Raw genomic sequence first — 41,153 nt, 5'->3', positions numbered from 1 at the left:
GAAATTTACAGAAAAAAGGTTGCACAACCTGCTCCGGCGCCAGATCGATGAGCGTGAGCGTGTTCATGGCCGTGAATTGCAGGGAATTGATGGCGCCGAAAACAACGAGCAGGGCATAGAGGAGCGCCACGGGCCGTGCAGGGTCGATCAGCGCAAAGGCCATCATCGACAGCCCCAGCAAGGCGGTGTTGACGAGGAGAACCCGGCGATAGCCGAAACGGGCGATCAAGGACGTGCCGACGGCCTTGGCCGCGATCGCCGCCGCCGCCATCGGGATCATGGTCATGCCGGCGACCGCCGCGCTGTAGCCCAAGCCCACCTGCAGGAAGAGCGGCACGAGGAAAGGCATGGCGCCGCTGCCCAGGCGCGCGAAGAGATTGCCAAGAATGCCGACGGCAAAGGTGGGAGTGCGGAAGAGCCGCAGGCTGAAGAGTGGACTCGGATGACGTGCGGCATGCAGCCAGTACCCCGCAAGGCAGGCGAGCCCCGCCACCAGCAGGAGCATTACTTTCGCATGGGCAAAGGCCAGCTCTCCCAGTCCCTCCAGCGCCAGCGAAATCGTCACCATGGAGGCGCCCATCAGCACGAACCCCCACACGTCGAAGGGTGCGCGCGCCACGGGGATGAGCCGCGGCAGCCAGCGATGCGCTGCCCACGCTCCGACCGCCCCCACGGGCAGGTTGATGAGGAAGATCCAGTGCCAGCTGGCGTATTCGACGAGCCAGCCGCCGAGCGTGGGGCCGATGAGCGGCCCCACCAGTCCGGGGATCGTCACGAAGGAGAGCACGCGCACCAGCTCCCGACGAGGGTAGCCGCGCAGGATGATGAGCCGCCCCACCGGCATCATCAATGCCCCGCCTCCACCCTGCACCACGCGCCCGGCCGCGAGCCAGGAAAGGGAGGGCGCAAGCGCACAGGCAAGCGACCCGAGGCAAAAGAGGAAGATGGCGACGATGAAGACGCGGTGCGGGCCGAAACGGTCGGCGAGCCAGCCGGAGAGCGGCGTGAGCAGCGCGACCGTCAGCAGGTAGGAGATGACCGCCGCCTGCATGCGCAAGGGGCTCTCGCCCAGCGATGCGGCCATCGCCGGCAGCGCGGTGTTGAGGATCGTGCCGTCGAGCGTCTGCATGAAGAACGCCGAGGCGACGATCCAAGGAATGAGGCGGGCAGTGCGCGGATCGAGCGCAGTCGTCACGGCAACCCCTGAAAAAAAGACGACCCGCGGCGGGGTCGTCCAGAGCCTGCGGACACACACGCCGCAGGCCCCCGAGCGCGGACGAGCCGCGCAGGGGGTATCACTTGCCGGCGATGCGTTTCTTCAGCGCCGCACCGGGCGAGAATTTCGGCGCCTTAGTGGCCGGGATCTGGATGGTTGCACCCGTTTGCGGGTTGCGACCCGTGCGCGCCCCCCGCTCGGTCACTTCGAAGGAGCCAAAGCCGGTGAACACCACTTTCTCGCCTTTCTCCAGACGCTCGGCGATCAGCTCCAATACCGCGTTGAGCGCCCGCTCGGCCTCGGCGCGGCTGGATCCCAGCGCATCGGCCAATGCTTCGACGAATTCACCTTTGTTCATCGCAAACCTCGCTATCGTTGATGGAAAATCGAACGCACCGCGGCGCGGCGAACCATGCCGGCGTCGGGCCCCCTCCGTACGTATGCGCTATTCTGCCGTAAAACCGCCACCTTGCGTCAAGCCGCGCGGCACAAATCCCGCGCCTGATGCCGAGCTCAGCGAAACACGATGGTTTTGTTGCCGTGGACCAACACCCGATCCTCGAGGTGATAGCGCAACCCGCGCGAGAGCACCGTCTTCTCGATGTCCTTGCCGTAGCGCACCATGTCGTCCACCGTATCCGAATGATCGACGCGGATGACGTCCTGCTCGATGATCGGCCCTTGGTCGAGCTCCTCGGTGACGTAGTGGCAGGTAGCCCCGATGAGTTTCACCCCCCGCTCCCACGCCTGGTGGTAGGGCCGCGCTCCGACGAAGCTGGGCAGGAAACTGTGGTGGATATTGATGATGCGCGCCGGGTAGGCACGGCACAGCTCGGGAGGCAGGATCTGCATGTAGCGCGCGAGCACCATCACGTCGCCGCCCACTTCCTCGAAGAGGCGTCGGATCTCGGCGAAGGCCGCCGGCCTGTTGTCCGGCGTCACCGGCACGTGCAGAAAAGGGATGCCGTGCCATTCGACGAAGCCACGCAAGTCTTCGTGATTCGAGATCACGCAGGGGATCTCCACGTCGAGCTCGCCGCTGTGCCAGCGCGACAGGAGGTCATAGAGGCAGTGTTCCTGGCGTGAGACGAGGATGACGACGCGCTTCTTCACCGCCGAGTCGCTGATGCGCCAGTCCATCTCCAGCGACTCGGCCAGCGGGGCGAAGCGTTCGCGCAATTCGGTCAACAAGAGCGGGATGCTGTCGGCGCGGATCTCGAAGCGCATGAAGAAACGGCCGCTGGGCGCCAGCGGCCCGGGCGGCTCGGCGTGCAGGTTGGTTTCGAGGATCCAGCCGCCGTGCTCGGCGATGAAGCTGGCCACCTTGGCCACCAGCCCGACGCGGTCGGGGCAGGAGGCGGTGAGCGTATAGTGCCGCTCCTTGCTCATCGCGCCGGCTCCCGCAGGCGGGCGAAGGATTCGTCGATGAGGGTGCGCAGGGCGGCGTAGTCGGTGACGTGGGGAAACTGCGGGAATTCGCGCACGACGTTCTCTGGGGCGCGAAAGAGGATGCCGGCGTGCGCTTCGCCGAGCATGGTCGTGTCGTTGTACGAATCCCCGGCGGCCACGACGCGGAAATTGAGCGCCTTGAGGTGACGCACCGCCTCTTGTTTCTGATTGGGCAGGCGCAGGCGGTAATCCACCACGCGGCCGGCGTCGTCCACTTCCAGCGAATGGCAGAACAGGGTGGGCCAGCCGAGCTGGCGCATCAGCGGGCGCGCGAATTCCTGGAAAGTGTCGGAGAGCAGGATCACCTGGTAGCGCTCGCGCAGCGCATCCAGAAAAGCCTTGGCGCCGGGCAGCGGCGTCATCGAAGCGATCACCGCCTCGATGTCCGGCAGGCGCAGGCCATGACGCTCCAAGAGCGCCAGCCGATAGCGCATGAGCTTGTCGTAATCGGGCTCGTCGCGCGTGGTACGCCGGAATTCGGCGATCCCCGTGCGCTCGGCGAACGCGATCCAGATCTCGGGGATCAGCACCCCTTCGACATCGAGACAGACGAGTTCCATGGCCACTCCCGGCTACCCGCAAAGCGCGTGACAGCGGGGCATTCTACCCGATTCCGGCACCCCACGAGCGCAGCAGGGCCAAACCGAGCGCGCAGGCCGCCACGCCGGCGAGAATGGGCGCGACGAAGCCACCGAAGCGGCGTTGCACCGCCAGCGTCGCTCCCAGGCCGAGCAGTTCCGGCAGCCAACCGCCCGCTCCATGACCGCGCACGTCGCCGATCACCGACACCCCCAGCAAGGCGGCGATGAGCATCGGCCCCAGGAGTTGCAGGGTGCGAAACACCTTGCCCGCCGGGTCGAGCCGGCGCGCCCCGATGAGGGGCAAGGCGCGCAGAGCATAGGTCCCCAGGCCGATCGCCACCAGCATCAAGAGGATTTCCGTGCGCATCGCACCTCCCCGATTCCTGCCAAGAGCGCGCCGAGCACCGCGGCGAGCAGCAGCCCTAGCGCCGCGTGCTGCGCCAAGGCGAAGGCAGCGGCCACGCCCACCGTCACCAGGATCGCCCCGCGCCGTCCCGCATGGGCATGGGGCAGCAGCAGGACGAGGAAGAGGGCCGACAGGGCGATCGGCAAAGATTCGGCGAGCAGCGGCAGATGGCTGCGGATCCAGTCGCCGGCGAGCGCTCCGGCCGCGCTCGCGCCTACCCACGACGCGTAGGCCATGGCCTCTACCCCGGCAAGCCACAAGGGACGCTGGGCTGCCGGCTGGGCCGGTAATCGCCCAAGGGCCACGGCGAACACCTCGTCGGTGAGCCCGAAAGCCAGAGCAGACAGACGCGAGGGGCTTGCCGGTAGATAGGCCGCGATCGCCGGGCCGTAGAGCGCATGACGGGCGTTGAGCAGCAGGCACAAGCCGACGGTCAGCGCCATCGGCGTTCCTGCCGCGAGCAGCCCCACCAGCATGAACTGCGCCGCTCCGGAATAGACGATGATCGAGGTGAGCGTGGCTTCCATCGCGCTCATGCCCTGCTGGGTGGCCACCACCCCGAAGGTCACCCCCACCGGCAGGTAGCCCAGGGCGATGGGAACCCCGTCCCGCAGACCTCGCAGCCACGGCCCATCACGCATCCCGTTCCCCTTTCGTGAAGAAGGGGTAGAATATCGCATTCTTCCGTCGCCCATCCTTCCATGAGCCGCTCTCTCGCGTTCATCGGCCTTTTCATTCTCGGATTGTCCGCCGTCGCCGCCACCGTCGCCACGACCGACGACGAAGTCAAGCGCATGCGCGAAGAAGCGCGGCAGCTGCGCCGCGAAGCCGACGAGATCGTCGACCGCGCCCGCATCGAGTGCCAGAAGCGCTTCCTCGTCAACGCCTGCATCGACGAAGCCCACGAAAAGCGCCTCGAGATGCTGCAAAAGGCCCGTCAGCTCGAAATCCAGGCACGCCAGATCGAAATCGAGCGCAAGAAGGCGGAAAAAGAGGCCCGTGAACGGGCGCGCGCCGAGAAGCAGGGCACGGCGGAGGGGACGCAGCCCGCCACCGAAAAAGAAGCAGCCCCGAACGCACCCCCAGCAGCCAGCGAAACGCCGGCGTCCGCTCCCTGAGTCAGCCGCCGCGCTTGAGGGCGCGCAGCTTCGCCCTATCCACCGCGTCCCCGCGCACGCGCGGCTCGCGCCGTTCCCGCTTGCGCGCCACCGCCTCCTGCCGCCGCGCGAGGCTTGCCGGATCCTCCTCGTAGAGGAGCCGCGCCTCGCTCGCCGGCCCGCGGCGCGCCGACAGCGCCTTTACCGTGATCTCCCAGACGTATTCGCCGATGGTGATGGTGAGCCGCTCGCCCGGCTTCACCTCGTGCGAGGGCTTGGCCCGCGCCCCCTGCACCTTGACGTGACCGCCCTCGATCGCCTCCTGCGCCAGCGTGCGCGTCTTGAAGAACCGCGCCGCCCACAGCCACTTGTCCAGGCGCACCCGCTCGCCGGCGCCGCCGGCCGTTTCCCGTTTGCTCATCGACTTACTTTCAGCGCAATCGCGTGGCTACATTCAGGCATGATGCGATGTCTCCGTCCGTACCACCGCCATAGAACGTTCGTAGAGCGTTTCGGGGGCGATATCGATTGCCCCCGGCCAGACCACGGTGCCGTACTCGACGTGCGCCAGGGCAAAGAACGCCGGATCGCGCAGCCGGCGAAACACAGGAAGATCGAGATAGGGGCGCATGTCGAAACACCGTGTCTCACCGTTGGTAAAGGTAAGCCGCAGATGGAAATTCGGCTCGATCTCGACGGAACGTACTCGCACCATGACGTTTTCCTCACTTCAGCGGATCGATGGGGAAGACAGGCTCGCCACGCGTCGCCAGCGCCCAATCAGCCATCAGTTCTTCTTCGTGAATCGCAATCCATGCCTGAAGGATGCGCAATTTTTTCGGTGGCAGACTTCCCTCGAGCAATTCCCCTTCCGGAATGCTCACCACCGCCTCTTCGCCCTGATATTCGACATGCAAGTGCGGCAAATGGTGCTACTGTACGTCTATATACAGCATTCGGACGATCAATCCATAGAACATGCTGATGGTCGGCACGATTCCCCTCTCACCCTAGCCACGGCAACACCACCGCCGTCACCACCCCGTTCAGCCCCATCCCCAGGGCGGCGAACGCGCCGGCCACCGGATCGATCTGCATGGCTCGGGCCGTGCCGATGCCGTGCGTGACTACCCCCAGCGCCAGGCCCTTGGCTGCGGAAGAGCGCACCCGCATCGCCGCGAAGAGCAGCGGCCCGAAGAGCGCACCGAGGATGCCGGTGACAATGACGAACACCGCCGCGAGCGCCGGGATGCCGCCCATCTGCTCGCTCACCGCCATGGCGATCGGGCTCGTCACCGACTTGGGCGCGAGCGTGCGCAGCATGGTCGCGTCCAATCCCAGCGCCGCACCCAGAGCCACGGCGCTGCCGGCGGCCGTCACTGAACCGGCCACGAGCGCCACTGCCACCGCCTTGGCGTGCGCCGCTACGCGGCGGCGCTGGTGAAAGAGCGGAATCGCCAGGGCCACGGTGGCCGGGCCCAAGAGGAAGTGGATGAACTGCGCCCCGGCGAAATAGGCTGGATAAGGCAGGCCGGAACCCAAGAGCAGCGCCCCGAGGGTGGCGATGCTCCAGGCGACGGGGTTGAGCAGCGGATGCAGGCCGGCCCGCCGATGCACCCATTCCCAGACGAGATACACCGCCAGCGTGATCGTCAGGCTGAAGAGCGGCGTGGCCGACAGATACACCCACAGCTCGCGCCAGGGTGCGATCGCTTCAAAGGGCATCTTCCCCTCCTGCCAGCCGTTCGAACACCCAGGCCGACACCGCCAGCCCCAGGAGCGTGCTCACCAGCAGCACCACGCCGAGCACCAGCCAGGACTGCTGCAGGCGCTCCCAGTGTGCCACCACCCCCACCCCCGCCGGCACGAAGAGCAGCGAGAGGTGGCGCAGCAGCGTCCCCCCTGCCTCTTCTACCGGTTTGGGCACCCGCCCCAGCGGCAAGAAGAGCGCGAGCGCGAACACCAAGCCCATCACCGGCCCCGGCACCGGCCAGTGGAAGAAGCGCACCACCACTTCACCGGCGAGCTGCAACGCCAGCAAGGCCGTGAGACCCCACAGCATGATCGACTCCATCGAACGCGGCACTACGAGCCGCGGTCCCCTCATTCTAGCGAAAAGGTGCCGCTGCGAAAGGGGAACATTTATAATGCAACCATTGCCCCACGCGGAAACCCTGTGCCCATGGAAGCCCTGCTCGACCCCGGCTTGTGGATCGCCTTCCTCACCCTCACCGCGCTCGAGATCGTGCTCGGCGTCGACAACATCATCATGATCGCCATCCTCGTCGGGCGCCTGCCGCCGGCGCGCCAGGCCTCGGCCCGCTTCATCGGGCTGGCGCTGGCCATGGGCACGCGCATCGCGCTGCTGCTCACGCTCTCCTGGATGATGCGGCTCACCGACCCGCTCTTCACCGTGCTGGGGAACGACTTTTCCGGGCGCGACCTGATCCTGCTGGGCGGCGGCCTCTTCCTGCTGTGGAAGAGCACGATGGAGATCCACGCAGCGCTGGAAGGCAGCGACGAGCACGGCGTGGCGCGGGTACATGCCAATTTCGCCGTCATCGTCACCCAGATCGCCCTCATCGACATCGTCTTCTCGCTCGACTCGGTCATCACCGCCGTGGGGCTCGTCAACCAGATCCCAGTGATGATCGCTGCCATCGTCGTCGCCGTGGTCGTGATGATGTTCACCGCCGGCGCGATCAGCGCCTTCATCGAGCGTCACCCCACCATCAAGATGCTGGCGCTGAGCTTTCTCGTGGTGATCGGCGTGCTGCTCATTGCCGAGAGCTTCGGCCTGCACGTGCCCAAGGGCTACGTCTATTTCGCCATGGCCTTCTCGGCCGGCGTCGAGATGCTCAACATCCGCCTGCGGCAGAAGATGGCCCAGCGGCCAGTGAAGCTGCACCCGCCGCTCGAAGCGGCGCTCGCGCAGGAAGAAAGAGGCGAAGAAACGGCGACGGCGACCGAGCGGGAAGCCAGCAAAACCTCCCGCCCCTCTCGCTGAATCAGCGCGCGAGCGCCGGGCTGCGCGGCAGGGCGCAGGCCGCCTCGTATTCGCGCGCGAGCCGCTCGACGAGAGCCGCCGTCGGCACCACTTCGTGGATGAGCGACACGCCGTGCCCTGCGCTCCATACGTCGCGCCAGGCGCGCACCTCAGAACCGATGTCGTGCAGCTTCCCTTTGCCCGCGAGCTGCCGCAGTTTCTCGGGCGTGAGCCCGGCCGCTTCCAGGCTGGGCCAGAGGAAGTTGGCATTGACCCCCGAGATCGCGTCGGTATAGACCACGTCATCGGCGCGCGCCTGCAACAGCATCTCCTTGTACGGCTGGGGCGCCATCGACTCCTCCGTGGCGATGAAGCGCGTGCCGAGATAGGCGAAGTCGGCTCCAAGCACTTCGGCCGCGCGCACGCCGTAGCCGTCGGAAATCGCCCCGGCAAGGATCAAGGTCCCCTCCCAGAATTCGCGGATCTCGCGCACCAGGCTGAAAGGGCTCTGCGTGCCGGCATGCCCGCCTGCGCCGGCGCACACGGCGATGATGCCATCGACCCCCGCCTCGATCGCCTTGCGCGCGTGCCGCGCCCGGATCACGTCGTGGAACACGAGCCCGCCGTAGCCATGCACCGCCTCCACGATGTCCTTGGGATTACCCAGGCTGGTAATGACGAAAGGCACGCGGTGCGCCACGATGCAGGCCAGATCCTCCTGCAGGCGGGAATTGGTGTGGTGCACGATGAGGTTCACCCCGTAGGGTCCGCAGGGCCGGTCGGGATGCTCGCGCTGGAAGGCCGCCAGCGTCTCCTCGATGCGCGAAAGCCAGACCTCGAGCTCGCTTGCCGGCCGGGCGTTGAGCGAAGGGAAGGTGCCGGCCACGCCCGAGGTGCAGCAGGCGATGACGAGCTCGGGACCGGAGACGAGGAACATGGGCGCGGCGATCACCGGCACACGGAAACGCCCTGTGAAGGCGGCGGGAACGGGCATGGTCTTCTCCTGAGCGGAATGAAATGTGCCGTTCGATTCTAACATTCGTTCGAAACGGATTTCGAACGATCGTTCATCTCAAATAGCCCCACTGCCGCAGACGCTGCCGGGCATAGGTCGCCGCCTGACCCTGGCCGCCGCTGCGCTGCAGCACGTCGGCGTAGAGGCGCGCCGCTTCCTGCCGCCGCCCCAGCCCCTCGAGCGAGACGCCGCGCAGAAAGGTGATGCCAGCATCCCCCGGCAGCAAGCGGTCGTAGGCATCCAGCGCAACCAGAGCCTCCTCGTAGCGGCGCTGCTGCAGGGCGGCGGCGGCCAGTACCTTGTGCGCCTGCGCTTCCTGGGGATAGACGGCGCGGGCATGCTCGGCATAGGAACGCGCCTCGTCGAGCCGGCCGCGTGCGAGCAGGGTCTGCGCCAGGCGCAGGTTGGCGGCGTAATCGTCCGGCGTGAGTGTGATCGCCTCGCGGAAGTGCTGCTCGGCCTCGGTGAGCTTTTTCGCCCCCATCGCCTCCTCCCCGCGGCCGCAGCGCTCGATGGTCGGTCGCAGCGCGCGCAACGGTGCCGTGCGGTCCATGAAGCGCTCGCGCTGGACGGGAAAACGCTCGCCGTCGGCGAACTCGGTCTCGGACAGCCACTGCGCCCGCTGGATCCGCTCCTGCGTCATGGGGTGCGTCGAAAACATCGTCTCGAGCAGCCCGGGCTGGTTCTTTTCTTCTTCGAGCAGCACCTGATGCAAGCGCACCATGGCGCTTGCCGGGTAGCCCGCGAGCACCAGGTAGCGCTGCCCGAGGTAATCCGCCTCCCGCTCCTGTTCGCGCGAATAAGAGGCGAGCAGGGCGCTCGCCCCGAGCGCGCCGCCCTGTACCAGCAGCTGCCCCCACTCGCTCCTGCTCGTGGCCGCATCGAGCGCGGTGAGCGCCACCTGCGCCAGCATCGCCTTGGCCTGCTGCTGCGCCGAGTGGCGCGCGTTGACGTGGCCGATCTCGTGGCCGAGCACCGCCGCGAGCTGCGCTTCATCGTCGAGCCGCACCAGCAGGGCTCGCGTCACACCGACCGATCCGGCGGGGAAAGTGTAGGCGTTGAGGTAATTCGCATTCAGGCCCCGATACGAATAGGGCAGGTGCGGCCGGTGGCTCACCGCATGCACCCTCGCGCCCACCTCGCCCACATAGGCATTGACCGACGCCTGCTGGATCGGCCCCAGATCCTGCGAGAACTGCTGCGGCGCCAGCTTCCGGTCGAGCGCGATTTCCTGCGCTTCGCTCATGCCGACGAAGATGGTCTCACCGGTGATGGGCGAAGTGGCGCAGCCAGAAAAAAGCGGCGCGGTCAGGCTTGCGCCCAGCAGCTTGAGCACCTCGCGCCGCGTCATTGGCCGGCGGCCGGCGGAATCGCACGTCATCCAAGCGCTATCGTGCATTCTGTCCTCCTGCGGCAGGGCTGCGGAATCGGCTATCATCCCGCTCCATGATAGAAGAAATTCCGCCGGACGCGCTGGGGCAGGTGTTCACGCCCGAGCCCGTGGTGCGCGCCATGCTGCGCCTGCGCCGCCGCCAGGGGCGCGTCCTGGAGCCTGCCTGCGGCGATGGTGCCTTCCTGCGCTTTCTCGAACCCGGTGCCCTCGCTTGCGAACTCGACCCGCGCGTGTGTCCGCCGCGGGCGTGCCGCCTCGATTTTTTCGCCCTGCCCGAGCACGAGAAGTTCGACACCATCATCGGCAATCCGCCCTATGTGCGCCGCCGCGACGTGCTGCCGGAGACCGCTGCGCGGCTCGATAGCCACCTGCTCGACGGGCATGCCAATCTCTACCTGCACTTCATCGAGAAAGCGGTGCGCCACCTCGAACCGGGCGGCGAACTCATCTTCATCACCCCGCGCGATTTCCTCAAAGCCACCGCCGCCCGACGGCTCAACCGCTGGTTGCTCACCGAAGGAAGCTTCACCGAAGTGATCGACACGGGCGATGCGCGCCTCTTTGCCGGGGCCGTGCCCAACTGCCTCATCTGGCGCTTCGAGCGCGGCCGGCGGGCGCACACGCTGCGCTATGCCGAGCTGGGTCGGGAGGCCGGCTGGCAGGAGCGGCTCGCGGCGCTCGCCGCCGTTCTGCCCGCCCCCGAAGACGAGGCCCCGCCGCCGTGGGAAGCGCGCACCGTGCTCGAACACGACGGGCATCTGGCCTTCGTGCGCGGCACGTACCCCCTACGCCTGTCGCAGATCGCACGGGTGTGCGTCGGTGCCGTCTCGGGAGCGGACGAGATCTACGCCGACCCGCGCTGGGCGAACCGCGAATTCGTCTGTTCCTCCACCGTGCGCGATGGCCGAACCCGACCCATGCGCTTCGTGCGTCCCGGCGAACCGCCACCCGTCGAGCTTCTCCCCTTTCGCGAGCGGCTCCTTGCGCGGCGCGTGCGGAATTTCGATGAACATAACTGGTGGGAATGGGGGCGCACCCATCGAGAAAGCGACGCGCCGCGGGTGTACGTGAACGGTCGCACCCGCGCCCCGCGTCCCTTCTTCGTCCACCCCTGCCGCGACTGGGACGGCAGCGTGCTGGCGATCTTTCCCCACGATCCGCAGCTCGACGTCGATGCGCTCGCCGCCGCGCTCAACGACGAGGTCCCCTGGGCCGAACTCGGATTCGTGTGCGACGGGCGCTTTCTCTTTTCGCAGCGCAGCCTGGAGCGCGCACCGCTACCCGCTTCCTTTACCCGATTCCTCCCCGGGCAGTGTGACGACGCGGCGTAACCGGTACAATCGCGGACGAACCCTCTGCAAGGATGCCCTTCATGACGGTGCCTCACCTCACGACCGCCCTCACCGGGCCACTGCTCGCCATCGAGCGCCAGTTCCTCGAAGAATTGCCGGCGATCGAACAATGGTTCCGCGGCGGCTTTTGCGAGCATACGCCTCCTTTCTACGCCTCCACCGACCTGCGCAACGCCGGCTTCAAGCTCGCCCCGGTCGATCTCAACCTCTTTCCCGGCGGATTCAACAACCTCTCCGACGACTTCCTGCCGCTGGCGGTGCAGGCAGCCCAGGTGGCGATCGAACGCGTCTGCCCCGAAGCCAAGCGCCTGCTGCTCATCCCCGAGAACCACACGCGCAACCGCTGGTATCTCCTGAATATCGCCCGCCTGCAGCGCATCCTGCGCCTGGCCGGGCTGGAAGTTCGCATCGGCTCGCTCTTGCCGGAAATCACTGCCCCCACCGAGCTCGAAGCGGCCGAGGGCGAGCGCGTGCTCGTCGAGCCCTTGGTGCGCCGCGGAAACCGGTTGGGGCTCGCCGACTTCGACCCCTGCGCCATCCTGCTCAACAACGACCTCTCGGCCGGCGTGCCACCGATTCTGCGCGGACTCAGCGAGCAGAACGTGATCCCTCCCCTGGTGGCGGGCTGGCACACGCGGCGCAAATCGCACCACGCCGAGATCTACGCCCGCGTCGCCACCGACTTCGCCGAGGCGATCGGACTCGATCCCTGGTACCTCATTCCGGCGCACCGCGTCGTGTCCGGCCTGGATTTCCAGAGCAAGGAAGGGGAAGACCGGCTCGCCGACACCGCCGCCGAGCTCTTCGCCGAAATCCGCGCCGCCTACGCCGCCCGCGGCATCGACCAGGAGCCTTTCCTCGTCGTCAAGGCCGACGCCGGCACCTACGGCATGGGCGTGATGACGGTCAAGGACCCGGCCGAGCTGCGCGAGCTCTCGCGGCGGCAGCGCAACAAGATGGCCAAGGTGAAGGAAGGACTGGAAGTGCACCAGGTGATCGTGCAGGAAGGCGTGCCCACGTTCGAGCGCCTGGGCGAGGCGGTGTGCGAACCGGTCGTCTATATGATCGATCATTACGTGGTGGGCGGATTCTACCGGGTACACACCGAACGCGGCCCCGACGAGAACCTCAACGCGCCGGGCATGCACTTCGAGCCGCTGCGCTTCGCGGCGAGCTGCTCGCTGCCCGACTCGGGCCTCGCCCCCGACGCCGAACCCAACCGTTTCTACGCCTACGGCGTGGTGGCGCGCCTGGGCTTGCTCGCCGCCGCCATCGAGATCGAGGAACTCGTCGCCCGTTTCGGCGCGGAAGGAGATACGGCATGAAACTCGCCTTTCTCGTCGACCCTCTGCCCAAGCTGAAAGTGACGAAGGATTCGTCGATTGCCATGATGCGCGCCGCCCAGGCGCGCGGCCACGAGATCTGGACCTGCCAGCGCGAGGGACTTTGCTGGGAAGAAGGCGCCGTGTGGCTCTCGACTCAGCTCATCGCGCTGACCGACGGTGGAGCCGGCGCCTGGTACGAGGTCGTCTCCGAAGCGCGCGTGCGCGCCGACCAATTCGACGCCCTCCTCATGCGCCAGGATCCGCCCTTCGACTTCGAATACCTCACCGCCACCTGGCTGCTGGAGCGCGCCGAGGCGCAAGGGGCCCGCGTCTGGAACCGGCCGCGGGCGATCCGAGACCATTCGGAGAAACTCTCCATCCTGGAATTCCCACAGTTTACGCCCGCCACGATGGTGGCGCGCGACCCCGAGCGCATCCACGCCTTCATCGACGCTCTGGGCGACGTGATCCTCAAGCCGCTCGACGGCATGGGCGGAAGCCAGATTTTCCGCGTGCATCGCGAGGACCACAACCGCTACGTGATCGTCGAGACGCTGACGCACCACGGGCACCGTACCATCATGGCCCAGGAATACCTGCCGCAGATCCGCGACGGCGACAAACGGGTGCTCGTGATCGCCGGGCAAGTGATGCCCTATGCGCTCGCCCGCATCCCCAAGCCCGGCGAGACGCGCGGCAACCTCGCCGCGGGCGGACGCGGCGTGGCCGTGCCGCTCACCGAGGCCGAGCGGGAAGTGGCCGAGGCGCTCGCGCCCATCCTGTGGCAGCGGGGGCTTTTGATCGTGGGGCTCGACCTCATCGGCGGACGGCTCACCGAGATCAACGTCACCAGCCCTACCTGCATGGTGGAAATCGCGGCCCAGACCGGCTTCAGCGCAGCCGAGCGGGTGATCGAGGCGCTCGAGCGCCTTTCGGCCGGCTGAGCGCGCCGCCGCTCACAGGGCGACGCGCCCCATGCGCCGCAACACGGCCTTTTCCACTTCGACCACCGCGAAAGCCGCCAGCGCCCCGGCGAGCGCATACGCCCAGGCAAAGGCATCGAGCGCCGCGGTGCGAAAGAGCAGCTGCAGCGGCGGGGCATAGATGAAAGCCAGCTGCAGCAGCGCCAGCACCCCGATCACCGGCCACAGCGCCGGATTGCCCCGCAGGACTTCCAGGCTCCAGCCGCTCGCGACGAAGCGCCGGCAGCTGAAGAGATAGACCACTTCGGCGCACACCAGCGTATGCGTGGCCGCCGTGCGGGCGAAGTCCTCGCCGAGCTCGCGCACGAGGGAGATACCGTAGGCGCCGTAGGACAAGAGGCAGATCAGCACGCCGATGAAGACGACGCGCCACGCCATGGCCCCCGTGACCAAAGGCTCGACCGGCGGGCGCGGCGGGCGCTGCATCACGTCCGGTTCCGGCATCTCGAACGCCACGGCGATCGCCAGCGTCACCGCCGTCACCAGGTTCACCCACAGGATCTGCGTGGCCGAGATCGGCAGCGACCAGCCCGCCGCCAGCGCGATCGCCACGACCAACGCCTGCGCCACATTCGTCGGCAGCACGAAGAGCAGCGCCTTCTTGATGTTGTCGTAGGCCACGCGCCCCCAGCGCACGGCCTGGGCGATGGTGGCGAAGTTGTCGTCGGCGAGCACCATGGCCGAAGCCTGACGCGCCGCATCGGTGCCGCGCTTGCCCATGGCCACTCCGATGTCGGCCGCCTGCAGCGCCGGCGCGTCGTTGGCCCCGTCGCCGGTCATGGCCACGATGTGGCCCTGCCCCTGCAGCACCCGCACCAGACGCAGCTTGTGCTCCGGCGCGGCCCGTGCGACGACGTCCGTCTCGGCGATGCGCGCGCCCAGGGCCGCGTCGTCGAGCCGTTCGATCTCCACGCCGGTGAGGGGCGCCTCGGCGCGCAGTCCCAGCATCTGCCCGATCGCCTGGGCCGTGACCGGGTGATCGCCCGTGATCATCAGCACCCGGATGCCGGCCTCGTGGCACTCGCGGATCGCCTCCTTCGCTTCCGGCCGCGGCGGATCCTCCAGCCCCACTACGCCCAGCAGGGCAAAGCCGCCGTTGACGTCCTCCAGACTCAGCGCCTCCTTGGGACTGGACAGCCGTTTCCAGGCGAGCGCGATCATCCGCCGCCCCTTGGCCGCTTCGCGCATCAGCCGCTCTCCCCAGCCGGCCATGTCGAGCGGCTGGCCGTCGGCATCGCTGTAGCAGTGCGCCAACACCACTTCGGGTGCCCCTTTGAGAAAAATCACGTGATTCCCGTGATGATCGCGATTGAGCGTCGCCATCCAGCGCCGTTCCGGCTCGAAGGGGATCAGGTCGACCCGCGGCCAGCAGCGGCGCTCGCGCTCTGGGTCCAGCCCCGCCTTCAGCGCCATGCTCATGAGGGCGACTTCGAGCGGGTCCCCTTCGCCATGCCAGTGCCCTTCGGCATCCGCATGGAGCGCGGCGTCGTTGCACAGCAGCGAGGCGCGTGCAAGCCGCACCAGGCCGCGCACGCTCTCCGGCAGCCGCGGGCGTCCGTCGCGCAGGAACGCTCCCGTCGGCTCATAGCCCGAACCCGACACCTCCACGCTGTCGTGCGGCAGCAGCACCGAGGTGACGGTGAGCTGGTTGCGCGTCAGCGTCCCCGTCTTGTCGGTGCAGATCACGGTGACCGATCCGAGCGTCTCCACCGCCGGCAGGCGGCGCACGATGGCCTGGTGCTGCGCCAATCGCTGTCCGCCGATTGCCAGGATGATGGTGACGATGGCCGGCAATCCCTCGGGGATGGCCGCCACCGCGATCCCCACCACCGCAAGGAAGATCTCGTCGAGCGGCTGCCCCAGCCCCCAATAGGCCCAGGCGAAGAGCAGCGCCGACACGCCCACGATCACCGCCGCCGCACCCTGGGCGAACCGCGTCAAGCGGCGGGTGAGCGGCGTTTCCAGCCGCGAGACGCTGGCCACCAGCTTGCCGATGCGCCCGAGCTCGCTGTCCCCGCCCGTGGCTACCACCACCCCCAGGCCCTGGCCACGCACCACCGTGGTGCCGCTGTAGGCCATGCAGCGTCGCTCAGCGAGCGGAGCCGCCTCGTCGACGGGCTCCGGATCCTTCTCCACCGGCAGCGATTCCCCCGTGAGCACGGCCTCGTCCACGGCCAGCCGGCGCGCGGCAACCAGACGTAAGTCGGCCGGCACCACCATCCCCGATTCGAGGAAGACGAGGTCACCCGGCACCAGCTCCTCGGCAGCGATCTGACGCCGCCGTCCGTCGCGGATCACCACCGCGGTTTGCGCCAGCATCGACTTCACCGCCGCGAGCGCCCGCTGGGCCTTCCCCTCCTGGAGCGCGCCCAGCACCGCCGAGACGATCACCACCGCGAAGATCACCGCCGCATCGATCCAGTGCCCGAGGTAGGCCGTCAAGATTCCCGCCACCAGCAACACGTAGATCAGGGGATTGTGGAACTGGCGCAGCAGCCGCAGCCAGGCCGGATCGGGCGGCTCTTCCGGCAAGCGGTTCGGGCCATGGACGGCGAGCCGCCGCTCGGCCTCGGCCTGGGTCAGGCCACACTGCAGATTCGTGGCCAACTGCTCGGTCACCTCCAGGGGCGACTGCGCATGAAAAGACCTGTTCCTTCGGCTCATGGACGACATCGTGGAACTCACCACAAAGGGACGGTGAAATGCAGCATACCACGGAGCGCAAGGCCCCCGGCCCCTACGCGGCAGAAGAGGCTCAGCCGCGTCCGCCCTGCCAGGCGGCGAGCAGGAAGTCGCGATAAGGCGCGAGCAGGTGGAGGGGAACTTCCACTACCGGTCCACCCAAGGTGGTTCCGAGATAGCGGCCGAGAACGGGCGTTTCTGCGCCCGGCAGCAGGACCTCCACGGGTGCGTTCGCCTTCAGCCGCAGGTTGCGCTGCGACTCGTCGAAGAAGACCGAACCGTGGGTGAAATTGAGCTGCGCCTCGGTTTCGAGCGGCTCGTCGTTGGGCCGCACGCCGCGCACCACGACCGGCGCGAGCCGCACGTCGTTGCACAGCTTCAGCGCCTGGGTGCGCAAGCGCTTCTCCAGCTCCTCCTCGGCAAGGAAAGGGACGTTGCCCACGCGCGCCTCCAGCTCGGCGAGCTCCTCGTCGGTGAGGTGCGGTGCCGCGCGCACCAGCAGCTCCTTGGGAATCGTCTGACCCGGCTCGCGCCGGGGCCGTTCGACATCGACGTGGTGCTGCATCTTGTGGATCATGATGCCGCTACCCTGCAGGCGCTTCGTCGCCACCGCCTTCAAGCCCTGATGCACCACGTCGCCGAGCAGACCATCGACGATGCGCGCCAGATCGGCGCGTGGCATCTTCTGCAAAGGCTCGGGAAGGGACACTTCCATCGTATAGGTGAGGATCAGACGGCTCGTGTCTTTCATGGGCGGCGTGCAACCGGACGGATGCCCCCATGCTAGCACGACCCCTGGGTCCAGGCCAAGAAAAAGCCCCCGGTTCATCACCGGGGGCAACGACGGGAATCGCCGTCGGAGAGGAGACTATAGGCGGTAGGCCGTCTCGCCGTGGGTAGCCACGTCCAGCCCCTCGCGCTCTTCTTCCTCGCTCACGCGCAAGCCCCCGGTGAGCGCACCGGCGATCTTGTAGGCGAGGAAAGCCACCACGCCACTCACCACGATGGTGGTGAGCACGCCCCAACCTTGTACCCACAGCTGATGCATCACGGAGAAATCCGCCTTGCCGTTGCCCGTGCCGCCCAGGGCAGGGGAAGTGAAGACCGCGGTGAGCAACGCCCCCACGATGCCGCACACCCCATGCACGCCGAAGGCATCGAGCGAATCGTCGATGCCGTGCCAGCGTTTGAGCGCGCTCACGCCCCACAGCCCGGCTACGCCGCCGATCAAGCCCATCACGATCGAGCCGATCGGGCCCACCGTGCCACAGGCCGGCGTGATGACCACGAGCCCGGCCACCGCGCCCGAAGCCGCCCCGAGCATGGAAGGCTTGCCCTTGACGAGCGCCTCGGCCGCGCTCCAGGAGAGCACCGCCGCCGCCGTGGCGAGCAGCGTGTTGAGGAAGGCGAGCGTCGCGCCCGAAGTCGCTTCCAGGTTGGAGCCGGCGTTGAAACCGAACCAGCCCACCCACAAGAGCGAGGCCCCCACCATGGTGAGCGGCAGGGAGTGCGGCGCAAGCGCCTCCCGCCCATAGCCGATGCGCTTGCCCACGAGCATCGCGCCCACCAGCCCGGCCACGCCGGCATTGATGTGCACCACCGTGCCGCCGGCGAAGTCGATCGCCCCGGCGCCGAGCAGCCATCCGCCCGGCCCCCAGACCATGTGCGCGATCGGCAGGTAGGAGAAGGTGAACCACAGCACCATGAAGACCATCACCGCGGCAAACTTGATGCGCTCGGCAAAGGCCCCGACCACCAGCGCGCAGGTGATGGCGGCAAACGTCCCCTGGAAGGCGACATAGACGTATTCCGGCAGCTTCACCTCGGCGGTAAAGGTGTCGGCCAGGCTGTCGGGCGTGACGCCGGCGAGGAACACCTTGGAAAACGACCCCAGCCAGGGCATCGACTCGGTGAAGGCGAGGCTATAGCCATAGCAGGCCCACAGCACGAGCACCAGCGCCGTCACCATCAGCACCTGCATGAGCACGGAGAGCACGTTCTTCGCCCGTACCATGCCGCCGTAGAAGAGCGCCAAGCCCGGCACGATCATCATCAGCACCAGCAGGGTAGAGGTCATCATCCAGGCGACGTCACCGCGATGCACCACGGGCGCGGCCGTGCTGGCCGCCTCCTGCGCCCAGGAAGGCAGGGAGACCGTTGCCAGAGCCACCAAGGAGCCGACCCCGCCGAACCACTTCTTCTTCATCATGATGATTCTCCTCATCGTCCAGATCACAGCGCCGCCGTCCCGGTCTCGCCGGTGCGGATGCGAACCGCCTCCGCGAGTTCGAAGACGAAGATCTTTCCGTCGCCCACCTTCCCCGTGAAGGCAGACTTCTCGATCGCCTCAAGCACCTGCTCGAGCAGCTCGTCCGGTATGGCCACTTCGAGCTTCACCTTGGGCAGGAAATCGACCACGTACTCCGCCCCGCGGTAGAGCTCCGTGTGCCCCTTCTGCCGGCCGAACCCCTTGACCTCGCTCACCGTGAGCCCCTGCACGCCATTTTCCGAGAGCGCCTCGCGCACCTCGTCGAGCTTGAACGGCTTGATGATCGCCATGACGAATTTCATGATTCTTCTCCGTAGCGGGAATGCCCACCACGACATAAGCACGGAACGTGCCAAAATGCAGGAAAAGCGAAAAGGGGACGCGGCAACGAACCGCGTCCCCCCAGGCTGGTGCTACGGAATCGAGAAATCCGAACGATGGAGCGCGACGGGATCGGGCCGCCCCTGGCGCGCTCCCGCGCGCGAACGCACCGTTTCAGTGCATTCCGCGAACCGATCCGTCCACTCTGGAGCGGATCAGCGGCCTCGGCTCAAAACGCCGGCACCACAGCCCCCTGGTACTTCTCGAGGATGAAGCGCTTCACCGCCTCCGAGTGCAAGGCGCGCACGAGTTTTTGCATGGCCTCGCCGTCCTTGTTGTCCGGCCGGGCCACCAGCACGTTCACGTAGGGCGAATCGGCCCCCTCGATGACGAGCGCGTCTTTCGTGGGATTGAGTCCGGCCTCCAGCGCATAGTTGGTGTTGATGAGGGCCAGATCGACCTGGTCGAGGATGCGCGGCAGCGTGGCCGCTTCCAGCTCCTTGAAGCCCAGCCGCTTGGGATTGTCGGCGATGTCCCGCGGCGTAGCGGTGATCTTTCCCGGATCCTTGAGCGTGATGAGTCCGGCGCGCTGCAGCAGCAGAAGCGCCCGCCCGCCGTTGGTCGGATCGTTGGGAATGGCCACGACGGCGCCTTCCTTGAGCTCGTCGAGCTTCTTGATGCGGCGGGAATAGGCGCCGAAAGGCTCGATGTGCACCCCGGCCACCGCCACCAGGTCGGTGCCGCGATCCTTGTTGAACTCGTCCAGATAGGGTTTGTGCTGGAAGAAATTGGCGTCCATGCGCTTTTGCGCCACCTGGATGTTGGGCTGGACGTAGTCGGTGAACACCCGCACCTCCAGCTCCACCCCTTCCTTGGCGAGCATGGGTTTGACGTACTCCAGGATCTCGGCGTGCGGCACGGGCGTGGCCGCCACCGACAGTTTTTCGGCCCAGGCGGCCGGAACGAGGCCAAGCGAGGCGCTCAGAATCAACAAGGCGTTTTTCCATTTCATGGCACGACACTCCTTCCTTGGGTGAAGAAAAAAATCCGTTGCCACGCTAACGGCGGCTGAAACGCAGCACAAGCCGGTCGCCCAGCATCTGCAGCAGCTGCACCAGCACCACCAGCAGCGCCACCGTGATGACCATCACGTCGGTCTGGAAACGCTGGTAGCCGAAACGGATGGCCAGGTCCCCGAGGCCGCCGCCGCCGATCACCCCCGACATGGCGGCATACGACACCAGGGTGATGGAGGTGACGGTGACTCCGGCGAGGATCCCCGGCAAAGCCTCGGGCAGCAGCGCCCCGAAGACGATCTGCGGCACCGTCGCCCCCATGGCCTGCGTCGCCTCGACGATGCCCCGATCCACCTCCCGCAGCGCCGCCTCCACCAGCCGGGCAAAGAGCGGCGCCCCGCCCACCACCAAGGGCGGAATCGCCCCTGGCACGCCCAGCGAGGTGCCCACCAGCACGACGGTGACCGGGATCATGACGATGAGCAGGATCACGAAGGGCACGGAGCGCAGCAGATTCACCACGAAAGAGAGCACCGCATAGACGAGCGGCTGCTCCAGCAGCTGGCGCTTGCCCGTGAGAAAGAGCGCGATCCCCAGCGGCAGCCCCAGCAGCACGGCGAAGAAGAGCGACACCCCCACCATGACCAGCGTATCCCAGCAGGCCCGGCCGATCTCCAGCCAATCCACGTTGACCAGCCATTGCGTCATCACCGCAGCACCTCCACATCCACCCCCGCCTCGGCGAGCGCCCGCAGCGCCTCCTCCACGTCGCCGCCGACGAGCGACAGAGTCAATTGACCGTACGGAACGTCCTTGATGTGATCGATGCGCCCGGCGAGGATGCTGAAATCCACCCCGAAGCGGCGCACCACTTCGCCCAGCAGCGGCCGGTAGGTCGCCGCTCCCTTGAACGTCAGCCGCACCACGCGCCCCGCTGCCTGCTGCAGGCTCTCCTGGAATTCCTGCGTATCGACGTGCTCGCTCTCGAGCACGAACTCCCGGGTCGTGGGATGTCGTGGATGGAGGAAGACCTCGCTCACCGGCCCCGTCTCCACCACCCGGCCACCGTCCATCACCGCGACCCGGTCGCACACGCGCCGCACCGCGTCCATCTCGTGCGTGACGAGCACGATGGTGAGCCCCAGGCGGCGGTTGATGTCGGAGAGCAGCTGCAGCACCGAACGGGTGGTCTGCGGATCGAGGGCGCTGGTGGCCTCGTCCGACAGCAGGATGGAGGGCCGGCAGGCCAGCGCCCGGGCAATGCCCACGCGCTGCTTCTGCCCGCCGGAGAGCTGGGCAGGATATTTGCCCGCGTGCTCGCTCAAGCCGACCAGGGCGAGCAGCTCCTCGACCCGCGCCGCGATGGCAGCCCTGGATTCGGTGCTGGCGATCTTCAAGGGAAAGGCGACGTTCTCCGCCACCGTCTTCGACGAGAGCAGGTTGAAATGCTGGAAGATCATGCCGATGCGCCGGCGGAAGGCGCGCAGCTGCGCCGGGGCGAGGCGGGTGACGTCCTCGCCCTCCACCACGACGCGCCCCTGGCTGGGGCGCTCGAGCAGATTGACGAGGCGAAGCAGCGTGGATTTCCCGGCACCGGAATGCCCGACGATGCCGAATACCTCCCCTCGTTCGATCGTCAGCCGCTCGACTTCCAGCGCCAGGACCTCCTGCCCCCGGACACGGTACGTCTTGCGCACGCCGTCGAATTCGATCACATCCACCATCCTTCAGCGCAAAAAGCGGATTTTCGCACGGACAACCCGACATGCCGATGCCACTGCGGGGCTTGGCAGTATATCGAGGGAAATCATGATTGACTCCATCAGCCGCTGCGGTGATACTTTACGATAGGGTTTTTCAGAACCCGAATGGCCGAATCTGGATCCTGCCCTCAAGGCATCCCCGCAACCCTCACGACAACACCCTGGAGAGGAGACTTCGATGAAAACCCGACGCTGGCTCACCACCGCCCTGTTCGCCGCCTTGCTGGGCACCACCTTGCTCGGCCTGGGCAAACCCGCCGCGGCCGCCGGGCCGTACAAGGATGAGTACAAACTCTCCACCGTGCTCGGCGAGGCTTTTCCCTGGGGCTGGGGCGCCAAACGGTGGGCCGAACTCGTCGACGAAAAAACCCAAGGGCGCATCAAAATCAAAGTCTATCCCGGCGCCTCGCTCGTCTCGGGCGATCAGACCAAGGAATTCACCGCGCTGCGCCAGGGCGTGATCGACATGGCCGTCGGTTCGACGATCAACTGGTCGCCGCAGGTCAAAGAGCTCAATCTCTTCGCGCTGCCCTTCCTGATGCCGGATCAGCGCGCGCTCGAAGCGCTCACGCAGGGACGCGTCGGCAAGAAGCTCTTCGACACGCTCGCCGAACGCGACGTGGTGCCGCTCGCCTGGGGTGAGAACGGCTTTCGCGAGATCTCGAATTCCAAGCACCCCATCCACACGCCCAAGGATCTCGTCGGCCTGAAGATTCGCGTGGTCGGCTCGCCGCTCTTTCTCGCCACCTTCAATGCCTTGGGCGCCAACCCGACGCAGATGAGCTGGGCCGATGCCCTGCCGGCGATGGCCACCGGCGCCGTCGATGGCCAAGAGAACCCGCTGGCCGTCTTCAATGCCGCCAAACTGCACACGGTAGGGCAGAAATACCTCACGCTTTGGGGCTACGTCGCCGACCCCTTGATCTTCGCCGTGAACAAGACCGTCTGGAACAGCTGGACGCCGCAAGATCGCCAGCTCGTGCTCGAGGCGGCGCAGCAAGCCGCGCGCGAAGAGATCGCTCGTGCCCGCGCTGGCATCACGGCCGAGGACGACAGCCTGCTCAAAGAGATCGCCGCCAACGGCGTCGAGATCGTGCATCTGACACCGGCCGAGCGCGATGCTTTCCGCCAGGCCACCGCTGGCGTCTACAAGGAATGGGCAGACAAGATCGGCGCCGATCTCGTCAAACAAGCCGAAGAGGACATCGGCAAACGCTGAGACCGTCTCTCCACGGGGCCGCGATGCGGCCCTGGCATCCAACGAGTTCGAGTCGAGCATGCAAACCCCTGAAGAATCCACCGTCGCCGCTGCAGAAGCGCACGCCTATTCCTGGGAACAGATCATCGTCGGCCTGGTGATGGCCGTGATCGTCGCCATCACCTTTGCCAACGTCGTCGTGCGCTACTTCACCGCCCAATCCATCGCCGCCACCGAAGAGCTGTCGATCGCGCTCTTGCCCGTGCTGGCTTTCCTCGGCTCGGTCCCTGCCTATCTGCACGACCGACACATCCGCGTCACCTTCTTCGTCGAACGCTTGCCGCGACGATGGCGCTTCTTCGCGGCACGGCTCGACGCCCTCGTCACTGTCGCCCTCTATCTGTTTATTACCTGGTATGCGGCGCGCCTCACCTACGATCAGTTCCGTTTCGAGGAAACCTCGCCGGCGCTGGGTGTGCCGCAGTGGTGGTACACGATCTGGTTCCCGCTGCTGTCGTTTGTCATCGCCGCGCGCCTTGCTCTGGCGCGATTCCGGGGAACGCGATGATCGGAGCCACGCTCGTCTCCCTCTTCCTGCTCGCACTCCTTGCCGGCATGCCGCTTGCCGTTGGTCTGGGGCTCGCCAGCGTCGCAGTGCTCGCCCTGGCCGGGTTCGACCAACTCGCCGTCCCCACCAACCTCTATGCTGGCATCGCCAAATATCCCCTGCTGGCGATCCCGATGTTCATCCTCGCTGGCATGATCTTCGAGCGCTCCGGCGTCGCGCTGCGCCTCGTGCGTTTCATCAGTGCGCTGGTCGGCGAATGGACCGGCTCGCACGCCGTCGTCGCCGTGCTGGTTTCAATGCTGCTCGGCGGCATTTCCGGCTCGGGGCCGGCCGATGCCGCCGCGGTCGCCTCGGTGATGCTGCCCTCCATGATCGCGCGAGGTTACCCCAAAGGGTTCTCCGCCAGCCTCATCGCCGCCGCCGGCTCCACGGCCATCATCATTCCGCCGTCGGTGGCCTTCATCGTCTATAGCGTGATGGTCCCGGCGGCCACGGTTCCAGCCCTTTTCGCCGCCGGATTGATCCCCGGAATCATCGCCGCGCTGTGCCTGCTCATCCCGGCGCTCCTCATCAGCCGCCGCCACGGCTACGGCCGCGGCGAACGCCGCGAGCGCCCTCCCCTGGGAAAGAGTTTCTTCGAGGCCATCTGGGGGTTGCTCGCACCGGTCATCATCCTCGGCGGCTTGCGCACCGGACTCTTCACCCCCACCGAAGCGGCAGTGGTGGCGGTGGCCTATGGTGCGTTCGTCGGGGTTTTCATCTACCGCAGCCTCGAGCTCAAAGGGCTGTTCCGCATCCTCGTCGATGCCGGAGAGCTCTCCGCCGTCGTGCTGATGATCATCGGCATCGCCTCGGTATTCGCCTGGGCCGGCAATACGCTGGGCATCTTCGACGCAGCCGCTTCCATGCTCGTCGCCTTCCATTCGAGCCCGGTATTGATGCTCGTGTCGATCAACGTGTTGCTGCTCGTCGCCGGGATGTTTCTCGACGCGATTTCGATCTTCCTCATCCTCCTGCCGCTGCTCGTTCCGATCGCCCAGACCATGGGCTGGGATCTCGTCTGGTTCGGCGTGATGATGACGATCAACCTCGCGATCGGGCAATTCACGCCGCCGATGGCGCTGGCGTTGATGATCACCTCGCGCATCGCCGGCATTCGCATGGAAGAGACCTTCCGTTGGGTGCTGTGGTTCGTGCTGGCGATGCTCCTGGGCCTTGCGGCGATGATCGTCTTCCCAGAATTGGCGCTGTGGCTGCCACGCCGAATGGGAATGGGGTGAGAAAAAAGCACCAGGCTCCAAACTGGTGCATCGTTTCACCACAACGGTGCGATAATTATCAGATTTGGTGCGGGGCGAAGGGCGTGCGCTGCGCACCGGCCCGTTGTTCTCACCCTGAAAGGCATCAAGCCATGAAATACTCCACGCTGCAAAGCTTTCTCGACTATGTTGCGCAACGCAACCCCGGTCAGCCCGAGTTCCTGCAGGCGGTGACCGAGGTGATGGAAAGCCTCTGGCCCTTCATCACGCAGCATCCCCGCTACGCGCAGCACGCGCTGCTCGAGCGTCTCGTCGAACCCGAGCGCGTCATCATGTTCCGCGTCTCCTGGGTGGACGATCGCGGCGAAGTGCAGGTCAACCGCGGCTACCGCATCCAGCACAGCTCGGCCATCGGCCCCTACAAGGGCGGGTTGCGTTTCCACCCCTCGGTGAATCTCTCCATCCTCAAGTTCCTTGCCTTCGAACAGACGTTCAAGAACGCCCTCACGACGCTGCCCATGGGCGGCGGCAAGGGCGGTTCCGACTTCGACCCCAAGGGCAAGAGCCCGGGTGAAGTGATGCGCTTCTGCCAAGCCTTCGTCACCGAGCTCTACCGCCACATCGGCGCCGACACCGACGTGCCCGCTGGGGACATTGGCGTGGGCGGGCGCGAAGTCGGCTTCATGGTCGGCATGATGAAGAAGCTCACCAACGACTCCTCCTGCGTCTTCACCGGCAAGGGGCTCTCCTATGGCGGTTCCCTCATCCGGCCCGAATCCACCGGCTACGGCACGGTGTACTTCGTCGACGAGATGCTGCGCCATGCCGGCCGCGGTCTGGAAGGGATGCGCGTGGCGGTGTCGGGCTCGGGCAACGTCGCCCAGTACGCCATCGAGAAGCTCATGGAGATGGGGGCGAAGCCCCTCACCTGCTCGGACTCCAGCGGCACGGTGATCGACGAAGAAGGATTCACGCCGGAAAAACTCGCCATCCTCATGGAAGTGAAGAACCACCGCTACGGGCGCGTCTCGGAATACGCCCAGCTCGTCGGCGCCACCTTCATCCCGGGGGCCAAGCCGTGGAACGTGCCGGTGGACGTGGCGCTGCCGTGCGCGACGCAAAACGAGCTCGATGCCGACGATGCCATGACGCTGGTGGAAAACGGCGTGGTGGCGGTGGCCGAGGGCGCGAACATGCCCTGCACGCCGGAAGCGGTGAAGATCTTCGAGCACCGCGGCGTACTCTACGCGCCGGGCAAGGCGAGCAACGCCGGCGGCGTGGCCACTTCGGGCCTGGAGATGAGCCAGAACGCCATGCGCCTTTCCTGGACCCGCGAAGAGGTCGACGCGCGGCTCAAGAAGATCATGCAGGGCATCCACGCCGCCTGCCTGCAGTACGGCCAGCGCGAGGACGGCACGGTGAGCTATAGCGACGGCGCCAACATCGCCGGCTTCGCCAAGGTGGCCGACGCCATGCTCGCCCAAGGTGTGATCTAATCCTCCCGTGCCCGGGCAGCTGCCCGGGCACCTTGAACGGAGGAGATCGCGATGCGCCGCTTCCTGTTTCTGTTCGTTCTGCTGCTCGCGGCACCCTACGCGTTTGCCGACACGATCGCGGTAGCGGTGGCAGCAAACTTCACCGCCCCCATGCGCGAGCTTGCCGAACGCTTCCGGCGCGACACCGGCCATGAACTCCAGCTCTCGTTTGGCGCGACGGGCAATTTCTATGCCCAGATCCGCAACGGCGCGCCGTTCGCCGTCCTCTTGGCCGCGGACCAGGAAACCCCTGCCCGGCTCGAGCAGGAAGGCTACGCGCTGGCGGGCAGCCGCATCACCTACGCCGTCGGCAAACTCGCCCTCTGGAGCCCCGATCCCGCCCTCGTCGACGAGGGTGGCGAAGTGCTGCGGCGCGGCAACTTCAACCGGATCGCGCTCGCCAACCCGCGCCATGCCCCTTACGGCGCCGCGGCGATGGCAGCCATGCAGGCGCTCGGAGTGCATGAGCCGTTGGTGGCGAAATTCGTGCTGGGCGAGAACGTCGGCCAGGCGTTCCAGTTCGTCGCCTCCGGCAACGCCGAACTCGGTTTCGTCGCCCTGGCGCAAGTCTACGAGGCGCCGGGAAGGTTGCGCCCCGGCTCGCTGTGGCTCGTGCCCCAGACGCTCTATCCGCCGATCCGGCAAGATGCGGTGATCCTGCTGCCCGGCGCGAAGGACGGCCGCCCCACCGAGGCCGTCGCCCGTCTGCTCACCTACCTGCAGGAGCCGGCGGCCCGCGCCCTGATCCGCGCCTACGGCTATGAGTGAGGCAGGCGCCGGATGACGCTCACCGCCGAGGACTGGCAGGCGATCCGCCTGACCCTGGCGCTGGCCGCGACGACGACGGCGCTGCTCCTCGCGCTCGCCACGCCGCTCGCGTGGTGGCTCGCCCGCACCCGCTCCCCCTGGAAAGGGCCGGTCGCGGCGCTCGTCGCGCTGCCGCTCGTACTCCCGCCCACGGTGCTGGGCTTCTACCTGCTCATTCTTCTCGGTCCGGTCGGACCCGTGGGCAAGCTGACCCAGGCGCTCGGGCTGGGCATCCTGCCGTTTACCTTCTCCGGCCTCGTCGTCGCCTCGGTGCTGGCCTCCCTGCCGTTCGCGGTGCAGCCCTTGCAGCAGGCGTTCACCGCGCTGGGGGAAGCGCCGCTCGAAGCAGCGGCCACCCTGCGTGCCGGTCCGTGGGACTGCTTCATCCACGTCGTGCTGCCGCTCGCGCGCTCTGGCTTTCTCACGGCAGCGGTACTGAGCTTCGCCCACACGATCGGCGAATTCGGCGTAGTCCTGATGATGGGAGGGAACATTCCTGGCCGCACGAAAGTGGTCTCGGTGCAGATCTACGATCACGTGCAAGCCTTCGCCTATGAGCAGGCGCACGCCCTCTCCGCCGTGATGCTCGGCCTGAGCTTCGCGGTCCTGCTGGTGCTCTATGGACGCGGCAAATCCACCCCCGGGCGCTAACGCGCGCATCGAGGCGCGCTTTCGCTTCGCCTATCCCGGTTTCACCCTGGAGGTGGAGCTCGACCTTCCGGGGCGCGGCGTCACCGCCCTCTTCGGTCCTTCGGGCTCCGGCAAGACCAGCCTGCTGCGCGCCCTCGCCGGGCTCGACCGGCATCGCGAGGGCTACGTGCGCGTCAATGGCGCGCTGTGGCAGGACGAGATCCGTTTCGTCCCGCCCCATCGCCGGGCCATCGGCTACGTGTTCCAGGAAGCCAACCTCTTCGCGCACCTCGACGTGGCCGCCAACCTGCGTTTCGGCTGGCAGCGCATCCCGCCGAGCGAACGGCGCATCGCCTTCGAGGAGGCGGTGGATCTGCTCGGTCTCGCCCCCCTGCTCACCCGCCTGCCGGCGCGCCTCTCGGGCGGCGAGCGCCAGCGCGTGGCCATCGCCCGGGCGCTCCTCACCTCGCCGCGGCTGCTGCTCTTGGACGAACCGCTCGCCTCTCTCGACCGGGAGCGCAAAGCGGAGATCCTGCCCTACCTCGCGCAAGTAAAGCGAACCCTCGACATTCCCATGCTCTATGTCTCGCACGCCCCCGAAGAGGTCGGCCGGCTCGCCGACCACCTCGTCCTGCTCGAAGGCGGGCGCGTGCGCGTGAGCGGCCCCTTGCAGGAGACGCTGGCGCGGCTCGATCTGCCTTTGGCCTGTGACGAAGACGCCGCCGTAGTGATCGAAGGGGCGGTCGTCGACCATGACGCGACCTATGCCTTGCTGACGGTGGAATTCGAAGGAGGCACGCTGCTCGTACCGCACCGCCAGGAGCCGCCGGGCACGAAAATTCGGCTGCAAGTACGCGCCCGCGACGTCAGCCTGGCGCTCACCGAGCACGCGGACAGTTCCCTCCTCAACCGCCTCCCCGCCGTGGTGCAGGAAGTGCGGGCACTGGACGCCGCCCATGCCCTGGTCCGGTTACAGGTGGGCCCAACCCCCTTGCTTGCCCGCATCACACGGCGCTCGGCCGAAGCGCTCGGCGTGCGCCCCGGTACGCGCCTGTGGGCCCAGATCAAGGCGGTGGCAGTGCTCAGCTGAGCGCTCAATGCCCCTCGACGCAGATCTCGCGCCGCGCCACCGCAATGGCGGTGCGCACCAGCAGCAGCACGATGAGCAGGGTCAGGACCGCCAGCAGTACGACCCCCAGCACGCGGTAGCAGCCCAAGCCCGTCTCCTTGGCCATGATCAGGGTTGCGATGGTGAGCGCCGCGAGCGGAAAGGAATACGCCCACCACGACAGGAAGAACTTCAGCCGCACGAAGTAATTCGCCTGCACCGCAAGCAGCAGCGCGAAAAAGAGTGCCACGCCGTAGAGCACGTGCGCGAAGGCGTCGACCTGTCCACCCAGGTTGTACCAGGAGATGAACCCCACCGCCGGCGGCGCGATAAAGATGAACAGCGTCGGCACAAAGCGCTCGGGCAGGCTGGTATGAAAGATGAGACGGTAGAAGAGGATCGCCGTGAGCACCGGCCAGAAAAAGAGGCCGACGCTGTAGAAGAACCACGACACTTCGGCCGGCGCGTGGTGCAACCCGGCGATCGGCACGAGGATGTTCCCCACCACGGGGATGAACCACGCCGGGTTCATGTGCGTGATTTCGTATTTCGTGTGATGCATCCACGACGACATCACATAGAGCGTGAGTGCCAGGTGCAGCACGGTGCCGATGCTCCACAACCAGAAGGAGAGGCGCGGCGCATCGTGCAGCAGCGCGATCGACAGCAGGATCATGCCGATCGAGATCGTCGGGCCGAACGCCTGCTTGACCGGGTGGGTGAACTCCTCGCGCACCGCGCCGGGATATTTCACCGCCTTGGCCGCATACAGCACCGCCACCAAGAAGAACAAGCCCAAGGCGACCCAACGCAGCACGCAGCTGGGGGCGAAACCAACGTCGTAGACCGTCTCGGCCCGCATCCAGGCGATGGCAAATCCCGTGAAGCCCATGATCATGGAGAACCATGCCACGGGGAAGTTCTTGATCCGGGAAGAAGGAAGGGTAGCGTCGTTCATTGCCTGACCTCGCACGTCAAAGCGCCCCCCCAGGGCGCTCTGGCTTGTAGTTTTTTTACTCCGATGAGCGTATCCGCACCGCCTTCAAGCAGCAGTGCGCAGCCCCCGCACCCAGGCCTCCATCGCTTCGTTGGCCGGCGGCATCGGTGCCTCCATGAAGCTGAGCACGAACTTGTCGCCGAGATCGGCCACGCCGATCGAACGAGGCCGCACCGCCAAGACCAAGGGATTGGGCAAAGCCAGCCCGAAGCAGAATAGCACATCGACGGCGGCCTGCATCCCCGGCATGATCTCGCCGCCGATTCTCCGGGTATGCGCCAGGTGATCGAACACGCCAAGGAACTGCACCTTTGGATTCTCGGCGATTTTCTCCTTCAGGTAAGCGACGATCTCATCGACGTTACGATAATTCGTCTCCTTCTTGTCGAGCTCGAGCACGAAAACGGGATATTTTTCCTGCAACAGCATCTGTTTCATCGGGGGCTCCTTTCAGGGTTGAGGGGAATTCGCTGCCGGGGAGGAAGCATCGTCGATCTCTTCCCAGCCGGTGATCATGGCCTTGATGTAGGTGAGCGGCGTGCGGCCGGTGGTGGCGAGATAGACGTGGGCGATGAAGAAGACGAGCATCATGAAGGCACCGGCGGTGTGCGCGATCGCCACCCACGACAGGGGAAGCGCACCGAGCCAGGCCGAATCACGCCAGTAGGGATAGTAGAGGTAGAGCAGTCCGGAGATCCAGATCAAGGGATTGATCAGCAGCTTGAGCAGCAAGTAGGCCAATCGCTGCAAGGGGTTGTGCTTGCGCTGCGGGGTCGGATGATAGGGGTGAGGCGCCCCCTTGAAGATGTCAAAAGCATAGTAGCGCGCTATCAGGACAATACGCTCCAAGGTCGGAATGTATTGCCGCCATTCACCGGTAGTGAAATGCCAGAAAATGGCGAAGATCCACAACGTGACCAAGGTCCACGCGAGCCAGCCGTGGAAGCGCACCGCCGCCTCGAAGCCGAACAGGGAATACACGCCATGGATCTCGAATCCGGTCAGCATGAGCGAAACGATGAGTACGGCTTGCGACCAGTGCCAGAAACGCTCGAAACGTTTGAAGAGATAGACGCGGTTCATTTCGCCTTCCTTTTTTTCCGCACGGCAAAGCGCAGCGCAGCATGCCCCAGTACGCCGACGAAGGTAAATCCCGCCAAGCCGAAGCCGATGCGCTCCAACAGGGGATGGCGATCTTGCCCTGGCAACCAAACCCCCGGCACGCCGCCAAGGCGCCCTCCCTCTTTGTGGCAATCGGCGCAGGCGAGCGCTTTTTCCTTGGGCGCGACCATGTGCGTGATCGGCCACAGCATCTCGGTGCGCACGAACCCGAAGGAACCGCTATAGGGCGGCCCTCCCCCCTCGGCGCCGGCGCGCAAGGCTTTCTCCCAATCGAAGTTGTACCAGTACGCGGTTTCGTCGGGAATCGCCAGATGCGGAATCAAGAGGGTTTGATTGACCTTGTCGTAAGGCTGATTGCCGTGGAACACCTTGACTGGCCAGATGCGCGAATCCCGCGCGCCAGGGGTGCCGTGATAGACGTTGATCGGCACGGGCTTGCTTGGATCGATGCGATCATGGGGCAGCGTATAGCTCACGGTACCGTCGAACCAACGGTATTCGGGAATGACGTTCTCACCGAGCACGAAGTCGCCCTTGCGGCTGTCGTAAATGACGTGTCCGGACGCATCGGTGCGCACGATGGGTTTACCCTTCTCGTCGAGCTGCCCGGCAGTCGAATAATCCCACTGCATTTTCGTCGGCACGCCGCCGCGCGCAAACGCCGGAATGTGGCAGGTCTGGCAGGCGAGGGTACGGGTGTGCGCATTGAGCTGATCGGCCTTGCTCACCGCTCCGAGCAAGCCACCGGTGTCGCCGGGGTGGGGCTCGTCGCCATGGCAGGACTGGCAGGTTGCCGGATTGCGCCCTTCTTCCTTGCCGCGCATCCGCGGCGGGTGCGCATCGGCCGCCGTCATCGCAACGCGGCTGCCCGGCACCACGTGCTGCCGCGTCTCGTGGCAGGTGGCACAGGTGAAATTGAGCCCGTCCTTGGCCATATGGACGTCGAGCTCGCGCGAAGGCGCATTGAGCGAAGAGTCGAGATCACCGTGCTTGACCCCGTCGGCCCCGCCGCCGTAGTAGTGGCACGATCCGCAATTGTCGCGCTTGGGTTCTCCGACCTGCTTGGCCACGAAAGCCAGATCGACGGGTTCGAAAAATTTTCCCGAACCCGGCGGATATTCGGTACGCTCATAAGCGGGGTGTCCGGCCAGCCCCAGCGGCTTTTTGTACGTGCCGGTCGTGTCGTGACACACCAGGCAATCCACGTTTTTCTCGGAGGAGAAATCGAACGAAGCGTCCTTCCAGCCATACCCCGCATGGCAGGACGTGCAGAACGCCTCGTTGGAAGCGATGCCGATGCAAAAGCCGTTGACCATGTTTTTCTTGCCGAGGCGCTGGCCGGTCTGCGGATGGGCATAGTCCCAGGTCCAATGGCGCGTGGCCATCACCTGTTTGGCCGCCTCGGTATGGCATTGCAAGCAGGCCTGGGTCACCTCCTCGCCGCTTTTGAAAGGCCCCTGCAGCTCGGCGAAACGGCTGTGATCGGCGGTCGAGAAGGATCGCCCGGCAGGCGGCGTGGCCGCGGCCGCGAGACCCGAACCCAGCAGCGCCAGCGTGCCAAACAGCACGGCAACCCCCTTGCGCCGCCGCGCCCCTTTCCCTGCGTGCGCGCGGCTCATCGACTCTCCCCTGCGCTCGCTCGGCCCGCGAGCCAAGCGGACACGGCTTCATCGGGATCATCGAGCCGGGTCAGGATGACTTCGATTCCATGGCGGGCCAGCCGCTCACGCATTCCCATGCCGGCCCCCTGGGTGATCAAGGCGCTGATTCCGCGAAGCGGATCCGGCACCTTACCCTCCAGCGCATGCAAGGTCTGCTCGAGCGGCAGTTCGCACAGCGTCTTTTCGCGAATCACGCCGCCGTCGACGTCATAGATCCAGAACTTGCGGCACTTCCCCGCATGACCCGTGACGGTCTTGCGGTTCTGGCTGGTTACAGCCACCTTCATTTTTGTCTCCCTACCCTTCTTTTTATCCCGCAAAGCGCCACGCCAGCGCCGCGGCAAGCGCCGCGAACGCCGCCCAGCCAGAGAAGAGCCACCGCCACAACCAGAAACGCGGGATGAAGCCCACCCCGCGCACGAAACCGGCCGCCATCGCCCAGAACCACAGCATGGCCAGACCATGGTTCGCCTTCCCGGAAGCCTCGGCCAGCCAATCGGGGCGGAAACTGCCCACCAGCATCAAGACGATTCCCAGCCCTAACGCCAGCGGCTGGACCGAGGCCGATCGACCCGGCTCTTCGGCACCCTGCTCTTGCGCCTCAACTGGGGCTTGCATCGCCTTGTCCCCGGCCTTGCCGCGCCCTCGCCTCTTCCTGCGCTTCCCACCACAGGCCGACGACGATGGCCAAGAGGATGGCAAAGCCCACGCCCAACGCCCAAGCAAAATACCACATATGAATCTCCTTCGGATCCGGGACGGCGAAGCGGGATGCGTCGCCGCGGGTTGTGTCCGTTCAGTACGCCTGCTTCTCGTTTTCCAGGATGTAGGCCTTGGTCACCTTGCCGGCCATCACCTTGTACGCCCAGCTTGTATAGACGATGATGAGCGGCATGAAGATGAGGGTGGCCCAGAACATCACCGTGAGCGTGAGGTGGCTCGAAACCGAATCCCACACCGTGAGCGAAGAGCGCAGGTCGGTGGAAGAAGGCATGACGAAGGGGAACATCGCCACCCCGGCCGTGCCGATGATGCCGGCGATCATCACGCTCGAAGCCCAGAAGGCAAAGAAGGTACGACCGGCTCGCACCGCCCACATCGCCGCGAGACCACCGAGGAAGGCGAGCGCCGGCACCGCCCACAAGAGCGGCTGATGCCGATAATTCGCCATCCAGGCCCCGGCCTCGCGCACCACTTCCTTGGCGAGCGGATTGGGCAAGCCGGCTGGATCGGCTCCGGCAGCGATCACGTAGCCAGGAATGGCCTGCACCCACAGCCCGGCGGCGGCAAAAGCCGCGAGCGCGATCACGCCGAAGAGAAGTGCTGCGTGCACCGAGCGCTGCTGGATCTCCCCTTCCGTGCGATGCGCCAGATAGACCGCGCCGTGAAAAGTGATCATGGCCGAGCTCACCACCCCGGCGAGCAACGCGAAGGGGTTGAGCAGGCCCCAGAAGGACCCTTCATAGTAGGGCACGAGGTTGGCGTCGAAATGGAACGGAACGCCTTGCAGCAGGTTGCCGAACGCCACGCCGAAGATGAGCGGCGGCACCGCCCCGCCCACGAACAGACCCCAGTCCCAGGTCTTGCGCCACGTGGCATTGTCGATCTTGCTGCGGTAGTCGAAGCCTACCGGACGGAAAAAGAGCGCCCACAGCACGGCGAGCATCGCCCAGTAAAAGCCCGAGAAGGCCGTGGCATAGACCAAGGGCCAGGCGGCAAAGATCGCCCCGCCGCCGGTGATGAACCACACCTGGTTGCCGTCCCAATGCGGGCCGACGGTGTTGATGATGACGCGCCGCTCGGTGTCGTCCTTGCCGACGAAAGGCAGCAGCGTCCCCACCCCCATGTCGTGCCCGTCCATCACGGCAAAGCCGACGAGCAGCACGCCGACGAGCAGCCACCAGATGACCTTCAGCGTTTCATAATCCAGCATGATCCTCTCCCGAGATAGGGGTTTTCAGGCAGACTGCAGCGCACCTTGACGTTCCCAGTAGTAGCGTCCGGTACCCAGCGAGGAAGGGCCCAGCCGACCGAAGCGGAACATCAGGTAGAGCTCGACGATGAGGAGCAGCGTGTAGAAGCCGACGAAACCGGCAAGCGACCCGTAGAGGCTCTGCACCGAAAGGGTGGAGACGGAGAGATGGGTGGGCAGCACTTCGGCGATCGTCCAGGGCTGCCGGCCGTATTCGGCGACGAACCAGCCCATCTCAGAAGCCACCCACGGCAGCGGCAGGAAGTACAGCGCCCAGCGCAGCAGCCAGCGTTTTTCGGCGAACGTGTCCTTGACGCTGTACCACAGCGCCACCGCGAAGAGGGCGATGAAGGAAAAGCCCAGCAGCACCATGAGGCGGAAGGTCCAGAAGAGGGGCTTCACCGGCGGTATCGTCGAGGCGGCGGCCTTGTCCATGATCTCGGGCGTGACCTGCATGATGTCCGCCACGTATTTGCGCGTCAGCAGCCCGAAACCGAGGTTTTCCTTGTGCGTTTCGAAGAGCGCCAGCGCCTGGGGGTCGGACGCGTCGCGGCGCAACACGTTGAGCGCCTTGACCGCCTCCACCCCGGATTCGACTCGTTCGCGGTTGCGCGCGATGATCTCCTTGATTCCGGGAAGGGGCGTGTCGAGCGAGCGGGTGCCGATGATGCCGAGCACCCACGGAATCTCGAGCTCCCAGGTATTGCGCTGATTGGCTTCGTCGATTCCCGCGAGGAGCTTCAGGCCAGCCGGCGCCGGCTCGGTCTCCCACATCGCCTCCAGGGCGGCGAGCTTGCTCTGCTGGGTTTCGGCCATGGTGTAGCCGGATTCGTCGCCGAGCACCACCACCGAGCAGGCCGAGGCGAAGCCGAAGGCGGCCGCCACGCGGAAGCTACGCTTGGCGAATTCGAGGTCCCGCCCTTTCAGGAGGTAATAGGCCGAGATCGAGAGCACGAACATCGCGCCGGTCACATAGCCGGCCGAGACGGTATGCACGAACTTGGCCTGCGCCACTGGATTGAAGATCACGTCCCAGAAACTCGTCATCTCCATGCGCATGGTCTGGAAGCTGAATTCCGAGCCCACGGGATTCTGCATCCAGCCATTGGCCACCAGGATCCACAGCGCCGACAGGTTGGTCCCCACGGCCATGAGCAGCGTCACCAGAAGGTGCTGGGGCCGTGATAGGCGATTCCAGCCGAAGAAGAAGAGCCCGATGAAGGTCGATTCGAGGAAGAAGGCCATCAGCCCCTCGATGGCGAGCGGCGCGCCGAAGATATCGCCCACGTAGTGCGAGTAATAGGCCCAGTTGGTGCCGAACTGGAATTCGAGCGTGATGCCGGTGGTGACGCCAAGGGCAAAGTTGATGCCGAAGAGCTTGCCCCAGAACTTCACCATGTCCTGGTAGACCTGCTTGCCGGTCATCACGTAGAGCGACTCCATGATCACCAGCATCCAGGTGAGCCCCAGGGTGAGCGGCACGAAGAGAAAGTGGTACATCGCCGTGGCGGCGAACTGCAGGCGCGAGAGATCGACGAGCGTTTCGTTCATGTTATGGCTCCTGCGAAACGGAAAGAACCGGAGAAGACGGCGAAGAAGAAGGCTTGGAAGCGACGGGAGGCGCCCCGGCGGCCTGGGCCTGCATCCGCTCCGCGCCCACCTCCACCCGTGCATCGCGAACGAAGACCCACCACAAGGCGGTGAGCAGGATCAGTTTGAGCAGCAGCACCACGACGATCTCGCGACGCAATCGCCGGGCAGCCGTTTTCGCTTGCATGGAAGAAGCCCTCCTCGCGTACACCCTCGCTCATAGTAATGAAGCCAATCGGGATCGTCAATTGATGATGGTCAAAAAATTTAAGCGATTCAAGGAATTACAAAAAATGAGACCGCGTCTTTTCTATGAGCAAATTATGTGCCAAAAACAGGTGAAAAAAATTTCTCCCGATGATCCAGCACCTTACCCCCTGGCGCTGCGCCATCCTCGGCGCCGACCCCCAAAATCCTGACAAAAATGGCAAAATAACGCAGAAATTTTTGCCAGGAATGTCAGTCATGCCGCTCCCCACCGAACTGCTCCAGCTGCTCGAAGCCTTACCGGAACCTCGCATCGTCGTCGATACCGCCTACCGCATCCTCGCTGCCAACTCGGCCTACCGTCGCGAGTTCGGCGAGAATCCCGAAGTAATCGGCCGGACCTGCTACGAGGTGTCACACCACTTCGACCGCCCCTGCGATCAGCAGGGTGAATCCTGTCCCCGGCAACAGGCATGGAAAAGCGGCCGCCCAAGCCGTGTGATCCATCGCCATCACACGCCACGCGGCGAGGAGTTCGTCGAGGTCGAGCTGCTCCCCCTGCGCGATGCGGCGGACAAAACAACGCTCTTCGTCGAGACGATGCGGTTTCTCGGCGGGAAGCACCTGCCGGCACCCGTGCTGGGCATGGTCGGCCGCTCGCCCTCCTTCCTGCAGATGCTGGAACTCCTCGAACGGGCCGGACCGTCGAATACCCCCGTGCTGCTGCTGGGCGAATCTGGCACGGGCAAGGAACTGGCCGCCCAGGCGCTGCACCGCCTTTCGCCGCGCCGCGACCGGCCCTTCGTGCCGCTGGACTGCTCCGGGCTGCCCGAGACGCTCTTCGAGTCCGAACTGTTCGGCCATGAGAAAGGAGCTTTCACTGGGGCCACCCAGCGCAAGGCCGGGCTGGTCGAGCTTGCCGACGGCGGAACCCTCTTTCTCGACGAGATCGGCGACCTGCCGCTCACGCAGCAGGTGAAGCTGCTGCGTCTGCTGGAGACGGGCACCTACCGGCGCGTGGGCGGGGTGGAGACGCTGCGCTCGGATTTCCGCCTGGTGGCCGCCACCCACCGCGACCTGCAGCGCATGGTGGAAGACGGCACGTTCCGCCGCGACCTCTACTATCGCATCAGCGCCTTTCCCGTGCGCCTGCCGCCCCTGCGCGAACGGCGCGAGGATCTGCCGCTGCTCGTGGCCCACCTGCTCGAGCGGCTCACCCCGCAGCGCAAGGTGCGCTTGAGCCCCGAGGCCATGGCCCGCCTGATGAAACACGATTTTCCCGGCAACGTGCGCGAGCTGCGCAATCTCCTCGAACGGGCGCTCCTGCTCGCAGACGGCGAGCTGATCGAGCCTCGACATCTCACCGGATTCGCCGACGGGCCATGCACCGAACCAGAACGCGCGAGCGAAGCGGAGATCCTCCCCCTGGACGAAGTCGAGCGGCGCTACCTGCGCCATGCGCTCGAGCAACTCGGCGGCGACAAGAAGGCGCTGGCCGCGCGCCTGGGCATCAGCGAGCGCACGCTCTACCGCAGGCTCAGGGGCCTGCTTTGACTCATGCGGTATGGACTCTTCCTTGGTCTACCGTCGTCTCGCCCACGTTTTGGGCGCATCGAAAACCCTATCTGTCAGGTATCCGCCACAGGCGCGACTCCACGGTGCGCTACAGCGCCTCGGCGCAGAAAGTCGTCGGCGTGACGATACGCGCGCGGCCAATGCTGCCGCGTTGCAACAGCCCGGCGCGGCGGTCGCCGGTTACCAGGTAGTCGGCTTCGCCGGCCAGGGCCATCGCCAGTAGGAAGGTGTCGTTCGGATCGTTTGCCTCGATGTCGTCCGGCAAGGCCAGAAGTACCTCCAGCACGAGGGCGCGCTGCATATTGTTGAGCATCGTGCCGATGCGGTGCGCAGGCAAGATGGTCTTGAGCTTCGGGTAGCGGCTCACACGCCGCAGTTCGTCGAGTTGCGCCCTCGAAGTCACCAGCTCGAAGCGCGCCGCACGCCAGGCGCGATAGATGGCGTCGGGCGGGCCGTGTGGAGAGATCAGCGCACCGAGCAACACGTTGGTGTCCAGGATGACCCGCATCAGTGTTCACGCGCCCACTGCACCGCCTCATCGATGAGATCGTTCAGCTCGGCCTCGCCCATGCCAGAGGCAGCCGTCTTGGCCTGCTCGACGGCGCGCTCCAGGAGATAGGCGCGCACGGCTTCCTCGATGAAGCGCGACAGATCGCCCTTGCGCCCGCCGCCTTGCGCGGCGAGGAACATGCGCACGGACTGATCCAGTTCCGGCGACACGGCGATGTTCCAACGCACGGTATTCATGATGCCCTCCACATCAGTGTTTGAGTATATAGGTGTTTATACACCTCAAAGGCAATCCCCGCAACTAGAACAAAGGGACACAGCCGAACAAAGGGACACCCACTTATCTCGGGTAGCGTAGCGTCGCACCACGCCGCCTTTCTCGAGCAGCTCGGCGGCGACAAGAAGACGATGGCCGCGCGCCTGGGCATCCGCGAGCGCACGCTCTACCGCAAGCTGGGCTGAGCCGTTTTCCTTGCCGGCAGGACGCTCGTTGACGTTTCCTTCACCTCGGCGTGACGCCCCCTTGACCGCCCTTTTTCTACACTCCGGCCCCAATTCTCTCGCCGGACACGAAGCCTCATGCCGCTTCCCCGTCACGCTCAGCCCCGTTTTCTCGCGCTCGTCCTCCTTGCCTGGCTGCTCGTCTTCTTCCTCACCCGCACGGCCCTGCTTCTGCTGCATCCGGGCGAGGCGGTGAGTACGCCGCTCGATGTGCTGCGCATCTACGGCGTCGGTCTGGCCTACGACCTCGCCTTCCTGGTCTACGCGGCCCTGCCGCTCGCCTTCTACCTCTTCGTGCTGTGTCCGAACCGACTGTGGGCCGCGCGGGCGCACCGCGCCTTCCTCTATGCGCTCACGGCCTCGAGCCTCTTTGCCATGCTCTTCGTGGCCACGGCCGAATACTTCTTCTGGGACGAATTCGGCGCGCGGTTCAACTTCATCGCCGTCGATTACCTCGTCTACACCACGGAAGTGATCGACAACATCCGCGAGTCCTACCCCGTGGGGCCGCTGATCGCGGGGCTTGCCGTGCTCGCGCTCGCGCTGACCTTCGCCCTGCGCCGGGTGATCGCCCGCACGCTGGAGTCCCCGCCCCTGTCGCTCAAGCCGGGCCTTGCCGCCTTCGCCGGGCTGGTCGTGCTCGCCGCCCTCGATGCGGGTTTCGTCGACCAGGATTTCCCCATGGGGCAGGAACAGAACACCTATCGGCGCGAGCTCTCCGGCAACGGGCCGTACCAGTTCTTCGCGGCCTTTCGCAACAACGAGATCGACTATCGCCGCTTCTACGCCACCCTGCCTGAAGCCGAGACGGGGCCGGTCTTGCGCCAAGCGCTCGCCGAGCCCAACGCGATCTTTCTCAGCCAGGATCCCCTCGACCCGCGCCGGCGCATCGTCAACGGCGGTCCAGAGCTGCGGCGCAACATCATTCTCGTGACAGTGGAGAGCCTCAGCGCCAAATTCCTCGGCAGCAACGGCGATCCGCGCGGACTCACTCCCAACCTCGACGCCCTGCGCCGCGAAAGCCTCTATTTCAACAACTTCTATGCCACCGGCACCCGCACCGACCGCGGCCTGGAGGCGGTTACCCTGTCGGTGCCGCCCACGCCGGGCCGCTCCATCGTCAAGCGCATCGGGCGCGAGAGCGGCTATGCCAGCCTCGGCCAGCAGCTCGTGGCCAAGGGTTACGACGCCGTCTTCGTCTATGGCGGGCGCGGCTATTTCGACAACATGAACGCTTTCTTCAGCGGCAACGGCTACCGCATCGTCGACCAGAGCAGCGTGCCCGAGTCCGAGATCCACTTCAAGAACGCCTGGGGCATGGCCGACGAAGACCTCTACGCCCAGGCGATGAAAGTGGCCGACCAGGACCATGCCAGTGGCAAACCTTTTTTCCTGCACATCATGACCACCTCGAACCACCGCCCCTATACCTATCCCGACGGACGCATCGACATCCCCTCGGGCAAGGGGCGCGACGGCGCGGTGAAATACACCGACTACGCCATCGGCAAATTCCTGGATGAAGCGCGCAGCAAACCCTGGTTCAAGGACACGATCTTCGTCTTCCTCGCCGATCACACCGCCGGCAGTGCAGGGCATGAAGATCTGCCGGTGGCGAACTACCACATCCCGCTCTTCATCTACGCGCCGGGCTTCATCACCCCGCGCGAGGTCTCGGCGCTGGCGAGCCAGATCGACCTCGCCCCCACCCTGCTCGGGTTGCTGCACATGGACTACGTCTCCACCTTCTACGGACGCGACGTGCTGCGCGACGAAACCCGGCCGGGGAGTGCCCTCATCGGCAACTACCAGCACCTGGGGCTTTTCGACGGCAAGGATCTGGCGATCCTCAGCCCGCGCAAGAAGATCCGCCTGCGCGAGAATGCCGCGGCGGATGAAGAGCACGAACGCCCTGCGACGCCGGAAGACCCCCTCGTGCGCCGCGCCATCGCCTACTACGAAGACGCGAGCCACGCCTTCCGTAACAGGCTGCTCGCCTGGCGAGCGCAAGACCTCACCGCCGCCAAGTAATCCGTATCTCTCCTTTTCCGGCCCCGGC

General features: G+C 65.9%; 47 protein-coding genes. 15 read left to right on the top strand and 32 right to left on the bottom strand.

Features of this window, described 5'->3' with window-relative positions; genetic code table 11:
* The 6 genes from OA56_RS02900 to OA56_RS02875 form a co-directional block, all read right to left on the bottom strand.
* Positions 1 to 1,195: MFS transporter (locus OA56_RS02900; protein ID WP_461583349.1), on the bottom strand; the 1,195-nt coding region annotated here is incomplete at its 3' end.
* A 100-nt stretch (positions 1,196 to 1,295) separates the two neighbouring features.
* The gene (locus tag OA56_RS02895; protein WP_055423379.1) at positions 1,296 to 1,574 is read right to left on the bottom strand and encodes an HU family DNA-binding protein; all 279 of its coding nucleotides are present in this window, start codon (positions 1,572 to 1,574) and stop codon (positions 1,296 to 1,298) included.
* A gap of 155 nt (positions 1,575 to 1,729) precedes the next feature.
* Positions 1,730 to 2,605: a formyltetrahydrofolate deformylase gene (purU, locus tag OA56_RS02890; protein WP_055423380.1), complete on the bottom strand. Its 876-nt coding sequence runs from the start codon at positions 2,603 to 2,605 to the stop codon at positions 1,730 to 1,732.
* On the bottom strand, positions 2,602 to 3,225 hold the full coding sequence (gene thrH / locus OA56_RS02885) for a bifunctional phosphoserine phosphatase/homoserine phosphotransferase ThrH (RefSeq protein WP_055423381.1): 624 nt from the start codon (positions 3,223 to 3,225) through the stop codon (positions 2,602 to 2,604). The genes purU and thrH overlap by 4 nt, the downstream gene beginning before the upstream one ends.
* Before the next feature lie 43 nt (positions 3,226 to 3,268).
* Positions 3,269 to 3,613 (bottom strand): AzlD domain-containing protein, encoded by a 345-nt coding sequence (locus tag OA56_RS02880; protein ID WP_055423382.1) that lies wholly within the window; start codon positions 3,611 to 3,613, stop codon positions 3,269 to 3,271.
* Positions 3,592 to 4,293 (bottom strand): AzlC family ABC transporter permease, encoded by a 702-nt coding sequence (locus tag OA56_RS02875; protein ID WP_055423383.1) that lies wholly within the window; start codon positions 4,291 to 4,293, stop codon positions 3,592 to 3,594. Before OA56_RS02875 ends, OA56_RS02880 begins: the two co-directional genes overlap by 22 nt.
* A 60-nt stretch (positions 4,294 to 4,353) precedes the next feature.
* Here OA56_RS02875 and OA56_RS02870 point away from each other — a divergent pair, with 60 nt between their 5' ends.
* Positions 4,354 to 4,770, top strand: a complete 417-nt coding sequence (locus OA56_RS02870; protein ID WP_055423384.1) for a hypothetical protein — start codon at positions 4,354 to 4,356, stop codon at positions 4,768 to 4,770.
* Position 4,771: 1 nt separating this feature from the next.
* On the opposite strand, the gene OA56_RS02865 is transcribed toward OA56_RS02870, so the two are convergent.
* The 5 genes from OA56_RS02865 to OA56_RS02845 form a co-directional block, all read right to left on the bottom strand.
* Positions 4,772 to 5,170, bottom strand: a complete 399-nt coding sequence (locus tag OA56_RS02865) for an RNA-binding S4 domain-containing protein (RefSeq protein WP_055423385.1) — start codon at positions 5,168 to 5,170, stop codon at positions 4,772 to 4,774.
* A 33-nt stretch (positions 5,171 to 5,203) separates the two neighbouring features.
* Positions 5,204 to 5,464, bottom strand: coding sequence for a DUF2442 domain-containing protein (locus OA56_RS02860; RefSeq protein WP_055423386.1), 261 nt, complete (start codon positions 5,462 to 5,464; stop codon positions 5,204 to 5,206).
* Positions 5,465 to 5,474: 10 nt separating this feature from the next.
* Positions 5,475 to 5,675 carry a DUF4160 domain-containing protein gene (locus tag OA56_RS02855; protein WP_198289016.1) on the bottom strand — a complete coding sequence of 67 codons (201 nt, stop codon included), beginning with the start codon at positions 5,673 to 5,675 and terminating at the stop codon, positions 5,475 to 5,477.
* Between the two features lie 79 nt (positions 5,676 to 5,754).
* Positions 5,755 to 6,474, bottom strand: coding sequence for an LrgB family protein (locus OA56_RS02850; protein WP_461583348.1), 720 nt, complete (start codon positions 6,472 to 6,474; stop codon positions 5,755 to 5,757).
* Positions 6,464 to 6,811, bottom strand: a complete 348-nt coding sequence (locus OA56_RS02845; RefSeq protein ID WP_461583347.1) for a CidA/LrgA family protein — start codon at positions 6,809 to 6,811, stop codon at positions 6,464 to 6,466. Before OA56_RS02845 ends, OA56_RS02850 begins: the two co-directional genes overlap by 11 nt.
* A gap of 120 nt (positions 6,812 to 6,931) precedes the next feature.
* On the opposite strand from OA56_RS02845, the gene OA56_RS02840 reads away from it, so the two are divergent.
* Entirely contained in the window at positions 6,932 to 7,756 is an 825-nt protein-coding gene (locus OA56_RS02840) for a TerC family protein (protein WP_461583346.1), read from the top strand.
* A 1-nt stretch (position 7,757) separates the two neighbouring features.
* On the opposite strand, the gene OA56_RS02835 is transcribed toward OA56_RS02840, so the two are convergent.
* Together OA56_RS02835 and OA56_RS02830 are read right to left on the bottom strand one after the other, a co-directional pair.
* Complete coding sequence (locus OA56_RS02835; protein ID WP_461583345.1) at positions 7,758 to 8,729, bottom strand: NAD(P)H-dependent flavin oxidoreductase; 972 nt, start codon at positions 8,727 to 8,729, stop codon at positions 7,758 to 7,760.
* A 73-nt stretch (positions 8,730 to 8,802) separates the two neighbouring features.
* Positions 8,803 to 10,149, bottom strand: coding sequence for a M48 family metalloprotease (locus OA56_RS02830; RefSeq protein ID WP_461583344.1), 1,347 nt, complete (start codon positions 10,147 to 10,149; stop codon positions 8,803 to 8,805).
* 47 nt (positions 10,150 to 10,196) lie between these two features.
* Here OA56_RS02830 and OA56_RS02825 point away from each other — a divergent pair, with 47 nt between their 5' ends.
* The 3 genes from OA56_RS02825 to gshB are packed head-to-tail and all read left to right on the top strand — an operon-like array spanning position 10,197 to position 13,764.
* Positions 10,197 to 11,474, top strand: coding sequence for an HsdM family class I SAM-dependent methyltransferase (locus OA56_RS02825; protein WP_461583343.1), 1,278 nt, complete (start codon positions 10,197 to 10,199; stop codon positions 11,472 to 11,474).
* A gap of 41 nt (positions 11,475 to 11,515) precedes the next feature.
* Positions 11,516 to 12,820: a glutamate--cysteine ligase gene (gene gshA, locus OA56_RS02820; protein WP_055423389.1), complete on the top strand. Its 1,305-nt coding sequence runs from the start codon at positions 11,516 to 11,518 to the stop codon at positions 12,818 to 12,820.
* Positions 12,817 to 13,764, top strand: coding sequence for a glutathione synthase (gene gshB, locus OA56_RS02815; protein ID WP_461583342.1), 948 nt, complete (start codon positions 12,817 to 12,819; stop codon positions 13,762 to 13,764). The genes gshA and gshB overlap by 4 nt, the downstream gene beginning before the upstream one ends.
* A gap of 12 nt (positions 13,765 to 13,776) precedes the next feature.
* Here gshB and OA56_RS02810 read toward each other — a convergent pair whose 3' ends face one another.
* From OA56_RS02810 to OA56_RS02780, 7 genes are all read right to left on the bottom strand, one after another.
* The gene (locus OA56_RS02810) at positions 13,777 to 16,467 is read right to left on the bottom strand and encodes a cation-translocating P-type ATPase (RefSeq protein WP_072247934.1); all 2,691 of its coding nucleotides are present in this window, start codon (positions 16,465 to 16,467) and stop codon (positions 13,777 to 13,779) included.
* Between the two features lie 91 nt (positions 16,468 to 16,558).
* Positions 16,559 to 17,236 carry a hypothetical protein gene (locus OA56_RS02805; RefSeq protein ID WP_055423391.1) on the bottom strand — a complete coding sequence of 226 codons (678 nt, stop codon included), beginning with the start codon at positions 17,234 to 17,236 and terminating at the stop codon, positions 16,559 to 16,561.
* A 117-nt stretch (positions 17,237 to 17,353) separates the two neighbouring features.
* A complete protein-coding gene (locus tag OA56_RS02800) occupies positions 17,354 to 18,694 on the bottom strand; it encodes an ammonium transporter (protein ID WP_461583341.1) in 1,341 nt (446 codons plus the stop codon).
* A 23-nt stretch (positions 18,695 to 18,717) separates the two neighbouring features.
* Positions 18,718 to 19,056, bottom strand: coding sequence for a P-II family nitrogen regulator (gene glnK, locus OA56_RS02795; protein WP_055423392.1), 339 nt, complete (start codon positions 19,054 to 19,056; stop codon positions 18,718 to 18,720).
* 248 nt (positions 19,057 to 19,304) lie between these two features.
* Complete coding sequence (locus OA56_RS02790; RefSeq protein WP_461583340.1) at positions 19,305 to 20,087, bottom strand: MetQ/NlpA family ABC transporter substrate-binding protein; 783 nt, start codon at positions 20,085 to 20,087, stop codon at positions 19,305 to 19,307.
* A 46-nt stretch (positions 20,088 to 20,133) separates the two neighbouring features.
* Positions 20,134 to 20,799, bottom strand: a complete 666-nt coding sequence (locus OA56_RS02785; RefSeq protein ID WP_055423394.1) for a methionine ABC transporter permease — start codon at positions 20,797 to 20,799, stop codon at positions 20,134 to 20,136.
* Positions 20,799 to 21,806 (bottom strand): methionine ABC transporter ATP-binding protein, encoded by a 1,008-nt coding sequence (locus tag OA56_RS02780; protein ID WP_461583339.1) that lies wholly within the window; start codon positions 21,804 to 21,806, stop codon positions 20,799 to 20,801. The genes OA56_RS02785 and OA56_RS02780 overlap by 1 nt, the downstream gene beginning before the upstream one ends.
* A 226-nt stretch (positions 21,807 to 22,032) precedes the next feature.
* Here OA56_RS02780 and OA56_RS02775 point away from each other — a divergent pair, with 226 nt between their 5' ends.
* The 7 genes from OA56_RS02775 (at position 22,033) to modC (ending at position 28,941) form a co-directional block, all read left to right on the top strand.
* Positions 22,033 to 23,073, top strand: a complete 1,041-nt coding sequence (locus tag OA56_RS02775; protein ID WP_461583338.1) for a DctP family TRAP transporter solute-binding subunit — start codon at positions 22,033 to 22,035, stop codon at positions 23,071 to 23,073.
* Between the two features lie 58 nt (positions 23,074 to 23,131).
* Positions 23,132 to 23,620, top strand: coding sequence for a TRAP transporter small permease (locus tag OA56_RS02770; protein ID WP_055422987.1), 489 nt, complete (start codon positions 23,132 to 23,134; stop codon positions 23,618 to 23,620).
* Complete coding sequence (locus OA56_RS02765) at positions 23,617 to 24,900, top strand: TRAP transporter large permease (protein WP_055422988.1); 1,284 nt, start codon at positions 23,617 to 23,619, stop codon at positions 24,898 to 24,900. The genes OA56_RS02770 and OA56_RS02765 overlap by 4 nt, the downstream gene beginning before the upstream one ends.
* Positions 24,901 to 25,031: 131 nt before the next feature.
* Entirely contained in the window at positions 25,032 to 26,375 is a 1,344-nt protein-coding gene (gdhA, locus tag OA56_RS02760; RefSeq protein WP_461583337.1) for an NADP-specific glutamate dehydrogenase, read from the top strand.
* Between the two features lie 51 nt (positions 26,376 to 26,426).
* The gene (modA, locus tag OA56_RS02755) at positions 26,427 to 27,182 is read left to right on the top strand and encodes a molybdate ABC transporter substrate-binding protein (protein ID WP_055422990.1); all 756 of its coding nucleotides are present in this window, start codon (positions 26,427 to 26,429) and stop codon (positions 27,180 to 27,182) included.
* A 12-nt stretch (positions 27,183 to 27,194) separates the two neighbouring features.
* On the top strand, positions 27,195 to 27,872 hold the full coding sequence (modB, locus tag OA56_RS02750) for a molybdate ABC transporter permease subunit (RefSeq protein WP_461583336.1): 678 nt from the start codon (positions 27,195 to 27,197) through the stop codon (positions 27,870 to 27,872).
* A complete protein-coding gene (modC, locus tag OA56_RS02745) occupies positions 27,841 to 28,941 on the top strand; it encodes a molybdenum ABC transporter ATP-binding protein (protein WP_461583335.1) in 1,101 nt (366 codons plus the stop codon). Before modB ends, modC begins: the two co-directional genes overlap by 32 nt.
* Positions 28,942 to 28,945: 4 nt before the next feature.
* Here modC and OA56_RS02740 read toward each other — a convergent pair whose 3' ends face one another.
* The 10 genes from OA56_RS02740 to cydP form a co-directional block, all read right to left on the bottom strand.
* A complete protein-coding gene (locus tag OA56_RS02740) occupies positions 28,946 to 29,917 on the bottom strand; it encodes an SLAC1 anion channel family protein (protein WP_461583334.1) in 972 nt (323 codons plus the stop codon).
* An 84-nt stretch (positions 29,918 to 30,001) separates the two neighbouring features.
* Positions 30,002 to 30,394, bottom strand: a complete 393-nt coding sequence (locus OA56_RS02735) for a DUF6858 family protein (RefSeq protein WP_461583333.1) — start codon at positions 30,392 to 30,394, stop codon at positions 30,002 to 30,004.
* 12 nt (positions 30,395 to 30,406) lie between these two features.
* Positions 30,407 to 31,039 (bottom strand): cytochrome b/b6 domain-containing protein, encoded by a 633-nt coding sequence (locus OA56_RS02730; RefSeq protein ID WP_461583332.1) that lies wholly within the window; start codon positions 31,037 to 31,039, stop codon positions 30,407 to 30,409.
* The gene (locus tag OA56_RS02725; protein ID WP_461583331.1) at positions 31,036 to 32,697 is read right to left on the bottom strand and encodes a tetrathionate reductase family octaheme c-type cytochrome; all 1,662 of its coding nucleotides are present in this window, start codon (positions 32,695 to 32,697) and stop codon (positions 31,036 to 31,038) included. Before OA56_RS02725 ends, OA56_RS02730 begins: the two co-directional genes overlap by 4 nt.
* A complete protein-coding gene (locus OA56_RS02720) occupies positions 32,694 to 33,026 on the bottom strand; it encodes a NifB/NifX family molybdenum-iron cluster-binding protein (RefSeq protein WP_461583330.1) in 333 nt (110 codons plus the stop codon). Before OA56_RS02720 ends, OA56_RS02725 begins: the two co-directional genes overlap by 4 nt.
* A gap of 22 nt (positions 33,027 to 33,048) precedes the next feature.
* Positions 33,049 to 33,357 carry a cyd operon YbgE family protein gene (locus OA56_RS02715; RefSeq protein ID WP_461583329.1) on the bottom strand — a complete coding sequence of 103 codons (309 nt, stop codon included), beginning with the start codon at positions 33,355 to 33,357 and terminating at the stop codon, positions 33,049 to 33,051.
* Positions 33,341 to 33,475 carry a cytochrome bd-I oxidase subunit CydX gene (cydX, locus tag OA56_RS02710; RefSeq protein ID WP_055422995.1) on the bottom strand — a complete coding sequence of 45 codons (135 nt, stop codon included), beginning with the start codon at positions 33,473 to 33,475 and terminating at the stop codon, positions 33,341 to 33,343. Before cydX ends, OA56_RS02715 begins: the two co-directional genes overlap by 17 nt.
* A gap of 60 nt (positions 33,476 to 33,535) precedes the next feature.
* Positions 33,536 to 34,672, bottom strand: a complete 1,137-nt coding sequence (gene cydB / locus OA56_RS02705; protein ID WP_461583328.1) for a cytochrome d ubiquinol oxidase subunit II — start codon at positions 34,670 to 34,672, stop codon at positions 33,536 to 33,538.
* 24 nt (positions 34,673 to 34,696) lie between these two features.
* Positions 34,697 to 36,262, bottom strand: a complete 1,566-nt coding sequence (locus OA56_RS02700; protein WP_461583327.1) for a cytochrome ubiquinol oxidase subunit I — start codon at positions 36,260 to 36,262, stop codon at positions 34,697 to 34,699.
* Between the two features lies 1 nt (position 36,263).
* On the bottom strand, positions 36,264 to 36,488 hold the full coding sequence (gene cydP, locus OA56_RS02695; RefSeq protein WP_055422998.1) for a cytochrome oxidase putative small subunit CydP: 225 nt from the start codon (positions 36,486 to 36,488) through the stop codon (positions 36,264 to 36,266).
* A gap of 278 nt (positions 36,489 to 36,766) precedes the next feature.
* Here cydP and OA56_RS02690 point away from each other — a divergent pair, with 278 nt between their 5' ends.
* A complete protein-coding gene (locus tag OA56_RS02690) occupies positions 36,767 to 38,062 on the top strand; it encodes a sigma-54 interaction domain-containing protein (RefSeq protein WP_461583326.1) in 1,296 nt (431 codons plus the stop codon).
* 109 nt (positions 38,063 to 38,171) lie between these two features.
* Here OA56_RS02690 and OA56_RS02685 read toward each other — a convergent pair whose 3' ends face one another.
* Positions 38,172 to 38,591, bottom strand: coding sequence for a putative toxin-antitoxin system toxin component, PIN family (locus OA56_RS02685; protein ID WP_055422999.1), 420 nt, complete (start codon positions 38,589 to 38,591; stop codon positions 38,172 to 38,174).
* Positions 38,591 to 38,830 carry a ribbon-helix-helix domain-containing protein gene (locus OA56_RS02680; RefSeq protein WP_055423000.1) on the bottom strand — a complete coding sequence of 80 codons (240 nt, stop codon included), beginning with the start codon at positions 38,828 to 38,830 and terminating at the stop codon, positions 38,591 to 38,593. Before OA56_RS02680 ends, OA56_RS02685 begins: the two co-directional genes overlap by 1 nt.
* 54 nt (positions 38,831 to 38,884) lie before the next feature.
* Here OA56_RS02680 and OA56_RS02675 point away from each other — a divergent pair, with 54 nt between their 5' ends.
* Both OA56_RS02675 and OA56_RS02670 read left to right on the top strand, forming a co-directional pair.
* Positions 38,885 to 39,055, top strand: coding sequence for a helix-turn-helix domain-containing protein (locus tag OA56_RS02675; protein WP_461583350.1), 171 nt, complete (start codon positions 38,885 to 38,887; stop codon positions 39,053 to 39,055).
* A 117-nt stretch (positions 39,056 to 39,172) separates the two neighbouring features.
* Complete coding sequence (locus OA56_RS02670) at positions 39,173 to 41,125, top strand: LTA synthase family protein (protein ID WP_461583325.1); 1,953 nt, start codon at positions 39,173 to 39,175, stop codon at positions 41,123 to 41,125.
* Positions 41,126 to 41,153: the final 28 nt, after the last annotated feature.

It is taken from the genome of Tepidiphilus sp. HLB4 (assembly GCF_054823945.1).
The sequence above is the reverse complement of the archived record's forward strand: the minus strand, read 5'-3'. Positions and strand labels throughout refer to the sequence as shown.

What these genes read in the sequence shown, in the direction of transcription:
- cydP (WP_055422998.1), bottom strand. Translation starts at nt 36,488, where the DNA reads ATGCAAGCGAAAACGGCTGCCCGGCGATTGCGTCGCGAGATCGTCGTG.
- OA56_RS02770 (WP_055422987.1), top strand. Translation starts at nt 23,132, where the DNA reads ATGCAAACCCCTGAAGAATCCACCGTCGCCGCTGCAGAAGCGCACGCC.
- gdhA (WP_461583337.1), top strand. Translation starts at nt 25,032, where the DNA reads ATGAAATACTCCACGCTGCAAAGCTTTCTCGACTATGTTGCGCAACGC.
- OA56_RS02700 (WP_461583327.1), bottom strand. Translation starts at nt 36,262, where the DNA reads ATGAACGAAACGCTCGTCGATCTCTCGCGCCTGCAGTTCGCCGCCACG.
- gshB (WP_461583342.1), top strand. Translation starts at nt 12,817, where the DNA reads ATGAAACTCGCCTTTCTCGTCGACCCTCTGCCCAAGCTGAAAGTGACG.
- OA56_RS02725 (WP_461583331.1), bottom strand. Translation starts at nt 32,697, where the DNA reads ATGAGCCGCGCGCACGCAGGGAAAGGGGCGCGGCGGCGCAAGGGGGTT.
- OA56_RS02775 (WP_461583338.1), top strand. Translation starts at nt 22,033, where the DNA reads ATGAAAACCCGACGCTGGCTCACCACCGCCCTGTTCGCCGCCTTGCTG.
- OA56_RS02810 (WP_072247934.1), bottom strand. Translation starts at nt 16,467, where the DNA reads ATGAGCCGAAGGAACAGGTCTTTTCATGCGCAGTCGCCCCTGGAGGTG.
- gshA (WP_055423389.1), top strand. Translation starts at nt 11,516, where the DNA reads ATGACGGTGCCTCACCTCACGACCGCCCTCACCGGGCCACTGCTCGCC.
- modA (WP_055422990.1), top strand. Translation starts at nt 26,427, where the DNA reads ATGCGCCGCTTCCTGTTTCTGTTCGTTCTGCTGCTCGCGGCACCCTAC.
- OA56_RS02895 (WP_055423379.1), bottom strand. Translation starts at nt 1,574, where the DNA reads ATGAACAAAGGTGAATTCGTCGAAGCATTGGCCGATGCGCTGGGATCC.
- OA56_RS02790 (WP_461583340.1), bottom strand. Translation starts at nt 20,087, where the DNA reads ATGAAATGGAAAAACGCCTTGTTGATTCTGAGCGCCTCGCTTGGCCTC.
- cydB (WP_461583328.1), bottom strand. Translation starts at nt 34,672, where the DNA reads ATGCTGGATTATGAAACGCTGAAGGTCATCTGGTGGCTGCTCGTCGGC.
- OA56_RS02685 (WP_055422999.1), bottom strand. Translation starts at nt 38,591, where the DNA reads ATGCGGGTCATCCTGGACACCAACGTGTTGCTCGGTGCGCTGATCTCT.
- OA56_RS02680 (WP_055423000.1), bottom strand. Translation starts at nt 38,830, where the DNA reads ATGAATACCGTGCGTTGGAACATCGCCGTGTCGCCGGAACTGGATCAG.
- OA56_RS02720 (WP_461583330.1), bottom strand. Translation starts at nt 33,026, where the DNA reads ATGAAGGTGGCTGTAACCAGCCAGAACCGCAAGACCGTCACGGGTCAT.
- OA56_RS02830 (WP_461583344.1), bottom strand. Translation starts at nt 10,149, where the DNA reads ATGCACGATAGCGCTTGGATGACGTGCGATTCCGCCGGCCGCCGGCCA.
- OA56_RS02690 (WP_461583326.1), top strand. Translation starts at nt 36,767, where the DNA reads ATGCCGCTCCCCACCGAACTGCTCCAGCTGCTCGAAGCCTTACCGGAA.
- OA56_RS02825 (WP_461583343.1), top strand. Translation starts at nt 10,197, where the DNA reads ATGATAGAAGAAATTCCGCCGGACGCGCTGGGGCAGGTGTTCACGCCC.
- OA56_RS02880 (WP_055423382.1), bottom strand. Translation starts at nt 3,613, where the DNA reads ATGCGCACGGAAATCCTCTTGATGCTGGTGGCGATCGGCCTGGGGACC.
- OA56_RS02835 (WP_461583345.1), bottom strand. Translation starts at nt 8,729, where the DNA reads ATGCCCGTTCCCGCCGCCTTCACAGGGCGTTTCCGTGTGCCGGTGATC.
- purU (WP_055423380.1), bottom strand. Translation starts at nt 2,605, where the DNA reads ATGAGCAAGGAGCGGCACTATACGCTCACCGCCTCCTGCCCCGACCGC.
- OA56_RS02850 (WP_461583348.1), bottom strand. Translation starts at nt 6,474, where the DNA reads ATGCCCTTTGAAGCGATCGCACCCTGGCGCGAGCTGTGGGTGTATCTG.
- OA56_RS02785 (WP_055423394.1), bottom strand. Translation starts at nt 20,799, where the DNA reads ATGACGCAATGGCTGGTCAACGTGGATTGGCTGGAGATCGGCCGGGCC.
- OA56_RS02800 (WP_461583341.1), bottom strand. Translation starts at nt 18,694, where the DNA reads ATGATGAAGAAGAAGTGGTTCGGCGGGGTCGGCTCCTTGGTGGCTCTG.
- OA56_RS02845 (WP_461583347.1), bottom strand. Translation starts at nt 6,811, where the DNA reads ATGCTGTGGGGTCTCACGGCCTTGCTGGCGTTGCAGCTCGCCGGTGAA.
- OA56_RS02730 (WP_461583332.1), bottom strand. Translation starts at nt 31,039, where the DNA reads ATGAACCGCGTCTATCTCTTCAAACGTTTCGAGCGTTTCTGGCACTGG.
- OA56_RS02870 (WP_055423384.1), top strand. Translation starts at nt 4,354, where the DNA reads ATGAGCCGCTCTCTCGCGTTCATCGGCCTTTTCATTCTCGGATTGTCC.
- OA56_RS02715 (WP_461583329.1), bottom strand. Translation starts at nt 33,357, where the DNA reads ATGCAAGCCCCAGTTGAGGCGCAAGAGCAGGGTGCCGAAGAGCCGGGT.
- OA56_RS02860 (WP_055423386.1), bottom strand. Translation starts at nt 5,464, where the DNA reads ATGGTGCGAGTACGTTCCGTCGAGATCGAGCCGAATTTCCATCTGCGG.
- glnK (WP_055423392.1), bottom strand. Translation starts at nt 19,056, where the DNA reads ATGAAATTCGTCATGGCGATCATCAAGCCGTTCAAGCTCGACGAGGTG.
- OA56_RS02670 (WP_461583325.1), top strand. Translation starts at nt 39,173, where the DNA reads ATGCCGCTTCCCCGTCACGCTCAGCCCCGTTTTCTCGCGCTCGTCCTC.
- OA56_RS02765 (WP_055422988.1), top strand. Translation starts at nt 23,617, where the DNA reads ATGATCGGAGCCACGCTCGTCTCCCTCTTCCTGCTCGCACTCCTTGCC.
- OA56_RS02875 (WP_055423383.1), bottom strand. Translation starts at nt 4,293, where the DNA reads ATGCGTGATGGGCCGTGGCTGCGAGGTCTGCGGGACGGGGTTCCCATC.
- thrH (WP_055423381.1), bottom strand. Translation starts at nt 3,225, where the DNA reads ATGGAACTCGTCTGTCTCGATGTCGAAGGGGTGCTGATCCCCGAGATC.
- modB (WP_461583336.1), top strand. Translation starts at nt 27,195, where the DNA reads ATGACGCTCACCGCCGAGGACTGGCAGGCGATCCGCCTGACCCTGGCG.
- OA56_RS02740 (WP_461583334.1), bottom strand. Translation starts at nt 29,917, where the DNA reads ATGAACGACGCTACCCTTCCTTCTTCCCGGATCAAGAACTTCCCCGTG.
- cydX (WP_055422995.1), bottom strand. Translation starts at nt 33,475, where the DNA reads ATGTGGTATTTTGCTTGGGCGTTGGGCGTGGGCTTTGCCATCCTCTTG.
- OA56_RS02805 (WP_055423391.1), bottom strand. Translation starts at nt 17,236, where the DNA reads ATGAAAGACACGAGCCGTCTGATCCTCACCTATACGATGGAAGTGTCC.
- OA56_RS02865 (WP_055423385.1), bottom strand. Translation starts at nt 5,170, where the DNA reads ATGAGCAAACGGGAAACGGCCGGCGGCGCCGGCGAGCGGGTGCGCCTG.
- OA56_RS02735 (WP_461583333.1), bottom strand. Translation starts at nt 30,394, where the DNA reads ATGAAACAGATGCTGTTGCAGGAAAAATATCCCGTTTTCGTGCTCGAG.
- modC (WP_461583335.1), top strand. Translation starts at nt 27,841, where the DNA reads ATGGACGCGGCAAATCCACCCCCGGGCGCTAACGCGCGCATCGAGGCG.
- OA56_RS02840 (WP_461583346.1), top strand. Translation starts at nt 6,932, where the DNA reads ATGGAAGCCCTGCTCGACCCCGGCTTGTGGATCGCCTTCCTCACCCTC.